Genomic DNA, 57,671 nt, shown 5'->3' on the forward strand with positions numbered 1-57,671 from the left:
CTTTTACCGGCTCAGCGGCAAGCACTTCCGCTACACGCAGGTCGACCTTGAAGAAGTCGTCGATGGAAATTTCCTGCACGCCCTCGACAGCTTCCTCTTGCTTCGCCCCCTCGGCGCCTTTTTTGCCGGCTTCAGCCTTAACCGCCTTCGGAGCTTCCGCTTCAGGCTCAGCAGAAGCAGCTGTTCCGCCCATAGCTTCCGCAATATAGGCGACTTCCTTCTCGACCTCGAGCCGCGGGAACATCACTTCGCCCTTCTCTACGCGCGTTCCGCTTGGCAGCGCTCCGAACACATGAATCGAATCCCATGCAGTGAGCGGTCCTTCCTGGATCCCGAGCTGCTGCCACATTTTGTGCGGCGTTTGGGTCATGAAAGGCTGAAGCATAACAGAGGCGATGCGTAGAGATTCCGCCAGACTATACAGCACGGAGCCGAGCGTCGGACGTTTGCCTTCGTCTTTGACCAGCGCCCACGGCTGCGTCTCGTCGATATATTTGTTCGTCCGGCTGACCATTTGCCAGATCGCGCCGAGCGCAACGGAGAACTCCATGTTTTCCATCGCTTCCTCTACCTTACGAACCGTCGTTTCCACAGTCTCAAGCAATGCGGCGTCGAATTCCGTCGCCCCTTGAATATATTCCGGGATGGTACCGCCGAAATATTTGTCAATCATGACGACAGTACGGCTGAGCAGGTTGCCCAGGTCATTCGCCAAGTCGAAATTGATCCGCTCCACGAAGCTTTCCGGGGTGAATGTGCCGTCCGAGCCGAAAGGAACTTCACGCAGCAGGTAATAACGGAGCGCGTCTAAGCCGTAGCGGTCGATCAAAGTGACCGGATCTACAACGTTTCCTTTGGACTTCGACATTTTACCGTCCTTCATCAGCAGCCAACCGTGCCCGAATACCTTCTTAGGAAGCGGCAAATCCAGCGCCATCAGCATAATCGGCCAGTAAATCGTATGGAAACGGATAATTTCCTTACCTACCAGATGAACATCCGCCGGCCAATACGTCCGGAATTTGCTATCATTCTCGCTGCCGTAACCGAGCGCCGTAATGTAGTTGGACAGTGCGTCGATCCATACATAAATGACATGCTTCGGATCGTTAGGCACTTTGACGCCCCAATCGAACGTAGTCCGCGATACGGCCAAATCTTCTAGACCCGGCTTGATGAAATTGTTGATCATCTCGTTTTTGCGCGATTCCGGCTGGATGAAGTCTGGATTGTCTTCATAATATTTCAGCAAACGGTCCGCATATTTGCTCATCCGGAAGAAATAGCTCTCTTCCTTGATCAGCTCGACGGGACGCCCGCAGTCCGGACAGTGGCCGTCCACCAGCTTGTTTTCGGGGAAAAACGATTCGCACGGCGTACAATACCAGCCCTCGTATGTGCCCAAATAAATGTCGTCCTGCTCGATCAGACGGGCGAAAATTTTCTCCACGGACAGCGTATGCCGAGGCTCGGTCGTCCGAATGAAGTCGTCGTACGAAATGTCCAGCTTGTTCCACAGCTCCTTGATGCCCGCAACGATGTTATCGACGAATTGCTGAGGCGTCACGCCTTTTTCCTGCGCCTTGCGCTCGATTTTTTGCCCGTGCTCGTCCGTACCGGTCAAGTACATCACGTTGTAGCCGCGAAGCCGTTTGTAACGGGACATTGCATCCCCCGCCACCGTCGTGTAAGCATGGCCGATATGCAGCTTGTCGCTCGGATAATAAATCGGCGTGGTAATGTAAAACGATTTTTGTTGATTCGTCATTTTCCATCTCTCTCCTTCATCATCGAATGAATGCAAAAAAGCCCCGTCCAACTTGGGACGAGAGCTTGAACTCACGCGGTACCACCCAACTTCCCCCGCTTCATGTCACGCACGAAGCAAGGCTCAGCAGTCTATAGCGACTTTCCGTTAACGCCGGAACAGCGACGACGGCTCATCTGCATGCAGTTGCACTTCACTCTGCAGCGCTCGCCATCGTATACCTCCAGGACCATATTCCTCCGCTTGGATTAACCGGTTCTCAGCTTCTCCGGCTCTCTGTGTAATCCGCTGCAAAGTACTCATCCGTTCATCGGTCGCAATGCTATAAGGTTAAAGAAAATATATCGAATTCAACCAGCCTCTGTCAAGTTGGTCCGTGCTCCGTGGTGCTTTTGTCGGCTGCAGGAGGAACGTAATCGATGCCCCCGGGATGAAACGGATGGCACTTGCATACCCTCTTGACCGTCAGCCAGCTGCCCTTGAGCGGACCGTGGATTTCCAAGGCGTCGAGCGCATATTGGGAGCAGGTGGGATAAAACCGGCACGTCGGCGGCTTCAACGGTGAAATAAACTTGCGATAAAACGTAACGCCGCCCATCAGCACTCGTTTCATATTAAATCCCCCTCCGCTCATCGACATCACGGATGCAGCCCCGAACATCCTGTCTCATAATGATGCCTGAACGTTATGCGGGAGTCAAGCAGCAGCCGCAACGGCACTAGACAGTCTTCGCTCAACTTACTCGAACACAGCTGTCCATGGCTAAAAGCTTCCTGCGCCTTACCATTCCCGGTCTCCGTCCTGTTGTGCGTCTGCACTCTCAACTGCTGTCTACTCCAACACTGTAAACTGACGCAGCATTTTGCAACCTTCGATTACTTTTTCATCGGGGCTACATCCTTGACGGCGCCTTCCTGCGCCTCGCGCAATGCGGTAACGGCGTCTTTTTCGCCTGCTGCGATGGCATTAAAAGCCGTGTTCATTCGTTTTGCGATGACATCGTCAAACTTGGTTACGAAGGAAGGCATCGCCCGCTCTTTCGGGAAAAAAGCTTGGACATTCTTGCCCTTGAAGTTCCGACCGCTGGCCGGATCGGCTGCTTGCCCGAACGCCTGAATCACATCCGAGCTTCGTACGATCGGCAGCGTCCCCGCCTTCGAAATTTTCATCTGATAGGAGTCCGACGTCAGCGCGGCCAATATTTCGAATGCCTGATCTTTATGCTTACTCGTGCTCGATAAGTTCATATAGGTAGCGTAATCCTGCGTACCGATTCCCGGAGCCTCCTTGAAGGTCGGCATCGTGACCATGTCCCAGCTGTCGAAATCCCAGCGGCCGATCTGGTAAGCCATCATCGCGACCGTTTTTTCCTTGCCGAACATATCCGTGTTCGCCTTCGCATTGCCCGGAATTTGCGCGAACCTCGTGAAATTTTCCATAAACAGCTTAAACTTGTCGTCGGCGATCTGCACGTTCTGCGTCTTCGGATTATAGTAAGAAAGCGAGAGCTGGTTCGTGTTGTACATAAACGGATATCGAGTCGCAAACCCGTAATATTGGGTTCCACTATCCTCGCGCGTCAGCTTTTTGGCCAGCTCGTAAGTTTCATCCCACGTCATGCCGTCCTTCGGATAGGGCACGCCGAATTTATCGAATATGTCTTTATTGTAAAACAGTGCGGTAGGAGCGCTCGCCACCGGGAAGCCGTAGATACCCCCGCCGAACTGCCTTTGAAATTCAATCGCGTTCGGAACGAGACGGCTAATATCGTAATTGTGCTTCTTGATCAGCTCGCTCATATCGTACAGCAAATTCGTTTCCGCCAGCAGCGGATAAGAGAATACGGAGTTGACGATCAGATCGACATCTTGTCCGGAGACGATCAGCTCGTTCGGCGTCGTTCCTTTTCCGGTGGCAATGAATTTGATCGTTACATGAGGAAATTTCTCCTTAATTTCTTTGCCCATATCGCTTTCCATAAAAGCTTCCGCCGTAGCCGTCGAATTCGATGCGTTATAGACGACAATCTCTACGGGCTCTTTGCTGTCTTTTTTCGGTGCAGCTTCGGGAGAAGGCGGGCTCGACGCCCCGTTGCAAGCGGTTACAAAAATAACCATCGCTGCTCCCATCCCGAACACTGCATTCCGTTTTGCCACATTATTTCTATTCATATGTACTACCCCCAATAATTTAGTTTTTCTATATGTTTAATTGGATATATTCAAACATAGCAGCAGACCTATTACCCTGAAGCTGACGAACGACAGCAGCACCCGCCAGCTCCATTGCAATACGCTATGATTTCGGAAAGTTAAGCGCCGAGCACATTCCTATTTCCTAATGGCTAATTGACTCCGCTATTCTAGTACAAAAGGATCCTCCAGCTTCTCGAGCCAGCCCTTCAATTGCTGCTCCAGCTGCACGGCCGGTCCTTCTAAAGGACACGCTTCGAACCGAACCGGATGCTGCTGATACGGATCCTGCTCATTATCGTACAGCAACCGCTGCAGGGCTGCGTCTCCGAAGCTTCGCTTGGCTACATACGTGTAACGTTCCGTCCGGACCCCTCTCCATCCGAAAGCGTTAACGTTTAAGCCCTGCTCCGCTGCTTTCCGATGTTCCTCCAAACCGCCCGGATAGTGGCAGATGAAAGCCGATTCCGGCCTGCTGTCTCCCTTGCCGAGGAGCACGGAGGATAAATCCGTTCCCTGTACCCGATCCGGAACCGGGATATCCATTAATCCAAGAAGCGTTGGCACCAGATCCGAGCTGTTTAGAAGACAGTTGTCCGCTCCCGGCTGAATTTTGCCCGGGTACCGAAGCAGGAACGGCACGCCGATCGATTCCTCGTACCATATGTTTTTGTGCTCGAGCCAGCCATGAGACCCCATCATGTCGCCATGATCGGACGTCAGCACGACGATCGTATCGTCGGCCAAGCCTTCGTCCTCCAGCGTCTGCAGCAGTCTTGCGAACTGGTCGTCCGTCGCCGTCACCGCGGCAAAATAATTGCGCAGATGCTGCTCCGCCTGAGCCGTACCCTCTCCCTGTACATTGGGACGGAAGGTGACTTGCCGGTCCGCATACATTTCCTTGTAATTGTCAGGCACTTGCTCGAACGGCTGGTGAGGAGGGTTCCAGGACACATACAGGCAGAACGGCTGCTCTTGGTTGCGGTTTTTGATGAAATCGATCGCTACGTCCGTCTCATGCTTCGTCGACCACTCGCCGGGCTCGATCATCTGCGGCGTATCACGCCAGTAATGCGGAGCCATATGACGGTCGTAGGCGTTGTACGAGTACCAGAAATCGAAACCGAAACGGCGCGGCCCCGGTGGTATGTAAGCATCCCAATGCCGTGCTCCCGATGCCGGTTCCGGGTCGGAGCACTGCTCCGGCAGGTCGAGATGCCATTTCCCGATATAGCCGGTCTGGTATCCTTCTTCCTTTAAGATATTGCCTATCGTCCGTTCATCGTCATTCATTTTTACGTCCAAGCCTAATTTGCAATTCGACGTTACCCCTGTCGACAGCGGGTACCGTCCGGTCAGCATGACGGAGCGGTTAGGAGAGCAGAGCGGAAAACAGCTGATAGCATTGTTCACAACCAGACTCTCCTGCGCGAACCGGTCGATGACAGGCGTCATCACCTCATCCTCATTACGGAACCCAACCGCCTGCTTTCTCCATTGATCCGGGAACACAAACAGTAAATTGGGCTTGTTCATCTTACTCGTACTTGTATTCGTATTCGTTGTAGCACTCATGGTATCGTCTCCAAGCTGTTTATTGAACTGCGGCTACGTGCTGCGTAATCGCACGGTTGATTTGCTCTCTTTTTTCCAGCAGCCATTCCATAGACCGCGGGTATTCACTGAATGTAATCGGTTGATCCAAGCCCTCTTCGAGCATAGCTACAACCTGATCCCGGCCGATAAAGCTCTCGAGCAGCTGAAGCGCCCGCAAATCCTGAAGCGCTTCGTAAAATACTTCCATCCGTATCGATTCGATAGGACCGTCCTCACCCGGATACACAAGGAATGCGTCTCCCGACGGGAACGAATGGTCCGCATCCGTAATCTGAAACGGATTGATCGGCCTTTTGGAATATTGCGAAAACCAGAAATTATAGCCCCAATGCAAAAATCCTTCGGCATCGAACTTATACAGCTGCATTCCGATAATCCGGTTGCGGGCGGAAGGCATATTGAAAAAACGGTTTGAAACTAAATTGCGCTGCGAAACGCAGTAATACGTCCATAACGGCTTGACACCGTTTTCAATAAACGGCTCGATATGATTGTTCGCCGGTATGGGCAGCTGCACGAGCCCTTGCTCATAAAATGCGTAGTCCGACAAGGCATCGATAATCGGGAACGATCCGAGATGCTTCTTCGTAAATTCGCTGATACTGCGGTACTGCTCCATATCCTGAATTCGAGGCTCATCGGAGTTGTGGAAGTAGCTCCGCTCCGTCAGATCGTTATCTTTAATAAACACGAGGAGCTCCTGAATAAATTGCGTCAAGAAGCTGCGGTATTCCTCGCTGTTGGCATCCGTCTCCCAGCCGAACAGCTTTCGGTATTCGCCGTTTTCGAAAGCCATAATTTTGGGTGCATGCTTAGCCCCCCATTGCGTGAACAGATGAGAGAATTCAAAGTATTGAATACCCCGCTCCGTGCACAAATCGACCCAGCGCTTCAGCTTATCGAAGCCGAACTTGTAAGAAGATCCCGTCTTCTCGACATCTACGAGCTGAACGGTCGGCCTCTCGGCACCGATAGCCGTATCAAGCGGCGGAGTGAACACCGGCGTCAGAATCATGTTTATTCCGTGACGAGCCGCCGTATCGACGAATTGATCGATGAGCTCCCAATGCCGTTTGGAGAAGACTTCAACGCCGTAATGGACAGCCAGACAGTCCACGTGAAACCATTCCGTATGCTTCAGCTTTTGATCCGGGAGCAAAGCGGGCAACACTTCTAGCTCCAGTCGTTCGGAGCTGAGCACTCCACCATCGGCATTTAGGAAATCGATAGCGATCTCATACGCCCCCGGCGCCACTTGCTCGTTCAACGCTACCGTTACCCACAGCGATCGCCACTGACCCGGAAACAGGACCAGCCCTTCCGTACCGTCCAACGGAAATAGCGGATCGGGATACAGCCCGGGCGTCGTGCGCAGCACATGGTGATCCGCATCGTGCATCCAAGGCATCTCCGACGGAACAAGCTCAACCGTTCTAAGCGAAATGATCTCCTTCAGCTCGGAACGCACCTGAACCTGTACCGATTTCAGCAGCATCGAGGAGCGGTACGCCACCTGAAAAGAATACGTTTCATTGCCGAATGCGCTTGCACTTGTGAACGAAGGCTGCAGCAGCTCCTCATCGGCAAATACTTTGGACAATGAGCTTAACGTTCTGGTTTTCAATACAAGAGACATAGAACCTTACCCTCCTATGACATCCATGGACGCCGGAGCTTGCTTGCGCAGCTGCCGGACGCCTGTTGTCAGATTAATGAAATGGACTTTCTTTGTCTATATGCTATATTTAGCGGCATATGCGATATTTGCTGTTATGCCGGAAATCCGTTGTCAGGCATGGGAAACTCTCGGCATCGGCATCGGCTCCTTGCCAAGCTCGGCCCAAATGTATTTCAGCATGAGCTCCATTTTCAATTCGTGATACCGCTCGTCATGCCACAGATTTCTTACTTCCCCGGGGTCCTCCTCAAGGTCGAACAGCTCTCCGTACGTCTGGTTGTAATACACCGTCAATTTATACCGCCGATCTACATACGTCTTCTGATGGATGGTTCTCGGCTCGTGGCGGAATTCACAGATGACATGGTCTCGCGATTCGGCGGACTTACCCGTCCAAACTTCGGACTGATCCACTCCCGTCATGGCAGGAGACACCGGTTGGCCGGCAAACGATAAAAACGTAGGTGCGAGATCCACCAAAGACTGCATCGCATCGGATACTTCGCCGGCAGGCACGTGCCCCGGGTATTTGACGAGGAACGGCACCTTGATCAAATCCTCGTAATGGAAGCCGCCCTTGGCTTGCAGACCGTGATGGCCGAAGAAATGGCCGTGATCGGTAGTAAAAATAACGATCGTGTTGTCGCTTAATCCAAGCTCATCGAGGCGATCCAATATGGAGCCGATGTATTTATCCATGAAGCTGATCATCCCGTAATAGACAGCCACCGCCTTCTTGTGCTGCTCCTTGGTCATTTTGACATGGGAGTGGTAGCCATGGATACCGAAGCCCGTTTCCTTATAAGCGGAAAAGTCAGGCTCGCGCTGCTGCGTCAAGCCGAAGTGCGGCGGATTGTACTCGTGCTCACCCGGCGTCATGCGCGGGATCGTCAACTGCTCCGGATCATACATGCTCGCCCACGGCTCGGGAACGAGATAAGGCGGGTGCGGATCGGGAAAGCTCGCCCACAGGAAGAAGGCGTCGTCCTTGTCCTTGTACTCGCCGAGCAGCTCGTTCGTCCTCTCGGCAATCCACGTATTGTAGTGGTACTCTTCCGGAATCGGCCAATGAAACATCGCTTCCGGATCCATCGTGCCTATCGGAGGCGTGAAATAATCGCGCCAGTTCGCACAGCCCCGCTCCTCCATCCACAATGCGTAGTGCTGGCCGACAAGCCACTCGTTCGTATGGTTGCGGACCATCTCCGCCCGCTCAAACCCATAGTACGGTCCCGTAAACTGCCTCCAGAAGTCAAAATCGTGCAGCTTCTCCCTGCCCTCCAGCGACGAATACTGCTCCGTCGAACCGATCGGCTGAAAATGGGCTTTGCCGATCAGCGCCGTCCGGTATCCGGCATCCATCAGCAGGGCGCCTACCGTCTGGCGATCCTCCAGCAGCTTCGTTCCCAATGTCCAGGCGCCGTGCTGGCTCGGGTACATGCCGGTCACGATGGACGCCCGGGTCGGCGTGCAGGTAGGATTCGGGCAGTAGGCTCTGCTGAACATGGTCCCCTCATTTACCATTCGGTTGAGGTTCGGAGTTTGCAATTCCGGGTTGAAGGCTCCGATTGTATTCCAATGCTGCTGATCGCTCGTTATTAACAGGATGTTGGGGCGATTGTTCGTACTGCTCATGCTGCCTCCTCGTTTCCTTTTTGATAGTTTGTAGTTCCTACTACCACTATATCGGGTATGATCCGTATTCTACAATGACGAATTGTCATCTTTTATTTTGCATTTTGTAAGGTATACAGCAAAAGACAATTACATTGTGCCTAATGGAATAAAGAAAGGCTTGCATGAAAACAAGCCTCCATAACTCTTAACCGAGTCTTCTGGAGGCTTGTTCCGAAGGTCCAGCCTACTTACGCTCCGCGCGGCATTAGAACCTTATTACATATAGGCTTGCTTCCCTTTCCCGCGGGTACCTGCCAGCGTTAGCTGGCCTCCCCCTTGTACCGGCTCGCGTACACCGTCCAGCTCGGGATTGACATAGCGGACGAACCAGGCGTCGAGCTCCGCTTTCAGTTGCGCGCGGCGCTCCGCAGTAACGCCTTCTTCGCTTTCGAGCAGATTGTGCCGTTCCTCCGGATCGTTCACCAAATCATACAGCTCATGCGGGCCGTAAGGGTACCGGTGGATGTATTTCCAGTGCTTGCTGCGTATCATGCGGACGGGACCGTATTCGTCGAAGACGAAGACATGCTCTCGTCCCTCAAACGGCTCCCCGCGAAGTAAGGGAGCAAAGCTGCTGCCAGGCAGATCGATGGCAGGTTCACAGCCGACCCCGAGATAGTCAAGCAGCGTCGGCATGAAATCGTACCCGCTTACCATAGCGGGGCAAACCTCTCCTGCGGGAATCGTGCCCGGCTGGCTGAAAATAGCGGGAACCTTCACCGACGTATCGTACATATTTTGCGGGAACGTGCCGTTGCCTTTGCCCCAGAAGCCGTGATGGCCGCAGTTGAAGCCGTTATCGCCCATGAATACGATCAGCGTATTCTCGCGCATCCCTTTTTGCTCCAGCTTGTCGATCAATCGGCCGATTTGCATATCCATCGCCGTCACGGCGGCATAGTAGCCCTTCAAATTTTCCCGCCAATCGCTGCCCCACGGCGCATCGGGAATCGTCCATGGGTGCGGTTGTTCCTGCGGGCAGGACTCGAAAGCGCAATCGTCATACAGCGCTACGATCTCCTCAGGATGGTTCCCGATCCACGGGCTGTGCGGTGCAGTATAATGAACGCTTAAATAAAACGGCTGTTCACCGGTCTGCCGGTCCAAAAATTGCAGCGCATCGTCCGTTATCACTTCCGTCAAATAGCCCGGTTCCTGCACAGGCTGCCCGTCGCGAATCATCGGTGCATTGTAGTACGGGCTTCCTCCCGATTGATGGACATACCAATGGGTAAAGCCCATCTGCGGCGTCATGCTGTCACCGAGATGCCATTTGCCGCTAAGCCCGCAGGTGTAGCCGTTGGCGGCCAAAACTTCGGTATAGGCGGTTTGCCCCGCCAAATAGGCAATGGCGTCGCTGCCCATGTTGCCTTCGCGAATCCAGTCGTGCACGCCGTGCTGCGACGGGATGCGTCCCGTCAGAAGCGAGGCTCTGGCGGGAGAACAAACGGGGGACGTACAAAAAAAGTTATCGAAACGGATGCCGGTCGCAGCCAGCCGGTCTATATGGGGTGTTCGGATTTCGCTGTTGCCTGCGCAGCCCATCGCCCAGGCTCCCTGATCGTCGGAAAGAATGAATAAAACGTTGGTAGGCTTCATCGTGTAAGGGTCCCTTCCTTTTTTGCATAGGGTATGTTGTCTAGCACCACTATAGCGCTATACCCGGGCATGGACAATGACAATATGTCCGATCCGCTTTGCATTTTGTAAGGTTGCTTATATACTAAGCTTATACCGGAAGTATGAATCTCTTAAAAAACGGAGCAACGAGCCCATGCAGGAATATACACAGGAGTTTGCCGAAAATTTATACTTTACCCCCGACGAGACCGATCTGTCGCTGGGACTCTGGCTGATGCGGACGGGACGCAATATCGCCAAGCCGAATTACAATGCAGGCCCTAGAACGCTCGGACATTACAGCATGCATTTTATAAGGGCGGGCTCCGTCCTGTTTCAATACGACGATCAGACGATCCGGCTGGAGAAAGGCGATGTGTTCTGCCTCTTCCCCCATCTTTCCTATCATTACCGTCCCGCCGATTTCGCCGTCCCGCTGGAAATGACCTGGGTCGGCTTCGCAGGCTCGCAGGCGGCAGGGCTGCTGTCCCTAGTCGGCATTCATCCCGGCGTCCCTTATGCTACTAGCGTTCTGTCGACGGAAGTGGAATTGACGCTGCAGCATTTTTGGTCGGCTGGAGCGCTCCGCACCGGCAAGCCCCGGCTGAAGTTCCTCAGTCTGCTGTATCAGCTGTTCGATCAGCTGGACCCGCGCAAAGACAATCACGCGCCGCAGCGGGACACGCAGAAGGAATGGATCCGCAAGAGTCTTGACTACATGAACACCCATTATTCCGAAAATATCGATGTCAACCATATTGCCAAGCTCGTAGGGATTCATCGGACGTATTTTTCCAAAGTATTCACCGAGCATCTGGGCATAACGCCGCTGAAATATTTGCTGAAGCTCAAGATGAATAAAGCGATGCAGCTGCTGAAGGAAACGCCGCTTACCGTGACGGAAATCGCCCTGAGCTTGAGCTATTCGGACACGGCTTCCTTCTCCCGCTCCTTCAGCCTCTACTTTGGGAATCCTCCGACCCATTATCGGAAGCAGACTTCACCTTCCAAGAAGTGATGACTGGTGACACAGCGATACCGTACCTTCAGGGACTTTTCCTATATGGTGAAAAAAAGACGGCAAGCGCTCCTGAGCGCTTACCGTTGTGTTAGGTTGAGCTGAGCATCCTATGCGCAGCCAATGAGATGGATTATAGCGGTGTTTCCACTGCCAGCCCTTCCTGCACCAGCTTCAGCATCGCTTCCTTGCGGTCAGGCGGGCAAGCGACGATATACGGCTCCGGGTTCATGCCTTCAAAAGGACGGCCCTCGAAGTCCATCACCAGTCCTCCCGCCTCGCGGACGAGCAGCACGCCGGAATACAGGTCGTCCCCTTCAGAATTGTACAGCACAATGCCGTCAATCTGCCCTTGGGCCAGCATCGCCCATTGCATGGTAGGAGCCCACAGCCGCAGCAGCCGCTTGCTGCTGCTTTCCAAATGGTGGCGCAAGCCGGAGGCACGCATATCGTGCTGGACCTTATGCCCTTGAATCCAGCCGATAGTGAGCCGTGAAGGCACCGGTTTCGGCGGGATCGCAAGCAACGTGTCGTTGCATGTCGCCCCTCTGGAGCGGTTCGCCACATACAGCTTGTCCTGCATCGTATCGTAGATGACGCCCAATACCGGCTCGGATCGATAAATCAGCGTAATCGATACGCCGAATACCGGCAGCCCTATCGCAAAATTGTTCGTACCGTCCAGCGGATCGACAAGCCACAGCCAGTCTCCCTCTACTCCGGACCATCCCGACTCCTCGCTGCGGATCTGGTGCTCCGGGAATATCGCGCGAATGCTGTGCAGGATGATCTGTTCTGCCAACAAATCGGCCTCCGTCAGCAAATCCCCGCTTTCATCCTTCTCCTTCACCGCAATGCCTTGCTGAAACAGATTTCGCGCCACGGCCCCCGCCGCTTTCGCCGCCTGAACCGCAACTTCTTCAGCCAATAACAAGGTTGATTCCATATGCAAACGTATCCTCCCTCAACCAAGCATCATGATTGCCGCATTTGGTGAAACGTATCCAGCTCTTGCGAGCTGTCGGACAGCTCCGCGTACGAGATGCGCGCTCCGAGAGAGCGGAATAAGCCAATCGGGTCTTCGTACCCCCGCTCAATATGCTCTACACCGGTAATCGTTGTCGTCCCTTCCGCCGCCAAACCGGCGAGCAGAAGACAAGTGCCCGCCCGTACATCGGTAGCGTGCACCCAACTGCCGGTGAGCGGCGAACCGCCTTTAATAAAGGCGCTTTCCTTGCGCAGCGACACCTCCGCACCCAACCGTTTCAGCTGTGCAATATGATTGAATCTTTGCGGAAAGACGCGCTCCGTAACGATACTTTTGCCGTGGGCTTGCGTCAGGAGCGCGGTGAGCGGCTGCTGCAAATCCGTAGCGAAGCCCGGATACATGCCGGTTCTCACCCTTGTCGCACGCAAACGCCCGAAGGAAGCAGCAGTAACGCTTTGATCGCCTATTTCAATGTCTAATCCAATTTCTCTTAATTTAGATAGGCAGGAGCCCATATGCTCAGGAATGACATTCGTCACGGTGACGCTGCCACCATTCATCCCGGCCGCCATTAGAAAGGAGCCGGCGATCAGCCGATCGGGAATGACCGTATACAAGCCGCCTCCCAGATACGGCACACCGTCGATGCGGATTTGATCGGTTCCCGCACCGACAATTTTGGCTCCGAGCTGGTTGAGGAAGTTAGCCGTATCCACAACCTCCGGGTCCATAGCAGCGTTCATCAGCCTCGTTCTTCCTTTGGCCCGCACGGCGGCCAGCATGAGATTGATCGTGGCGCCGGATGTGATCGTATCGAAATAAACGTCCGCCCCGCGAAGCTCCTTCGCCTCGACTACATAATGATCGTTGTGGAACGTAAACTCCGCTCCCATCGTCCGCAGCCCTTTAATATGCTGATCGATGGGTCTGGATACGAAATCGTCGCCCCCGGGAAACCCTACGGTAACCTTGCCGAATTTGGCCAGCAATGCCCCTACGAAATAATAGGAGGACCGGTAGGCTGAAGATTTGCCCGGATCGATGGTGGCGCTATGAATAAACCGGGGGTCGATCCTCATGCTGCCCGAAGGCTCGCGATCTATGGTTAAGCCGATATCTTTGCCGATTTGGCGAATAAGTCGGAAATCGTTGTTGTTGGGAATCCCTTCCATTGTCACCGCTGCATCCGCAAGGCAGCAAGCGGCTAACAGCGCCTGGGAGCTGTTTTTGGAGCCTTGAATGGACACCGATCCGTTAAGGGGACCGGACGTTTGTACCTGGATAACCTTCACCGTCGTTCCTACTTTCATATATGGGATGCGATTCTTGGTCCTTTGCAAAGCAAGCGGCAGCCGCTCCGTTCAATCCTTCTCCAGTACATACCCGCTGCCGCGAACGGCGCTTATGGTGAATGTGTCTTTTCCGTACTTTTTACGGATTCGGTAGATTAATGCGTTTAATTCATCCATGCTGACATCCGGAATACCATCGGAATCGGACGTCCTTTCCGGCCATACCGTCTTTTTGATCTCTTCAAAAGGAACCAGCTGATTCGCATGATCATGGAGCAGCTTAATCAGACCGTACTCTTTTTCCGACATCGCGATCCGCTGTCCATCCACCGTGCATTCTCTTTTTTCCCAATTGATCGAGAACCCCAAATCCTGGAAGTTGAATTGCTGGGTTAAACTGATCGGCTCGAACTCGAGCGTCTGGTCGGCGAATAGGTAGGAAAAATGGATGACGACCATGCCCTTCGCCAGCTTAATAATATCGAAGGCTTGCAGCGGATACGGCTTATGAGGCTCAATAAGCACTCCGTTAATCTCCGTTCCATGCCTGCTGCCCATGTCGTATAAAATGGCTTTCTCCCCTTCTTTGCGAATCATCAGATGCTTGCGGGAAATAAAAGCATTGGTAAATGCGAGGTCCGGGGTATCGTCGTTGGAAAAACGCCCGACAACCCACTCATTAGGGCCTAAATTAATACAGGTGCCTGCGCGATGAGGCTCTCCACGTATGATGTATAGACAAGCGTAAGTTTCCAGCTGAGTTCCCTCCGTTTTGTCTTCCTTGAAACGCTGTTGTATTGCATTGGTAAAGTATAAGTAAAGTTATGTACCCTTTCTATTTTACCTCATTTGAGCCGTTTTTGATAATGCCCCTTCACTAACAGATCAGTAACAACTGACTGACGCGAGTTAGGCAGCTCTAATGTAAGTAAGCAATCCAGTGACAATAGTCAGCAAAAGAGACATAGTGATGGAAACGCTTCAACGGTATAATCAAATCGTTATCATATCAGGTTCCGGGAACGGGAGGATCCAGCCATGCTTAAACAAGCCAAAAAATCATTAAGCATCATGACTTTAATCGGATTAGTAAGCGCTTGCAATTCAGTTGCGTCGGCAGCACCCAACCGCTACATCGACGCCGAAAGCGCAAGCATCAACAGCACCACCTTGACATTGACGGACAACGGGAAAAATTACGTGCATATCAAAAAAGGCGAATTCGTCACTCCGTGGATTAGCCCGAGCCAGTACTATAGAGGAACGCATGCGATCGGGTTCGAGATGAATCCGACCTCGGGTACGGCACCTGACGGCCAGTCGATGGACAAGAGCAATTACCGGGTCATTGCCGGGAACGAGGCGGACGCGCTTGGATTTTTGCAAGACAAATATACGGGATTTGCTGTCAAGCTGGAGAGCAATTTCGATTTGCCCGAAAAGCCGGTGCAGTTGTTCCAATGGTGGCAAGGCAGCCCGTTCTCGCCGCCTCTCGAACTGAGAGTGAAGCCGAATTCAACCGACTATGAGTTCGTCTATCGCAACGATACAACGGGCAGAGGACCGACCGCAGCTAAGGTACTGTATACCGGGACCATGACCAAAGGCGAGTGGCTCACCTTCGTCGTCTACACCCGCATGAGCACAACGTCAGACACAGAAACCGGCAAGATCAAAATTTGGGTGAACGGCACGCTCGTCAAAGACTGGGACGGGGATGTCGGCTATGATTCCACGGTCGATTATTACTATAAGGACGCGTATTACCGCTCCAATCCGAAGTTCGATATCTTCTTCGGGCTGTACCGCGATAGACAGATGAAGCACCATAAGGCCATGTTCGATCAAATCAAGTTCGGCACAAGCTATGCCGACGTCGATCCGGATCAATAAGTCATGCTAATTAGCCATTCCTAAAAGTGCTTCGCTTTGGCTTCGATTTATGGAAAGGAAATAGCAAAAAAGCCCCCATCGCCCGTTATCAGGCGGAAAGGAGGCTTTTTTTATAAGATCGTCAGCGCAGCTTGCAATCGCATGCGTCGTTGATCGTCCGATGGCTGGAGCGGACCAAGATTTACGCGATGGAAGTCGGCGAACCGAAGGGCGAGCTGTATCCGCTAATCGCACTCAGTATCCGCGTCGCTTCCTCATCGCTCATTCCCCCGAACCGTTCTACCGCATCGACAATGCGAGGGAACAAATGGATATCCCCGGCGCTGGCGAATCCGGAAATACCCGGGAACGACAAGACGAAATGAACACAGGCGTCAATAATGTCCTGACTGTCAAACGGCTCATACCAGGTTGCGTACGAGCGATGCTGCTGCTCGCCCCACGGACCTTTGGCAATCGCCTTGATAACTCTTACTGCCGTTTGATGCCGCCCCGCCTCTTCCACAAGCTCGTCAAACGGCTGACGGTACTCAGGCAGCGAGTACAAATAATAATTGAGCGGCAGCAGCACCGTGTCAAACGGAAACCGCCGCAGCGCCTCCAAATGGGTTACCGGGGCAAGATGGCCGTGACCGGTTATGCCGATCGCTTTGACAATACCTTCCTCCTTCGCCTCCAGCAGCGCTTCGAGCGCGCCTCCCTTCGCCGTGCATTTATCCAGCTCCTCGATCGTTCCGACGGCATGCAGCTGGATTAGATCGACACTATCGGTCTGGAGCCGTTCCAGCGAGCGGTGAATTTGCGCTTTGGCCTGCTCCCTCGACCGTTCGCCGGTTTTGGTCGCCAAAAAAATGTCATTGCGGATTCGCGGCATCCACGGACCCATTCTGACTTCCGCCTCGCCGTAGCTTGCCGCCGTATCGAAATGATTCACGCCATGCTGTAAGGCGTACGAAATCGAAGCGTCGGCCTCCTCCTGGCTAACGGAGCCGAGACTTGCGGCACCGAACATGACGACTGAGCTTAGATGTCCCAAACGACCTACTTGACGTTGCAGCATAATAGGTAGCCTCCTTAAGTTCGATTCAATTTTTTTTGCGGAATGCAGAAAGGTCTTTGTTCATTGAGAGCGATCACTACGATCTCTATGATCATTACGATCGCTGCGAGCCTAACGCGTTTCTCATGCTTAGGATATACTTGGACGTATCCAACGGATTAACGCCTCTCCTTGGACGTACGGCTTCCGTACCCGGAGGGCATTCCCTGTAGCCGTCGAACCGTGCAGCGAACGTGCCTCTGCCGCCGGTAAGCGTGCTCAGCTTCACGGGAAATTCCAGCGAGCTTGCGACAGGGACGGTGCCTTCCACCATGAATCGTTCCCCCGTAATCACCGGGTAGTCGAAAATAGCTCTCATGAGCGTCAGCTCATGCATAATTTTGCCGTTCGCTTCCTCCGGAGCGGTAAGGCGAAAGCGGATATACGGCTCCAGAAGCGCCGTTCCGGTTCGAGCCAAGCCATCCATGATGCCCATAGGCGTAGCGAGTACGAAGTCGAGCGGGTGCGTATGCCAGACATGATGCTCCCCTTCGATCAGCGTCACCTTGAGATCGGTAACCTCCCAGTTGTTAAGGCCTTGCTGGAGAGCTTCCGGAACCCTCCGTGCCACCTCGTTCTGATAGCTCGGCAGCAGCTTCTCGGGCTTGACCATCGAGGAATAGACAAGTCCGCTCCCACGTTCCCCGGGCTCGATATGGAATTTCAATATCGCCCAGCAGGGCTTGGGCATCGTGTAGGCTACGAAGCCGATCCCTTCGCGGGACGGCGTCTCTTTGTATATAACGGTCGGCTGGCCGAAGACCGGATGAAGTCCGAAGCGGCTGTGCAGCACATGCGTGAGCACCTCCAGCTGGATCGGTCCCATGATCTTGATGTGCAGCTCCCGCTCATTTTGATGCCACTGCAAATCCAGCAGAGGATCTTCCTCTGCCAGCTCCTGCAGCGCCGCAACGAGCTGCGGATATTCCGCGCCGTTCGCCGGAAGCACCTGGACCGTGAGAAGCGGCTCCGTCAACCGGTGTCCGGGAGCGATCCCTTCCCCGCTGCCAATGATGTCGCCGATGCGGACCTGGCTTAGTCCGCAAACGCCGGCGATATCGCCGGCTTCCAGCATCCCGACATCCTCGTGCTGTCCTGCATGGATTTTGCGGATTTGCGTTACTTTCTCGTCAACACCGAGCGTCGAATTGCGGACGACATCGCGGTTGCGGACGGTTCCGCCGAACAGCCGGATCAGCGCGATTTTGCCCATGACCTTATCCCGCTCCAGCCGGAATACGATGCCGGACAGCGGATCATTCTTCCTGCCTGCGGGCGGAGGCAGCAGCTCTACGATGGCATCCATCAGCTCGGGGATGCCGATTCCTTTGCTCGCTGCGCCGAACATTACGGGAAACAGCTGCGACTGCGCCGTTAGGGCGATCAGACGGTCGTACAGCTCGTCGTCCGGGACGAGACGGCCGTTGACGAAATCGTCCAGCAGCTGCTCGTCGTGCTCAGCAAGCTTTTCCCATAAGGCGTCGTAATCCTCCTGCCGGGACTGCTCTCCGCGTGTCAATGCTCCGCCTTCCTGCCTATACCAAAGCCGGTCCACGGCATGAAAATCGGCTTCCTCGCCCGTAAATCGCTGTATGACAGCGATGTCGGCCGACAAGTATTTTCGGATCTCTCCCATGACGCGTTCGGCACTGGCGCCGATCCGGTCCATCTTGTTAATAAAAATCAAGGTCGGTATGCCGAGCGAACGCAGTGCGTTCCAGAGCGTCTCGGTATGCGCCTGAACGCCTTCCACCGCGGAGACGATAAGGATCGCACCGTCCAAAATGCGTAGGGATCGTTCGACCTCGGAGGAGAAGTCGACGTGGCCCGGCGTATCGATCAGGTTGATCGTACAGTCCTTCCACCGGAAAGCCGTCGAAGCGGCTCGCACGGAGATGCCCCGCTCCCGCTCGACATCCAGCCAGTCCGTCTGGGCGGTTCCGGCATCCACCCGGCCGAGGCTGCGAATGCGGCCGCTTTCGAACAGCATATGCTCCGTCGTCGTCGTTTTGCCGGCATCTACGTGGGCGACGATACCCACATTTCGAATCGTGTTGGTTGTCTGTGTACTCATGCTGCCGCTAGCCGGCGTCACCTCATCTTTCTTCGCTGCGGTCGGTAGCCGGCGGCGGCTCGATGGAGAGCGCGGATATTTCCTTGCGCCACTCCTCCGTCATGTTGATCTCAAGCGCAGCAAGCGAAGGCTCCAGCTGCTCCACGTTGCGAGCCCCGATAATTGGCGCTGTAATAGCCGGATGGCTCATGACCCAAGCGACGGCTAGTGTAGCCGGATGTACTTCGCGCTCCAGCGCGTATTCGGCGAACTTTTCGGCGATATCGTAATACGCAGGATCCCCGTAGCGCTGGATGTAATTTTTTTGCTCGACCAACCGGCCCTGTTCAGGCTTGCGGTCCTTCGTATATTTCCCTGTCAGCAAGCCGCCTCCAAGCGGACTGTAGCTAATAACGCCTATCTGCTCCGATTCGGCCAACGGCAATATTTCAACCTCCGCTTGCCGCTTCGCCAAATTGTACATCGGCTGGATGCACTCGAACCGGGCAAGTCCCGCTTTGTCCGCGATGCCTTGCGCCTTCGCAATTTGCCATGCGGACCAGTTGCTCACAGCGGGATGCAATATTTTGCCTTGGCGCTGCAAATCGTCGAGCGCGCGCAGCGTCTCCTCCATCGGCGTACGCGGGTCGAAATGGTGCACGAAGTACAAATCGAGCCGATCCGTACCGAGCCGCTTCAGACTTTGCTCTACGGCGAGCATGATGTGCCTGCGGGACAAGCCCCGCTCATTGACATCTTGTCCTACCGGAAAATTCACTTTGGAAGTGAGCACGATCTCATCCCGGCAGTCGGCGATACACCGGCCCAATATTTCCTCCGACACGCCTTTGTTGTATACATTCGCGCAATCGAAGAAGTTGATGCCCGCTTCCCGCGCGCGACGGAACATCGCTTTCGACTCGGCTTCGTCCGCCGGTCCTCCGAAAGACATCGTACCAAAGCATAGGCTGGACACCTGAATGCCGGTTTTTCCTAATGTCCGATACTCCATGATCCGACTCCTCCTAATTCTCCATTTGTTTACTATATCATGATCTTGCTCTATCCCAAAAAAGCGGTTGCAATGATTAACTGTTCATTTGCGGCGATCCCGGCATCATCTGCATAAACTCGATCCGGTTGCCGTCCGGGTCTTTTGCCCAGCACTGATAGTTCGTATCCTTCCCCTGCTTCGGCTCTACATCCAGCGGGACGCCGTTGCGCTTCAGATGCTCCGCGATTTCGTATATGTCCTCAACCTCAAGACAAAGATGGTTGAAGCCGATCGGCTTCTGGACCGGCTCCGGCTTATTCAATCCGCCGTAAAACAATTCGATAAACTGCCCTTCGCACACTTTCAAATAGACGATCCACGGCTTATCCTCCGCATCGTGCAGCTCGAACGCCTTGGTAAAGCCGAGCACATCGCAGTAGAAATGCAGCGATCGTTCCATATGTTCCACCGTAAGCGCCAAATGACCGATTTGCTTGATCAAATCCGTTCCGCCTCCTTCAGCTTGTCACTTCATTCTCATCATATAAAAAAATCGCCTGAAATATAAGGAGTGAAAAAGAGTACATTAAGTTACTTTCAGGTAAGGAGGGGAAGAAAAAGACCGTTCTACCCCCTGAGAACATAAGCCCAAGGAAGAGAACGATCTTCGCACATGGTTGCCCCTAATTAAGACTCCGTTCTGAAAGCATCGACCAGCATCCACGTCCCGCTTGTCTTGACTAGCTTGATCGTATGGGTACCCGACGAAAGCCCGGATTTGCTGAAGACGGTTGCTTGTGCATAGCGGGTGGCGCTGTAGCAGTTGACCGTAGCTTGGAAAACCCCGTCGATATACACATCAACATTCCCTTCATCCGCATTAGTCTCCGTAATATAGTCGATTCTGGAGCCCGTAAACGTGTACTCAACGTAATCTCCGTTCGTTCTGGTTGCATGGACGTTGTCCATGTAATCGCCGAAGCCTCTGGATGAGCTGAGCTTCCAGCCGGATCCGGTATATACAGCGGAAGCATCCGTATCGTTATGCATAACGGATTTAAGCGACAGAGCTACGGCATTCGCAATGACCTGGGCACCGGCATCGTTAGGATGCACATCATCCGGAAAATTCGATGCCATCCCGCTTGTCACAGTATTTATATCCGTTACCGGAGTTCCTGTTTCTCTGGCCGCCTGCCACTGCTTTGGTACGACCTCTCCGCTAACGACCACATCGGTTATTCCGCTCAGTCCGTCGTTATACACTTTAGGCGACGTGTTGATATAGACTTTGGGCTGGGATGGAAGACTCTTGTAACTATTGATCATTTCCTTCATATTGCTGACAAACTCATCTTTATATACCCAGTTTAGCGGCTTGGAATCGTTAGTTCCCAGCATGATGACCACAATATCGGGATTCCAGTTCTTGCTGTCGGTGTATTGCTGCTGGTTCCAATACGGTTTATTTCCCTGCTTCAGCATGGTAGAGCTGGATACGCCGTAATTCCTGATTTCATAGCCGGAGCCAAGCAGCTGGCCCGTCTTTACCGGATAGCTCATAGTAGCCGCATTGGAGGTGCCTATCCCATATGTAATACTGTCGCCGATAAAAGCTACTTTCAATGGTACGGCTGCGTTTGCCGTTTCGTACAATCCGCTTGACGTCAGAACTAATAAGAATAATGCCATCCACATCATTGCTTTTTTGAACATGATTGTTTCCTCCCTTTTCTCATCGGATAGGTAAAACCGCTTTCGTTTCACCACCTTTCCAAAATTAGTGAAAGCGATTACAATAAATATTCTATCATATTCTTCCATACCCTGGTATCATTTTACATTCTTTAGGATTGCAAAAAAAATGCCTGTTGAGTTAATCAACAGGCTTTCAGCGCATGGGGACACTATTATACATCATCCAACTGTACAAACGGTTAACGAATTTTTTTGCGGCTTATCTTTTTGAGCTTCTTCCCGCTTCTCAAGCTGGACGTCGTTGCTTTGGCGCCTCCGAAGGCACCGATCATCTTGAATATCGGGCCCATTTGCTGAAACAATTTGAACATCTGCTGCGCTTTGGTCATAAAGGAAATAATGCCGTCAATTCCACCGAAACCGCCTAATAAAGAGGCACGTGCCGCAGGTTCGGCAGCAGCGGCTGAAGCCGCCGAAGGGCCTTCGCTTACCGATACCGGGATGTCCCTCTCTTCAATCAATATCCTCCTGGCGCCGGCAGATGACATGATCATACTGTCTTCGATAATAGAGCCTCTTCGGACCTTCCGCTTTTGCTTCATGCTGCTAGGGCTCTTTTTCGCTGACAATACCATTGCCTTCCTCGTTTTGGATACGGATGTTTTTTTCATGCGGATCCCTTTCCTTTACATTATCCTTGTTTTCCACGACTTCAACCTGTACTCCATCCTACTTGTCTCTGCAGGATAGACTATGCAGCGGCGGGCACAAGCGTATGGATTCCTGTCCTTCTGTCCGGTAATTGTGCGGGTGTCCTTAGCCCCAAAAAAAGAGCGGCTCGTCAGACGACGGCCACTCTTTCCGAAGAGAAGACATGTGTACAACCGGATGCAGGAACTCCCCGCAATCCTTACGAAGGAAGCGTTACCCAACCTTTATAGATCGAGTAGTAGAACAGGAAGGAGGCTACGAATCCGAGCAGCAGCATGAGTACCCCGAATTTCGTTCTTTTTTGGAAAAACAGGACCAGCGCACCGCTAAAAAGCGACCCCATAATAAGGATGAACAAGATGAACAATACAATCATTGCAGGGAATTCTCCTTTAATCTCTCATCTATCGAATGGCAACCATATCTATCTTACTTTACCATCTTTTAAGTAAAAATCCAAAGTCAAACGTGTGACGACGCTGTCGCTGTCGCTCAGTTACCTAAACGTTACTTAGTCAAAACAATGTGCGTACTTTTCCTGCCGCCTGTCTTTTCATATACTGTTAACGAAACACTTGATGCAGTACATCCATGCCAAGCCTTATTCCCAACAGCGAAAATTGATTAGGAGGACTTTCAACGTGACTTATCAAGCGGATACAAACCGATACAAAGAAATGAAATATAACCGGAGCGGAAGATCCGGTCTGCTGCTGCCGGCTATCTCGTTAGGGCTTTGGCACAACTTCGGCGGCGTCGATACATTCGAGAACGGCCGCGCCATGGTCAGAAGAGCATTCGATCTCGGCATCACGCATTTTGACCTTGCCAACAACTACGGACCTCCTCCCGGTTCGGCGGAAGAGATGTTCGACAAGCTTCTCCGGACGGACCTCGCGCCTTACCGTGACGAGCTCATCATCTCCACCAAAGCCGGACACCGGATGTGGGCCGGACCTTACGGCGAATGGGGTTCGCGCAAAAACCTGCTCTCGAGCCTTGATCAAAGCTTGAAGCGCATGGGACTGGAGTATGTAGACATCTTCTATTCGCACCGGTTCGATCCGGACACTCCGTTGGAAGAAACCATGATGGCGCTGGATCAGGCCGTCCGTCAAGGCAAAGCGCTCTATGTCGGCATTTCCCAGTACAGGCCGGATAAAACCGAGGAAGCCATCCGTATTCTTAAAGAGCTTGGTACCCCGCTCTTGATTCATCAGCCGGTCTACTCCATGCTCAACAGATGGATTGAGGATGGCTTGCAGGATGTGCTTCAGGAGCATGGCGTCGGCAGCATCGCCTTCTGCCCTCTGGCACAAGGCCTGCTCACCAGCAAATATTTGAACGGGATTCCGGAAGGCTCCCGTGCGGCAAAGCCATCTACGTTCCTGAAGGAAGGCGACGTGACGGAGGACAAAGTCGCCAAAGCGCGCAAGTTAAACGAGATTGCTGCTCAGCGCGGTCAAAGCCTCGCCCAGATGTCTCTAGCCTGGGTACTGCGGGAGGGACGCGTCACCTCGGCATTGATCGGAGCGAGCCGCCCCGGCCAAATCGAAGAAAATGTCGCCGCTTTGGCCAACCTGGAATTTTCGAGCGAAGAATTGGCGGCGATCGACGCTATTGTAAACTAATATCATCCATTACGGCAGACAAGCATATCGCTTGATCTGCCTTTTCTTTTTCCATTAGTTCCAATCTCATCCAATAAGCTAAACATTTCTTAAGCTTTATGGCATAAAATGGGCGGCATTACCTCATACTACCCCATATCATTGGCTGGAGGACTTATATAGATGATATGGGTTGAAGAATTACGCAAGCACCTGTCACAGAACTCCGACATGACATTTCGTCCGATAATTGTAAATGGCAGCATAATGACGTTAGTCTATATTGCCGGACTCGTTGAGGACAGCTACGTACAAGAGAAAATTATCCCGAAGCTGTTTCATGACGAGTCTTTCGATACGTTCGAGGCTTTCGATAAAACCCAATTGGATGAGGCGATAGAAGCCCTTTTCTATGGATTCATTCTAGTTGTCTCCGAAACGAGCTCTTTCGCCTACCAGGTGAACGGCCAAGGAATGCAAGGGCGTTCCATCCAGGAGCCCAGCAGTGAAAATACGGTACGCGGACCCCGCGACGGATTCGTGGAATCGATTTCAACGAACCTTTCCCTGATCCGCAGACGCTACCCGAGCCGCCATCTTCAAGTGCGGATTTCCAAGAAAGGCACGCGAACCCAAACCAAGGTAGCTCTGATCTACATAGATGATATCGTCAATCCCGAGCTGCTGCAGGAGGTTCAACGGCGGCTCGATACGATGGATGTGGATGAAGTGCTGGACAGCGGAACAGTCGAGCAATGGATCGAGGACAGCTGGTATTCTCCGTTTCCGCAAGCTCAGTATACGGAGCAGCCCGCAAGAGTGGTTGCAGCCCTATCCGAAGGCCGAATGGCCATCGTGGTAGACGGCACTCCCATCGTTCTTCTTGTCCCCGTAACATTCTCCATGCTGTTTCAAGCCATGGACGATTACTCCGAACGGTGGATGGTCGGCAGCGCCATACGGCTGATTCGGTTCATTGCCGGTTTTATTGCGCTCATGCTTCCTTCCTTGTACATCGCGCTGCTATCGTTTCACCCGGGCATGGTCCCTACCGGTCTCACCCTCTCCATTGCTGCAGGAAGAGCGGATGTGCCTTTCCCAAGCATTATGGAGGCTATTATGATGGAAGCTACGCTAGAAATGCTGCGCGAAGCGGGCTTGCGTCTTCCCCGCTTTATCGGGCAAACCATCGGCATCGTCGGCGGTTTGGTTATCGGTCAGTCTGCTGTCGAAGCGGGCATAGTCAGCCCAGCGATGGTCGTCGTCGTAGCTCTGACGGCAATCTGCTCTTTCCTTCTGCCGGCTTACAATGCGGCGATCGCGATCCGGCTGCTCCGCTTTCCATTAATGTTCCTTTCAGGCACGTTGGGCTTGCTTGGATTAATCCTTGGATTAATGGCGATTGCCGCTCATCTCGTCTCTTTAAAATCGTTCGGCATCAATTACTTCTCGCCGTTTGCTCCTTACCATATTAGGGATTGGAAGGATACGGCCATCCGGGCGCCTCTGCCCCTGTTGAAGACCCGGCCTGCTGTATTGCAAACGCTGGACGGAAAGCGGGCTAACAATACCAAACGGAAAAAGGGGTGGTGAAGATGAATATCAAGGACAAAATCACCAACGGACAGATGGGCTTTCTGCTATTTTCTATCATGGTCGGCGTCGGCATTCTGTCACTTCCGCAAGCCATTGCTACAAAATCAGGTGTCGACGGATGGATGTCTATCATCATCGGCGGCATTGCGGCTGCAGCGATCACTATCGTTATGGCCAAGCTGGGGGTGCGTTTTCCCGACAAAGGACTGACCGAATATGGACCGATTCTGCTAGGCCGTATAGGCGGAACCTTTCTATGCATCATCTTTATTGTTTATTTCCTGTGCTTTGTAAGTATTGTGGTGCGGGTTTATGCCGATGTAACCAAGCTGTTCCTGCTTGATAAGACACCGATCGAAGTGATCATCATGGTGAGCTTTCTCGTAAGCACCTACATCGTACAGCTCGGGATAAACCCTATTGCTCGGTTCAATCAGCTCGTACAGCCGGTTGCCGTAATCCTCCTGTTCATGGTGCTCATTCTCACGTTTGGCGAAGTCGATCTGGGAGAAAACCTTCCTATTCTCGGGGACGGATTCATGCCTGTGCTGCGCAGCATTCCCACTACCTTTTTCTCGTTTCTTGGCTTCGAAATGATCCTGTTCCTTCTGCCGCTCATGGATGATCAGCGCAGCGTCACGACATCGATTATCCGCGTTTTTTCTTTCGTAACGGCTCTCTATGTGATTATCGTCGTTGTTTGTGTAGGCATCCTGGGAGCTAAAGAAGTCAGCTACGTCAATTATCCGACCCTGGCCATTGCCAAAAACATTATCCTCCCGGGATCATTCGTCGAACGGCTGGAATCGGTCATGATGCTTGCATGGATTCCGTTCGCTCTGACAACGATTGTTCTTTATCATTATTGCGCCAGCTTAATAACATCCAAACTGTTGAAGCTTGAGGAGCATAGAGTCATCTCGCTGTTGTATATGCCGATTGTATTTCTGGCTGCCTTACTGCCCAAAAATGTCCTCCAAGTAGATACCTGGAGCAATACCGTAGGCATGGGCGGCATGATAATCAATTGCACCTCCCCGCTTCTGTTATGGGGGGCTTATATTTGGAAGAAACGAAGAGGCAGCCTATGAACAAATGGCCTCACTGCCTGCTGCTCCTCATACTGGTTGCTCCGCTGTTGTCAGGGTGCTGGGACCGGCTTGAAGTCGAGGAACGTATTTTCGTTCTCGCTGTCGCTATCGATAAAGCGAAGCAGGAGGGGAACAGCCTGCCGGATTATGAAGTTACCGTACAGCTTGCCGAACCGAGAGCATTGTCAGGGAAAACTCCCTCCACGAATATGAAGCCCGTTTGGAACGTTAGTGCCACAGGCCCGTCTTTATTCGATTGTATGAGAGCTCTGACGACTAGGGTCGCCCGAGTCCCGTTTTACGAGCATCTCCAGGTAATTGTTGTCAGTGAAGAACTAGCTAAAGAGAGCCTTTCCAGGCCTATGGACCTTTTTTTGCGGGACCATGAGATGCGTCGCAAAATTGCTCTTGTCGTAACGGAAGGCCCTGCCAAAAAGGTGCTGAACATTCAACATCGACTTATTCCGGTACCCGGAATTTACTTAAGTATTCTTACGAAAGAATCACTGAGAAAAACGGCCAGGATGCCGAAGGATTCTACGGTCGGTCACTTCTCCTCTGATTTCCGTGCCGGGAGGGACACTATATTGACCCGGGTCGAGCCAAAGGGACAGTACGTGCTCATGGAAGGGGGCGCGGTAATAAAAATGGATAAATTTGTCGGCTGGTTCTCCGATTTGGATGTGAGATCATACCGATGGGTGAATGGAACGGTAGAAGCGGGAAACTACGTCATTGTGAAAAAACACTCGCAGGTTGCAAAAAATTATACGACGTTTGAAGTGAAGAGCATGCGCTCAATTATTAAACCGCATGTACAAAACGGCAAGCCTGCATTTACGATTTCGATCCGTACGGAAGGGCACGTCGGGGAAGACGGACTCCCGCCCGAGCCGACCAGTGAAGATTTGCTCCAAATCGAGCAGCTTTTGAACGAACAGCTAAAAAAAGATGTTGAGGACATCATAAAGAAAGTGCAAAAGAAATTCGGGGTGGATATATTCGGATTCGGGGAAAAGCTGCGAAGATACGAGTATGCCTACTGGAAGAAGCATAGAGACAACTGGGACGAGATATTCCGTACGGTGGAATTTGACGTCAAGGTTGAAGCATCGATTCGCCGGATCGGCCATGTCAAATAACGAAGAAATGCGCCACAAGCACGACGCAGGATAGCAGCATGCATACATAGCCGCCATATTTGGCAAACTTGGCGTCACGCTGCAGCTTGCGGTCCTGGTAGCTGATATAATATCGAAACCTCAGATAGAGTCCTATCAATAGAAACATGGCTACTAGATAGTACGAGGAAAGCGATTCAACAAACCCTATGACAATCATCATATCAATGTATCCTCCGGCTGCAGATTCTCCTGTTCATTCTATTCTTCCCTGACAGGAGAATCTCAACCGGGTCACTAACGGGTCTCTGAACCAAAGTACGCGAACTCAGCGCCCGTCAAATAATGCGCGATAAGCACCGTAGCCTTCCTGCTCCAGCTTCTCTTTCGGAATAAACTTAAGTGCAGCGGAATTGATGCAATAGCGTAATCCTCCAGCATCCTTCGGGCCGTCCGTGAACACGTGTCCCAAGTGCGAATCCCCTTCGCGGCTGCGTACTTCCGTGCGGATCATGAAATGGCTGTAATCTGACTTTTCCTTCACATTGCCTCCGACAAGCGGCCTTGTGAAGCTCGGCCAGCCGCAGCCGGAGTCGAATTTGTCCAGCGAGCTGAACAGCGGCTCTCCGGATACGATATCAACATAGATGCCTTCCTCATGATGATCCCAAAATTCGTTCCGGAACGGAGGCTCCGTCGCATTGTTCTGAGTCACCTCATATTGGATCGGGGTTAGCTGGCTTCTGCGCTTCTCCTTATCCTGAGCGGTATTCCAATGCTGCTCGATAAAAGCGTCTCTGCCGGACCCTTTCCGGTACATTTTATAGCGCAGCGGATTTTTGCTGTAGTAGTCCTGGTGATATTCTTCCGCCTCGAAAAATTCGCCTGCTGGAACGATCTGCGTAGCGATCGGCTTGTCAAAGCGCCCGCTCTGTTCGAGCGCTTGCTTCGATGCTTCCGCCTTCAAGCGCTGTTCTTCGTTATGATAAAAAATAGCGGTCCGGTAAGACTCGCCTCGGTCATGGAATTGCCCTCCGGCATCGGTCGGGTCGATCTGCTGCCAGAACGTATCCAGCAGCTTCTCATACGGGAACAGCTCCGGATCGAAGGTGATTTGCACTGCCTCGGCGTGCCCTGTTGTCTCCGAGCATACCTCTTCGTAGGTCGGGTTCGACTTATGCCCCCCGGTATAGCCGGATACGACCCGCTTAATGCCGGGAAGCTGGTCGAACGGGGTTACCATGCACCAGAAGCATCCTCCGGCGAATGTCGCCAGCTGTTCCCGATTTGTATTTGATTCCATTGCTGCTCACTCCTTCTCATTCAAGGTAACCTTGCCAAAAGCTCCTTTCTCCTATCATATCAAGAAATCGGCAAGCAACCAAATGGCCGGCTGAACTTTACCATGCTGCCGGAGCATTCACTTGCGGATCCAGCTGCAGGCGAACCAGCATTCCAGCCTGAACGAGACCGGAGCCGAAGCCATACAGCAGCGCGCGGTCGCCTGGCTTGATCTTGCCTTCCCTGATGGCGATATCAAGCGCCAAGGGAATCGTTGCCGCCGACGTATTGCCGAAATGAACAAGGCTGTACAATGCTTTCTCTAGCGGAAAGCCGCTTCGCTCGCACAGCGGTTCGATCATGCGCAGATTGGCGCTGTGAGGCACGAACCAATCGACCTGCTCGAAGCTCAGGCCTGCTTTATCGACGACCTGCTGCATTCCGTCCGGTACGGTCCTGACCACCCATTTGAACACTTCTCTTCCGTTCTGCACCAGCAATTGCTTGTCGATCAGCTCTATGCCGTTCATCTTATCGGCAATGCGAGTCTGGTAAATATGCGGTCCTCCGCTTCCATCCGTGGAGAGATGATAGGACAAAAAGCCTGATTCGTCCGGATCCCGCTCCACCAGAACGGCACCGGCTCCATCTCCGAACAGGACACAGGTGGTACGGTCGGTATAATCGGTTATTTTGGACAGCGTCTCCGCACCGAGAACGAGAACTTTGCGATGCTGCCCGGAAGCGATCAGACTATTGGCCAAGTGCAGACCATAGACGAATCCGGCGCAAGCAGCGCTTATATCGATAGCCCCCGTCGCAGGGATGCCTAACCGATGCTGCAGCAGCGACGCTGTGCTTGGAAACGGAAAATCCGGCGTGCTGGTGGCAACGATGATCATATCTACATCCGACACGGACTTGCCGTAACGGCGAGTCAAGTCGTTCACCGCCGCCGCGCACAAATCGCTTGTGTACTGCCGCGGCTCGCTGATCCGCCTCTCCCGGATCCCGGTTCTCTGCACAATCCATTCGTCACTCGTATCAACCATTTTCTCAAGATCGTGATTCGTCAAACGCCGTTCAGGGACGTAGGTTCCGATGGCGGTAATCCGTGCATGATAAAGCATCATAGCGCACCAACCTTTACTATCAAGTATTAGTACCTAGTACTAATTAAAATATATACTTCACCAGCTTCCCTGTCAATCCCAGGCACACCGTTCCGTTTGGTATCGCACAGAGCATCCGGTCAAAATAAAGAAGCCAGACCCACCGGATAGATACCGGAAGGCCTGACTCTTTAATTAGCTCTTTGCTGTTATCATCCAACGATCTTAAAGTCGGGCTTCACATGATCGAAATCCTCATTATGTCCGCTTACCATAAGCCCCATTCCCCAGTCAAAATGAACATTTCGAGTCGGCTGGTCCGCTGCGTCGCGATATTGGAACAGCACATTTCTCCGAGTGTTGGCGCTGCGGTTGCAGTCGGAGCCGTGAATGGTCAAGTAGTTGAAGAACAGCACGTCTCCCGCTTCAGCCGGACAAGGCGTTCCCATAGAAAGCGGATATTGTTTATGGTCCAAATAATACGTGCCGACATGAGGGAGCTCGCCGGTCTTGTGGGAGCCGGGAATGACGCAGAGGCATCCGTTTTCCTCGTTCGCGTTATCCAGATGAACGCTTGCCGCCAGCATCGTATGCTTGGAATGAGGGAAGTAAGGATAGTCCTGATGCATCGGGAACGCCGCTCCGTTCTCCGGCGGCTTCACCAGCATTTTTGTATGATGGAGCAGCACATTCGGGCCGATCAGCCGGGTCAAAACAGCGACCATATTCGGATGAATGACCGCACGCGCGAAGGCGGCGTCATGGTAGTGAACGTCATGAAAGCCTTTCAACACAAGCTTCTTCAAATCGTCCGGGGGCAAATAGTCTCCCTGCCAGGCATGGTTCTTATCGTTCCTCGATTTCGCCGCCCGGGAAATGATGCTTTCCGTTGCCGTTCTCATTACTTCCACTTCTTCGGCATTGAACACACCTTTGACCAGCAAATACCCGTTCTCCTGATAAAAGCTTACCTGATCGGCAGTAATCATGGATCTCCCCATCCTTCTCTATTCATATTGATTGGCAAAATCACGTCATCCCATGCCTTGCCATGGCTTGACATGGCAAGGCATGCTTTTGCTTACCCTTTGATCCCCGTCAAAGTGACGCCTTCAATAATATATCTTTGACCAAGAATGTAAACGAACAGCACCGGGATTACCGCGATGGCGGACCCGGCCATCATCAGCGTCCAATCCGTAATGTACATCCCGCGGAACAAATTCAGCAGCAGCGGTACCGTAAACTGATCCGGGCTGTTCAGGAAGATGAGCGGTCCGAAGAAGCTGTTCCACATGCCGAGGAATGTGAAGATGGCCAAAGCTGCAAGCGCCGGTCGAATGAGCGGAATAATAATGCGTGAATAGATCGTCCACCGATTGGCCCCGTCCACGATGGACGCTTCCTCCAGCTCGTCGGGAATGCTTTTGATGAACTGCCTGAGCAAAAATACGCCGAACGCATCGAGTAACGATGCCGGGACAATCAAAGCCAGGTGGGTGTCCAGCCAGCCGAGCCCTTTCATCATCAAATACAACGGAATAATCGTGACTTGATGCGGCACCATCATCGTCGCCAGAAACAGGACGAATATCGGCTCGCGAAGCGGAAAGCGGATCTTCGCAAATGCGTATGCCGCCATCGAGCAAGTAATCAGCTTGATCGTTACGGATACCAAAGCGATATAGAAGCTGTTCACATAAGCGCGCCCGAACGGCAGGGCTTCCCACGAGCGTTTGTAGTTGCCCCATTCCCAAGGATCCGGAATCCATTTGGGCGGAATTAGAAATACTTGCGAAAACTGCTTAAGTGAGCTTAATACCATCCATATAAACGGACCGATCATAACGATGGCTCCTATGATTAGAACCGTATGCAGGAGCACTCTTCCTATCAGCGAAGTGCCTGTTCTATCCGCCCTGAGCGCCGACACCGACGTATGGCTTGCCGCTCTGCTTTCAACCTTCATTTCCAAACCATTCCCTCCCTTCCCGCTGTAGTTAGCCGCCATAATGCACCCACCGCTTTGACATGTGCATCTGGAACAAAGTAAGAGCCAAAATAATCGCGAACAGGATTACGGCTGCAGCCGCACTCTTGCCGAACGTAAACTCGACGAAAGCGAGCTGGTAAATGTGATACACGATCGTATAGCTTGCCTTCGCCGGTCCGCCGCCCGTCATGACAAACGACTGATCGAACACTTGAAACGAGCCGATGATCGACATGATCGTGGCAAAGAACGTCGTGGGTGACAGAAGCGGAAGCGTAATGTGCCAAAATTGCCGGAACTTGCTCGCTCCGTCCATTTGAGCCGCCTCATAATAGGAGGAGGAAATGCCCTGCAGGCCTGCCAAGAACAGCACCATATTGCCTCCGAGCCCCCACCAGACACTGAGCATTGCAATCGACGGTATGACCAGCTTGCGGTTCGTCAGCCAATCGGGTCCCTGAATGCCGAACCATTGCTTCAAGTACACATTGATGATGCCGAATTCCGAATTAAGCAGCCACAGCCATACGATGGATACGGCTATGGAGCTTGTTACTACAGGCATGTAATAAAACAACCGGTATACAACTTTGCCCCGCACTTTATTCAAGGCTACCGCTACTAGAATCGCCAGCAAAATGCCCGTAGGCACGACCAGGATCGTATACCAGGCCGAATTCCACAGCGCGAGCTTGAAATCCGGATTTTGCAGCTGTCCGATAAAATTGTCCAGTCCGATAAATTGCTTCTCTCCGAAGCCGTCCCATTTCATCACGCTCAGAACGAAGGCGGAAACGAGCGGGATGAAGGCAAAGACGAGAAGGCCGAGCATTTGGGGCAATATAAATGTAAAGCCCCAAATGCTGTCCGAAATTCGTTTGTTCATAGCTATCAGCCCTTCCTGATCACTTGCCGGCCTTGAAATCGGCTATTTTCTGGTTCGCCTTCACGCCCAGATTTTTCATTGTTTCATCGAGCTTGCCGTCCTTCAGCCACAGCGCTTCCATCTCATCCTTGATCACTTGGCTCAACCCCGGAACGCCGGCTTCGTGCGGTGTCAGCGCATATCCGATGTTGCGTGCGTCAAGGAAATATTTGGCGTGCTCAGGCAGGTTGCCCTCCATAACGACCTGGTCGGCACCTTCTACAGACGGTACGGCGTTGCCGCCTCCTTGCAGACGGAATACTTGACCTTCCTTCGATACGAACTCGCTGATGAATTGGTACGCTTCCTTGGCATGCTTCGTATTTTTGTTCATTACCATATAAGCGGTAGCTACGCCGGCAGGCTCAATCTTCTTGCCGGTGTTGGTAGGATAAGGCACGATATCGAATTGAAGATCTTTGTTTTGTTTGAAAATCGGGAGATACCAGCGACCGGCGGATACGAAGCCGACCTGATTGGACATGAACATCGCGTCGCCGCCCTGTCCTTTAGGGAGCGTTCCGGCGAACGTAATATTTTTGGACTGCACGTTATCGTACAGGAATTTGAACGCTTCCTGCGCCTTGGCGTCCTTATCGCCGACAAACTCGCCTTTATCGTTGTACATCGTCCCGCCGTTGCTGCTCACAAAGCTGTAATACCGGCCCCAATCGTTGTCCAGTACGAAGCCGTGCTTGCCGTTGGCCCGCAATTTTTCCAGCATCGATTTAAATGAATTCCAATTCCATTGACCTTTTTCATACAGATCCGCAGGCATATCGGCGATTCCAGCATCCTTCAGCAGCTTTTTGTTGTACCACAGAATGAACGGATTACAGTCGACCGGAACTCCGTACACCTTGTCGTTTTTCTTGGCTGCGCCCCAAAGGCCTTTGAAGAAATCGCTCTCCTTGATTTTGCTGTCCGCGCTTTTATCCATGTATGGGGTCAGCTCGGCGATCGTCTGATTCTCAATCAGCTTTACGATCGTGCTGTCACCGGAATAAAAGACGTCGGGAGCCGTTCCCCCGCTTAGCTGCGTCAATATTTTTTGCTCGTAGTCACTTGGAACTGGAATTAACTCAAATTCAACGTTGGGATGCTTGGCGTTATAATCCTTCGTAAATTCCTGAAATCGGCCCAGCTCTCCGGGATTGCCCCAGGTCGACCATTTCAGCTTGATCTTTTCGCCCGGCTTGGGCGCCGCCGTTTTACCTTCTCCCTGGGTTGCACCGTTGCTGCATGCCGACATTAATGGGATTAATGAAATTACGCCAGCGAGCATTGCAAGTGAAAATTTGCCCCTCATCTTCATATCGTTCATCCCTTTCCAACAAATTGTTATGTACACGCTTACATTATAGGCTGCAGATTTTGCGAATGAAACCGCTTTTATTCCGAAAAGGTGTTGCCTATTCCGATGTTGCACGCCTTTTTCTCCCTATATTCCGCAGGGGACATTTTCATCATTTTCTTGAACAGCTTGCTGAAATATTTGACGTCATTGAACCCGGACATTTCCGCAACCTCGTACACCTTCAGCGTTGTTGTCTGCAAGAGCGCGCTCGACCGCTTCAACCGCAGATGAATAAGATAGTCGATAAAATTTTGTCCCGTCACCTTTTTGAACATTTCGCTGAAATAATTTTTGCTCACCGAGACATGGTCGGCCACATCCTGCAGGCTGATTGCTTTCGTAAAATGCTGCTTCATGTACTCCACCGCTTTCTCGATTATTCTCCGATGGAAGCCGGATTCTTCTTCGATTTCATCCTCCGACTTCCATACTCCTTCGAAGGCGGTCCACAAGAGCGCACGCATTTCCTCAACCGACTCCATCATTCGCAGCGCCTCGGCCTGCTCCAGGGGCAGCGGCTTGTTCCATCTGCACAGCTGAAATAACGACAGTAGCTCCTGCGCTTCCCTCATCACCTCGACGGGCGTTCGATGCTCGTAAGTCCAACAGCGGACAACCTTCTCCACATATTGAGCCGCTTTGTCCTGGAACCCTTCGGTCAGCGCGTTCTTCAGCGCCGTCTTCACCCATTCCATATCTTCTCCCTGCGCCTTCCGGGTAAGCAATCCCTCCCTGTAGAACCGGACGCACTCTGGCCCCATGTAAAAACGCAGCCGGGCGGTTTCCTCCCCTTCCCGGTAAGCCTGCTTCAATGAACCGCTGCCGTGAATGCGGCTGCTGACGCCCATCGTGAACGAATAGCCTTTGGCCTTCAAATGGGAATGGAAGCCGTGCAGCTTTTGCCTCGTCAACGCTTCTTCCTGATTCCGTTCGGGTATCGCCAGTATCAGCTGGTCGGCGCCGACCCGGAAGGCAATGCCCCGGTCCATCCATTCATAGAAGCCGGCCTGCACCTCGTCCAGCATAATGTCAATGAAGATCCCGCCTTCCTCAGTGCGAAGCTTGGACGCTCCGTCCAACAGGCAGACGATCATCCTGTAGCCTTCCTCAAGCCACGAGAAGTCCGATTCCAAGCCGGCAGGCAGCTCCTCGCTAACCAGCAGCTTGATCAGCGCTTTCTCCATCTCCAGCCGCTTGCCGTTCAGCTCCTGGCGCTGGTAGTGCTCCTGCTTTTTGCGCTCCTCCGTAATCTGCTCCTTCAATTTGTCCAGAACGTTCTTCAAATCGGCCGTTTCCAGCGTCGGCTTCAGCAAGTAATCGGAAGCGCCCAGGCGGATGCCTTCCCTGACATATTCGAAGTCGTTATGGCAGCTGAGCAGCACTACCTTGATGCGAGAGCAGTGCTCGCGGGCTGCGCGCATTAATTCCAGCCCATCCATAACCGGCATGGCTATATCCGTGATGAGAATGTCCACCTCGTTGCGCTCGATCCACGGCATCGCCTTTTGGCCGTTGGAGGCCTCTCCTATAAGCTGAAACCCGTTCTCCTCCCAGTCAAACGTCGTTCTTAGCCCAATACGGGCAATGGGCTCGTCATCAACCAGCAGCACTCTGTACATAAGCATCTTCCTTCCGAATGGGAATAATGAGCCGGACACTTGTGCCTTGCCCGATCTCGCTATGAACCTCGACGCCGTATCCGATCCCGAAATACAGCTGCAGTGTTTGATGCACATGAGACAATCCGATGCGCGTCATCCCGCTCGCTCTAGTGCTGCTTGAACCGTTCAGCAGGTGGGGCAGCTTAGCGCTGTCGATACCGATTCCGTCGTCCCGAATGACGATGACCGCGTCGTCCTGCTCCCGATGGACCGTAACCTCGATACAGCCTTTCTCCTCTTTGGGTGCGATGCCGTGAAAGATCGCGTTCTCCACAATCGGCTGAAGAAGCATCCGGGGAATCGGAATGTCATTCAGCTCCGGAGGACAATGAATCGTCAGCGTGAGCTTGTTATCGTAGCGGTATTGCTGAATGATCATATATTTGTTCAATAGATCGAAATCTTCGCCCAGCTTGACGAACGAGCCGTTCCGCTCCAGGCTTCCCTCCAGCAGAGGAACTAATGCCGATATGGCGTCGGCCACATCATCCGTACGCTGCAGCCGTGCCATCCAGCGGATCGAATTGAGCGTATTGTACAAGAAGTGCGGATTGATCTGATAGCGTAAGGCGCGGATTTCCGCCTTCTTCTTCTCGTTCTCCTCTTCAGCAATGCGGTGGATGAGAACGCCGATCTGCCGGATCATTTTGTTAAAGCTGCGCCCGAGCTGGCCGATTTCGTTCCTGCCGGCAATGTTGGCCCTAACCGTCAGATCACCGGCTTCGCTGCGCTTCATCAGCTTGCTCAAATAGACAAGCGGCCGTCCGATTTTGTACGCAACGTAGTAGCCCATCACGACAGCGACCAGTACGGAGGCCAGCGCGATCCAAACCGTCAGATCGCGGATTACTTTCGAATCGGCAATCAGCTCCTGAATGGGTACGATGCCGGCTACCTGCCATCCGTTGCTCAAATTGTCGGGAATGACGAGCGTATCCGTCCCGTTGATTTTCACGACGCGCGTATAGGCAGGCAGCTCCAGCTCGGAGCTTTTTCCATACATGGTCATATCGGGATGATAGGCAAAGCTGTTGGTCTGATCCACGACGTAGGTGTAACCGGTTTGACCGAATTGGAGATCGGCCATCGCTTCCTTCAGCACCTTGCCCCGCACTTCAATGAACATGACGCCGAGGACTTTGCCGGTATCGACATCCTTCACCGAGCGCCCGAGCCCGAACACGGGAATCCCCATATCGGTTCCTTTCAAATACGAAATATTGGAGAGGCCGAACCAGACCGCCGCCCCATTCGCTTCAATAATTTTCCGGTACCATTCCGTCTCCCATGGATCGAGAACGCCTTGGAATCCTGAGCTGACCAAGGAATTATTTTTATTGACATCCAGTATGAAAATATCCATGATTTCGGGCGAATTCGTAATCAGCGAGATGATCTGATCTTTCGCATCGTTATTCAGCTTTACGTTCTCATACGGCGTAGGCGCATCTTTGCCCTGCAGCGCATCCTGGATCAGCTTGCTGCCGACCAGTCTCATGGAGGTGTTATCCAAGCCTTTAAAAATAAAGTTCAGCTTGTCGCTGACCTGCCGGATCGTTAAGGTCGCTACGTTGCTGACCTGCTCCTCGATCAATACCGCCGATTTCTCATAGGACAAATACCCTCCGATTAGCACCGGCACGATAATGCTGACGAAAAATAATAGAAACAGCTGTACGGCTATCGAATGTAAGCGGTTATATAAACCGCCGTTTTGAGCAGCGCTCTGACTATCCCTCATTCGTACCCCCTCCATCCTCGTATTAAATCTCTATTCGGTAAACGCCTATTATTTCCTTCTGTCCTGCGTCAGGAACCCAGTACTTCCTTTTCCAGGAAAATACGTGATTGCTTCTTCCGCCACCTATCTGCTATGGTGAAATTACATCCAATTTCAAATGATAGGGAGAGCTGCCGACTCCATGTATGATCATTCTTCGTCGGAATCCGCGCGCCGTTATCCGGCGCCTCATATCGTTACTGCCGGTGATTTCACCGTCAAAGCCGGGTGGACACTCGGACCCAGGAAGCTGCACGATTATGAGCTCGTTTATTTTCCCATCGGCTCCGCTACGCAATACAAGGTGGCAGATACGCTCTATGTGCTGGACGAACCCTGCTTCATCCTGACCCGTCCGTCGGAGGAGCATACGTACTTATTCGATCCCTCCCATCCTACAAGGCATTTGTTCATTCATTTCATGACAGATTCGTTGACGGGCTGCCACGACCTCACTCCGCTCCTGTCTCCTGGAGGCTTATCCTGGCTGCGCGCCGGTCATACTTCGCTCGTTCCATCGCTGTTCAAGCAATTGCTCCATCTGGCCGCCTATAAGCCGTTTCATTGGGAGCAGCGGGGGAATCTTCTCCTCTATACTATCCTGGCAGAAATAGAAGGGCTGGCCGCTACCGAACCGGATCCGCTGTCTGGCCGGAACTTGCCGATGCAAGTAACGAAAGCGCTTCAATATATCGACAAGCATCTTCCGCTTCCCCTATCCATCGCCCAAATAGCCGATCATGTAGGATGGACTCACGAGCATTTTACCCGCGTTTTCGTTCAGCATATGGGGATTACGCCGCAAAAAGCCATCTCTCACCGCCGCATCGAGCGGGCCTGCCAGCTGCTGCTGCAGACGGCCTCTTCCATCAAACAGATTGCCTACGAGGTCGGCTTCCGGGACGAGCATTATTTCTCGCGCTGCTTCATCCAGGTCAAAGGAGTGACCGCTTCGGAGTACCGCGATCGCTACGAAGATCCGAGAGTCCGGCATCTGGCTCCGGTGGAGGATTATCAGGGAGCCTACCCGTTAAACCGGATTATCAAATAAATCCACCAACGCTGCGGTTCGCTTTATTGCTGCCCGACTTCTGCATTTGCCATAATAAATACAAGCGGTTCCATTCACTGTTCCTTTGAGGGGGAGTTCTCCATGTTAAGTTATGCAGGAATTCAAAATCCTTATGCTCTGGGCAAGTACAGCGTGGAAAAAAATGCGAAGGTCATGCAGCGCTACCGGTTCATTCACGAGAGCCTGCTCCGGATTGCCGCAGGTCATTTGCCCGCGCGTGAAGACTGGGATATCAAAGTTGCACTCGGCAAGCATCTGTACGAGGACGCAGAAGCCGCCGACCGGCTGCGAGCGCGGATTACGGAGCTGCGGACGTCCTCCGCCGTTCTGAACCAGGAGCCGGATGCAGCGTTGTCCTTGCTGATGGACGAACTGATTCATGCGCGCAACGATCTGGAGCTCATGGTCGGCATCTACGGCGTCATCAAGCCGGCTCTACTGGATGCCTACCGCAGCCACACGGCGACGACCCAGCAAATTGTCGATCAGCCGACGATTCGTATGCTGCGGTCGATGATCCTCGATTTGGAGGATCAATTGAGCTGGGGAGAGCAGATGATTGTGAGCCTTCAGCAATCAGGCATCTATGAGGACAACGGCGACCAGTTCAAGGCCGGTATCGCCTCGCTCCTGGCTGCGGCCGGCGGCATCGACGGGCAGCAGCCCAAGACGGCTGTACTGCCGCACCGGATCCGCTCCCATGAGCCATACCGGATCCCATTGAAATCGGTGCGCGATCCTCGCAAGATGGGGCCGGTTACGTGGGCTCGGACCAGCGTGCTTAACCCGCCAGAAGATCCGGTACAGCGCAGCCTATTGGCCAAAATGCGCGTCAGACAGGAAGAAATGACCGCGGCCGAGCTGATTGCAGCCGTTCTCTTCTCGCAGAAAAACATGCCGTGGGAATTTTACCGCGATCTGGCCCGCCATCTGTGGGATGAAGTGCGTCATGCCTTGTTCGGCCAGGCGGCGCTGGAAAGCGAAGGCATCGACTGGATGAGCCGGCCGCAATACACGTCGGATTACGATGTTAACGCGCCGAAAATTCCCGGAGCACAGTACGCATGGCTTGCGATCGGCATCGAGGAAGGTGCGATGAAGCGTCCGGGCAAAGCCGGGGAATTCGAATTTTGCCGGGATGAGGCAAAGCACCCGCTCATGACCCAGTTTCAGGATTACGACTGGGCCGATGAAGTGGTGCACGCCAATCTCGGAAGGAAATGGTCGCCGGATTTGATCGGCGAGGATATCAGCTTCGTCCGGGAAATCGCCAAGAACGAGCTGGATCACTTCTGGACGGAAGTGCGCCGGGCTCAAGCGCAGTGGAACGAAGGCGCAAGCTGACTAAAGAACCCGCTATCCCTATTACGGATGGCGGGTTTTATTATCGAGAAACTCGGTTTATCCGTATCCGTCTTAGTAGTTGAGTATGGGATTTGCCTATTTTTTTTTATAAATAGATTCCAGTCTAGTCCATATTTAGTTATCTGTCCGACCTCCCCCATAGTCTCTAAGCATAGGATGAGATGTGCTAAAATCATGGGAGGTGTTTGGCTGATGGGACGTCTGGCTATAAAAGCAAAGCGCTTTAAAAAGAAAATGAATATCGTTTGTAAAAAGAAGAAATCGAGGTCGAAGCTAACCATCATGACATGGAACATCTATTTTGGAGCTGAATTATCGATTGCAGTAGGAAGCACTCCTGAGGAACTACCGCAACGCGTTACTGAGATCTTTAGACAGTTTCAAGCAACCAATTTCCCCGTGCGAGCAAAGGCTATTGCCGATCAAATTGCTAGAAAAAAACCAGATATAATAGGTCTTCAAGAAGCAGCAATATGGCAACTTTTGGTACCTCAAAATTCTAAAGCAGCAGTAACATATGATTTTGTCTCGATCCTTCTCAAAGAGTTAGAAAAAAGAGGATTACATTATCAGGCTTTAGCCATTGTAGACACTACGGATCTTACGTTACCTAGTAGTAGCGGCTTCAACGTTCGATTTTTAGATCGAGACGTGATTTTGGTGCGAAAAAATTCAGGACTTAAGTTCTCAAATATACAAACAAAGAATTTTGAAGCTTTTCTTCCCGTTCCAGTTGGCGGTAATGTTGAAAGACTCCTTTTTGGTTGGGCGTCTGTTGATGTCAAAATATGCGGAAAGAAATTTAGACTGGTAAATACTCATTTACAACCCGTTACACCTTTAATTCCCGAGACACTTCAAATACAACTCGCTCAAGCCAATGAACTTTTACAGGGCCCCGGAGCTACTGAACTTCCTTTAGTGTTCATAGGAGATTTCAACTCAAATACTGACGGCAATGGCCCAACTTACAACTTGTTAGTTAATTCCGGATTTAAAGATACATGGACTATCGCAGGAAAAGGCGCTGGATTAACATGCTGCCAGGATGCTGATGTATTGAATTTGATTTCGCAGCTTTTTGTCAGAATAGACTTAATTCTCTTTCGAGGCGATTTCAAAGTTAAGAAAGTGGAGGTTATTGGAGAGGATCAAAAGGATCGTACACCAACGGCACTATGGCCTTCTGATCATGCAGGAGTTGTAGGCACTCTTACTTTAAAATAACACGTAACTCAGCCCTCATCTTCTAACAAAGTGGGGGCTATCTGATTCAATTCACAGGTTTCTCGACAAGCTCACCCGCTATCCCTATTACGGATGGCGGGTTTTTCGTTCTTGCTCCGCTTGAGGCGCGTTCATACTTGTTCATATTTTTTTAATATACCGGTCTCAGATTTCACATAGAACGATCATGTTTTTATTGTACATTGTTGATGTGCCCGACAGAGCCCAAGCGGCTGCGGCATAATGAGATTCCGAAGAGTGAAAGGAGACTAGAAACATGAAAAAAACTTTGACGTGGGCTTTAGGCGTAATGCTAGTTTTTGCTTTAGTTACGGGGTGTTCAAGCGGGGCTGAAGATAGCGGTAGCACCGGCTCCAAGGATTCCAGCGTACCGACCACAAGTACGCCGAAGGGATCGGATTCGTCAGGCTCCTCCTCGACGACACCGGGCGGAAGCGGCAGCTCTTCCGGCAGCGGATCGAGCTCAAGCGGAAGCAAGTCGTCCAGTACCGGCTCCGATAGCTCTACCAGCGGCTCCACGAGCGGTTCTACAGGAAGCAAATCGACGGATTCCAGCTCCGGCAGCGGCTCCACAAGCGGTTCTACAGGCGGCTCCACAAGCGGTTCTACAGGTGGCTCTACAAGCGGTTCGACCACCAAACCATAATCGTTGATTCAACCCATTCCAATAGGCCTTTCTCCGATCGGAGAAGGGCCATTTTCCTGTTTGCCCCCGCAAAACCATGCTCTTGCTCCGAAATGTATAGGTACACCTGATGCAGGGCACGTTATGCCCAAATTCTATACCAAAAACATACAAAGGATGGACTTATGAACCCTTGGAAAGTATTGGTTGTAGATGATGACCCTAACGTTCGCGAAATCATTCGCTTATATTTCGAAAAGCAGCATATCGATATGCTGGAAGCCCAGGACAGTATGACCGCTCTGGAGCTGCTCGAAAAAGAATCGCCCGATATCATTATTCTCGATGTCATGATGCCCGTTATGGACGGCTATGAAGCTTGCCGGGAAATTAGAAAACGGTCCGATACCCCTATCATTATGCTGACGGCCAAGGGCGAGGAGTTCGACCGTGTGCTAGGTCTTGAGCTCGGAGCCGACGATTATGTGACGAAGCCGTTCAGCCCGCGGGAGCTTATCGCCAGAATCAAAGCGATCTTCAGGCGGATGCAGCCGAGAAAGCCGAGCGAGGAAGCTGAGGCTCCCGTATCGTACGACTTCGAGGGCTTGTCGATCCATATGGACCGCCGTGAAGTCATTGCCGGCGAAGAGAAGGTTACGCTCCGGCCGAAGGAATTCGATCTGCTGGCGCATATGGCCAAGTCGCCGGGCAGCGTATTTAGCCGGGAGCAGCTGCTCGAGCAAGTATGGGGCTATGATTATATCGGCGATATTCGTACGGTTGACGTTCACGTGAAAAAGCTCCGCGAGAAGCTGAATCCTCATAAAAGCGACTGCATCCAAACCGTGTGGGGCATCGGCTACAAATTTGTGGTGGACCCATGATTCTCGGCATTAATAAAAGCATTTTCCGCCGCATTTTGTTCAGTTCCATGCTGACGGTTCTGTTAGGCCTGTGCGTCGTTGGGCTGCTCATCTCTTTGTTGACGAAAAGCTACATTATCGATTCGAAAAAAGAAGAGCTGCTGCGCAAAGCAAAACGGGTCAACCTGGCGGTGCAGAACGCGACCGTCCTGGACGACAGCGTCAAAGATTTGCTGATCTTTTTTGACCAGTCTTATGAAACTAGAATCTGGATCTTCGATCTCCAAGGCAAAATTGTCGCCACTTCCTCCAAGGACGAGGTGTATATCGGCAAATCCGTCGACGCTTCCATCGTCAAAAAAGTGAAAAACGGCGAAAATACCATTCTGAACATGGAATTCGAGGGCATGAAGGAATCGATGCTGTCCGTCGTTGTCCCGTGGGGCAAAGATAATCAAGTATTCGGCGGAATCGTTCTGCACTCTCCAGTGACAGGGATGAATGAGACGATAACGAACCTGCGGGAGACGATCCTGTGGGGCACCTTATTCGGCCTCCTCCTCTCCGCCGTCATTGCCTCGTACTTATCATGGACGATTTCTCAGCCGCTGCAAAAAATAGACCGGGTCGCCGCAAAAATCGGCATGGGCGATTATAGCGAACGAATCCGGATCCAGTCCAAGGACGAAATCGGCGATCTGGCCGGCACGATCAACCATATGGTCGAGAAGCTGGAGATCGTCGATCAGGAGAAAAAGAAGCTGGAGCAAATCCGCCAGGATTTCCTGGCCAATGTGTCGCATGAGCTGAGGACTCCGCTGACAGCGATGCAAGGCTTTCTCGAGGCGTTGCAGGACGGGTTGATCGACGAATCTGCCAAGCCCCGCTACTATGGCATTATTTATAACGAGACGCTTCATATGAACCGGCTGGTCGATGACATTATGGATCTCATTAAGCTGGAAAACAACGAGATCATCTTGTCTCGCTCTCCTGTCGATGTCAAATCGCTACTGACCCAGATCGCTTTTAAATTCGAGCCGGAAGCGTCGGCCAAAGGCACGTCTATCGGCCTGCAAATCAGCACCGAACTGCCCAAAGCGTACGCCGATTTGAGCCGCCTGGAGCAAATAGCGAACAATCTTATCAAAAATGCAATCAAGTTCACGGAGAATGGAAGCATTGTGATCCGCGCCTTTTATGAGGAGCCGTACATCCGAATCGTTTTCTCCGATACGGGGATCGGCATATCCCCCGATGATCTGGAAATGATCTGGGAGCGATTCTTCAAGGTGGACCGCGGCCGCTCCAAAAAAAATCAAGGCACTGGGCTCGGCCTCGCCATTGTAAGGGAGCTGGTCATGCTGCACGAAGGCAAGATCGAGGTTCAAAGCGAGATCGATAAAGGCACTACGTTCAACGTTTGGATTCCTGGCGTTGAAATGGTGCAGGACAAAAACCTGACCGGTTGACGGTCAGGTTTTTGTTTGTTGAGAAACTCGGAGGAGATTGAAAATGTGTACGGTACCCAGATGGGTATCTCCTTCCGGCCGCTGTTGTTATCGGGAAATTTTATTTATTCATCGCACCCGGCTGTTATTTCCCGATAACAAAGGCGGTCACGCAAGCGTTCCTCCAGAAGACACCCACCTTCCCCCTCTTACATTTTCTAAATAGCCGTGCTGCTCAACAACCCGAACCTGACCGAAAACGGTCGAATGATAAGCCCATCAACAGAGCACATTATCATTATCCAATCCACCATTCACCATGAAAAGGAACATTAACCATGAGACTACCGCTTCAACTATTTCAATCGACTGCAATAGGGAGAACACTCCTGATCGCCCTGCTCATATCGGACGCTATATGGGGAAACGTCACGCAGGTGCAGGCTGCTCCCGACAACCTGCTTAAGGCCGCTTTCGTTAGGGGAGGCCATGTATGGGTGAAACAGCATACAGGCGAAGAAAAGCAGTTGACGAAAGACGGCGAAGCCTCCTACCCGGTCTGGTCCTATGACGGAACGTGGCTTGCCTATTTCAAATCAAAGGACGGAGAATCAAGAGAGCTGTGGCTGTACGAAACAAAGTCAGACCGTCACGTCAAGGTATATGAAGGCGGCGCAGGTAATGTGCAGTGGTCGCCGAACCGCAATATCGCGGCCTTTCTCGATGATGGCGTTTTGAACAAGACCGATACGGCCAAATTGGCTGAGAAACCGTTTGAGAACGAAGCATTCGGCATCGGCAATTACTCCTGGCTGCCCGACGGCACAGGATATCTCGCCTCTACTACGGCGAAGCGGCTGCCCGACGGCTGGACCAGCCCTATCCTGTACAAAATTCCGCTCGGGGCGGGTACGGACGAGTCCAAAATGCACCGCTTCTTCACTCTTCCTTCCGAGCTGAAGCATGGCGGCGTCACGGTCCTGTCCATCGGGACCACGACGTTCAAATGGTCCGCCGACGGCAAGTGGATCGCCTTCGTCGTCCACCCTACGGCATCCTGGTCCGCCGACAGCGACATGCTGTGCCTGCTGTCCTCGAACGGCAAAACGTTCAAAGCTTTGGACGAAATGCTGGCCAATTCCAGCTGGTTTCAATGGGCACCCCGAACGAGCAAGCTCGCTTATATTCAAGGCGGACTCCGAATGGCTTTGGAGAACAAGCACTTGAAGGTCAAAGAGCTCCCTGCTTTTCGGCCCCCGCAGCTGACACCTCCCGGATACGCGGACGGGAATTTCACCTGGCAGAACGACGATTCGCTCGTCGTGCAACGATCCAAAGAAAGCTCCTGGTCCCAAGAGCCGTCCGAACGGCCGCTTCCTGTGCTTGTCCAAGTCCGGGTCCACTCTTCCGAGCAGAAGCAGATCTCCTCTCCGCCTGGAGGATTCGGCGATTATTCTCCCTGGTACGGCCCTTCATCGGAAAAGCTCGGCTGGGTGCGCTCGGACAGGACGAAAGCGAGCGTCATGCTGGGACTGCCCGACGGATCGCAGGCCTCCGTATGGGTTGATTCTATCGATAGAGGGAGCAACTATTACGAGCAATGGGATTGGCGCAGCGTATTAAGCTGGTATGAAGGACACCGGTAGTGGCAGCGGCCGCCCTTATGGCTGCCGCTCCAAAGATATTTGCAGGACGGCAACCTCATCCGTATCGTTATTGTAGGAGTGCTTGTGATCCCCGCGGAACCGTACCGCGTCAAAGGCCTTAAGCTCATAAGGCTTATCGCATACTATGACGCGGACGGAACCGGATAATACCGTGGCCGTCTCCGTTAAGCCTGTCGGATGATACTCGGAGGAATATTCGCTGTGCGGATCGAGATACGCCCGGTATATTTCTACCGTACCATTGGCCGATTCGGCGAACATAGGCTCTATCTTCCACGGTCCGTCCGTCAATTGAATTCCCTCTCCGGATCTGGACACCAATACCCCGCTTTCCTCTGCAAACAGAGATGACAATGGAACGCCAAGCCCGTCCGTCATTCTCCATATAACGCACAAGCTCGGGTTCGATTCTCCCCGTTCGATTTTACCCAAAGTCAGCTTGCTTACCCCGGTACGATCCGCAAGCTCGTCTAAGCTCAGCTTCCGCTCTTTGCGAAGCTGCCTGAGCGCCGATCCGATACTTCTTACCATCTGCAGCATTTCTTGTGGTTCCGATTGCTTTGTTGTATCCATAATGCCGCCCCCCTTAATAAATTATAGTTTACTTTTTATATTCATAAGTATATTATAGTTAACTAATAGAAGCAATCTTGGTTTCGGCTTCACACTTGGAAGGAGTGAATCACTATGAAAATAACTACAGAGCCATCGCTCATGGACGATGCGAAGGATGCCGCATCGCTTCGTTCAAGCCGATTGCTGCTCATGGCCGGAGTCGTGCTCATCGCCGCCAATCTGAGAGCGTCGATCACGGTAGTCGGCCCCTTAGCGGCATCCATCCGCAATGATACCGGTTTATCCAATGTCATGACAAGCCTGCTTACCGCACTTCCGCTAATAGCATTTGCGCTTATTTCCCCGTTGGCTCCTGCGCTGTCCCGCCGGTTCGGAACGGAAAGAACGCTGCTCGGCGGTCTGATCGCCCTCGCCGCCGGCATTGTGCTCCGCTCCGTCCCTTCTGCCACGGCGTTATATGCCGGCACGGCGATTCTTGGCGCAGCCATTGCTGTAAGTAACGTCATGCTGCCCGCCTTGATCAAGCGCGACTTCGCTCACCAGGTCGGGCTTATGACCGGCCTTTATACCGTCTCCATGAGCGGCTTGGCCGGGCTTGCCTCGGGGATCAGCGTGCCGATGGCCGAGGGGCTCGGCCTCGGCTGGCGCGGCTCCCTCGGCTGCTGGGCACTGTTGGCCGCCGCGGGCATTGCGGTCTGGCTGCCGCAGCTGCGCGGCGCCAAACCATCGCTCTCGGCGCCGGCGCCTGCCAAGGCTGCCGGGAGTCTATGGCGCTCGCCGCTTGCGTGGCAGGTGACGCTGTTCATGGGGCTGCAATCGCTCGCGTTCTACGTGACGATTGCCTGGCTGCCCGCCATCCTGCATGACAGAGGCATGAGCGCGGCGGCCGCCGGGTGGATGCTGTCGCTCATGCAGTTCGTCAGCTTGCCCGCTTCGTTCATCGTGCCGGTGCTGGCGGGCCGCACGGCAAGCCAACGCGGGCTCGTCGCCTTTACCGCCGCCGCATCCCTGATCGGGTACGGAGGGCTGCTGCTCTTCCCTGCCGCTGCGATGGTGCCGGTATGGATCGTCTTTATCGGCCTCGGCCTAGGCGCGAGCATCAGCCTGGCGCTTGCATTCTTCGCCCTGCGGTCATCAAGCGCTCCGCAAGCCGCGGCGCTGTCGGGCATGGCCCAATCGTTCGGCTACCTGCTCGCCGCCCTCGGGCCGATTTTGTTCGGCTGGCTTCACGATCTGACCGGCGGCTGGACCGGTCCATTGTTCGTGCTGATCGCCGTTATCGTTTTGTTTTTCATCGTCGGTCTCGGAGCCGGCCGCAACACGCAGCTAAGCTCATCGTCCGAGCAGTCGCAGCAGTAAGCAAAGAAGCCCTTTGTTCCTCCTGCCCGAAGGAACAAGGGCTTCTTTTTCCTCCAGCAAAGCTCAGTACAGCTTTTTAGATGGGAATGCCCAGCTGCCAAAGCACAAAAAAATCGCCCCCTGCGCCAAGGAGCGATTTCTTGTTTATGCGAAAAATTGTTCCAGCTGCTGCACGAGAACCTGCTTATCGTTATCGATAACCGTCTGAAATTGCTGCTTATCGAACAATTGAGTAATTTCCGCAGGGAACTGCTGCTTAATATCGACCAATGCGATCGACTCGTTGAATTTGGCCGGATGAGCCGTCGCGAACACGACGCAAATTTCGTCTTTGCCGCTGTGTGTTTCATAAGCAGCGACGCCGCAAGCCGTATGCGGATCGAACAAATAGCCGTAATCTTTATCGTATTTGCTGATAACATTCAAGCATTGTTGGCCTTGAACTCCTTCAGCGACGAAGTCTTGAGCCACCTTCGCAAGATCCTCCGGACCGAATTCGATCTTGCCTTCGGTGCGGAACCGGTTCATGATTTCAGCCACTTTATCCGCATTCTTGTTATTCAGATAATACAAGTATCTCTCGAAGTTGCTCGCAATCTGAATATCCATCGACGGGCTGTAGGTGCTGTGGAAATCGCCCGGCATATAAATGCCTTCCTTGACGAACCGCTCCAAGATGTTGTTCTCGTTCGTAGCCAAAATGAGCTTGCCGATAGGAAGACCCATTTGTTTGGCCAAATAGCCGGAGAAAATGTTGCCGAAGTTGCCTGTCGGCACGCTGAAATTGATTTTGCCTACATTTTGCTTTTTCGCAATTTGGAAGTAAGCATAGAAATAATAAACGGTTTGGGATAAAATCCGTACGAAATTGATCGAGTTGATCGCTCTCAAATGATATTGCTGCTTAAACTCAATATCCGCGAACAGCTCCTTGATTGCTTGCTGACAATCGTCGAAGTTGCCTTTGACGGACAAATTCAGAACGTTGTCGTCCTGCACTGTTGTCATTTGCAGCTCTTGAACCTTGCTGACCTTTTGGTGCGGATGCAAAATACAAATGCGGATGCCTTCCTTGCCCCGAACGCCTTGAATTGCCGCTGCGCCCGTATCGCCGGAGGTTGCCCCAAGAATATTAATTATTTCATTGCGTCGCGTCGCTACATAGGAATACAGGTTACCCATGAACTGTAGCGCCACATCTTTAAAGGCAAATGTCGGGCCGTGGAATAGCTCGAGGACGTACAGCTGCTCATTAATTTGCTTTAACGGAGTAACAGCCGGATCCCGGAAGGTGGAATAGCTGTCATAGACCAGCTTTTTCAAATCCTCATATGGAATCTCGTCGTTCGTATAATACGAGAATATTTCAAGCATCAAATCCTGATAGGACAGGCTTTGCCATTCCTTCAGCTTATCCTCCGAGATCTGAGGGATTTCACTCGGGATCACAAGACCTCCGTCGTTAGCCAGCCCCATTAAAAACGCATCGATGAATCCACATTTCTCTACCTTGCCTCGCGTGCTAATATAGTCCATACTAATCCCCTTCGCGTACAATAATTCACTCTATTATAGCAAAAACTTGTCGCTTAATGAAGAAAAATGGTACAAACACTTTTGTATTGCAGCGAAAATCCGCCCCGAATGGATCAGCGAACGATTTCCGCCGTCAAAATTAGAAGAAATCTCACCGGATGGTAACAAAAACATCATAACGGATCGGCATAAACATGGTATGCTTGTACAAGGAGGTGAACGAATGAATTACATTGTCATCGATCTGGAGTTTAACGGCCGGAAGCATTACGACATTTACCCGATGGAAATTATCGAGATCGGCGCCGTGAAGCTGGACGAGCAGCTGGAAGTCGTAGACACGTTTCAGAGCTACATTAAACCGAACTTTTATATTAATAGATTCGCTCTGCAATTTTGCGGCATCAGCAAGGAAACGCTGCAGCAAAGCAATTCTTTCTCAGAAGTAATGGAAGAATTCCGGGCTTTTTGCGGCGAGGAGTACAAGCTTCTGGCTTGGGGCGGAGGCGACTTTTTCCACCTGTTCCTGGATTGCAAGGTCAACCAGCAAAACAATGAATGGCTCGTCAATATGCTGGATGTGACGGCATTTTTCGAAGGCGGTCTTCAGCAGGCTTTGGCCGATCATCAGCTGGAACCGGTCGGACAGCATCATTCGGCATTGGACGATGCCTTGAACACGGCAAGATTGCTTCGCTTGAAACCGGAAATCGCCGCTTCTACCGCTTATTTTGTACCGAATCAGTTCAAGCTATGTACCGGCGGCATTAAAAAGTGGATTACGCTATCGCTGGATCAAGCTATTGAAAAAGAGGAACTACTGACTTGGAAGCAGTTTGCCGACGACGATAAAGTCCGTACTTATTTCAGAATCATGAGACTGGTTCCGGAAGAAAAAGAGATGGTAAAGGAACTGTTCAACAAATTTTATCATGCCAAATACGGAAGAAAAGCAAGAAAAACACAGCAGCAGCTCGCGTAAGCTCTCATCATACCGTCCGGCCCGAGTATTGCCCCGGCTAACAAAGGCAATGTCAAAAACCGTCCTGGATCAAGGACGGTTTTGCCATGTTTATAAGCACTTACACGTTATATTCCGGATTGGGGTACCGAAAAGCCGCTCCCCGACCTTCGGTTTCGGCTCGCACGTATCGAGGAAGAAGTTTACTTTTGCACACTATTTTACATATGGAGTCTCTCTTCCATGATCGCAAGTGTCATAGCGCTGGAAACATGTATAGAAAGGAAGGACAAGGAAATAATTAGGGTAAACTCGCAGCCTGGATGTGACATGAAGTGGATTTAATCGGCAGCTTGCAAGCCAAATACAGAAATGATTCGGATTTACTGCTCCAGCGGACTTTTCTTGCCAATATCCCTATTACCTTGATTGGATTTAATTCGCTGATCGATTTACCTCAAACGATGCTTCTTCTTCAGTTGAAGGTTCAGAACGCCATTTCCTCTAATCAGCCGATAGATGATCTGTTGAACGGGATTGGGAATATCCTTCTTCACCCCGACGAATCGGCGCTTGTTGCGGAAATGGTCAAAGGACAACTCCTACTCTTCATTGAACATCGCGGAATCTGGGTGAATGTCACTCCGACGGCTCCCGTCCTGACCCGTGCTATCGAAGCGCCTACCACGGAAAACGTCATGCGCGGCTCTATCAGCGCCTTCAACGAAGATATCGAAACGAATATCGGGATTATGAAAAAACAGCTCAATTCACCCCAGCTGCATACGAAATCGTATTGGCTAGGTACCATTCAACGAAAAAGACTTGCTCTTCTGTACGTAGAAGGGCGGGTCGATTCAAAATTGCTTCATGCTATAGTAGAGCGTATCGAATCTCACCTGGAGCAAGATGTTCAGGATTTGAAATCGTTGAACAAAGTGCTCGGGTTTACCGATTGGACGCTCGTTACCAATTACAATACGACCGAACTTCCCGAGAACGCTTCTAACGCCCTCATGCGAGGCAAAGCCGTCCTGCTGCTCGATCGCTTTCCTTATGCCCTTATTTTACCAAGCAGTTTATGGGACATGTTCGCTGTTGAAAACGACCGTAACTTCCCGATCGTCTTTATGGCTCTAATGCGTTTATTGCGTATCGGAGGCGTATTGGGCAACATCCTCATGCCCGGACTCTATGTTGCCTTAGTATCCGTAAATCCCGATGTGCTGCGGATTGAGCTCGCCCTGTCCATTGCCGAGAGCCGCGCCGGGGTCCCCTACCCTGCATTCATAGAAACGATCCTGCTGCTGTTCGTATTGGAATTGATTCTGGAAGCGAGCGTCCGGCTCCCCAAGAGCATCGGTCCAACTATTACGATGGTAGGAGGCATTATTCTCGGACAAGCGGTAGTAGCAGCCAAGCTGGTCAGCAATCTTCTCATTATTATCCTGGCCGCGACATTCATAGCCAGCTCGACGGTATCGGGATTCCAAAATTCAATCAGCATTCGCATGTTTAAGTACGTCATTCTGATCTTGTCCGCTATATACGGTGTGCTGGGATTGCTGTCCGGATTGGTGCTCATATGCGCCTATGTGGCCAGCGTTACTTCATTCGGCGTCCCTTATCTGCAATTACCAAAACCCAAGGATGAGTCCAATGGATAAAAGTATTCAAGTCATGCTCATGTATATTTTGACTCATGTGGGACTCATCTTCTTTGTATATCCCGCAGATATCGTTTGCAGTATGGAGATCGGCCATTGGTTAGCCGTTACGGTCGGGTTCGCGATTCATATTATTTTTGTGATTGTGTATATGAAGGGCTTGAGCTATTTTAACAGGCAAGATTTGATCGATATTTATTTGACTGCAGGCAAAGCGGCTGCCATAGCCCTGTTAACCCCGGTTCTTTTTTATTTGCTGGCAGTCAATATTATTACCGTGAGAGCTTATTCGGAGATCGTTTCGCTAAATTTCCTTTCCGATACTCCCTTATGGGTCATTATGCTCCTATTGGTAGCTGTATCCACCTTCATGGCCGTATTGGGCATAGAATCGCTGTTTCGTACGGCATTATTGATGGCATTCCTGTTCCTTCCTTTGGTGGCGTTCGTCTTGTTAACCGTGTTCCAAAATGCCGACTGGCATTATTTGCTGCCCTTGGCGGACCGGAAAGCGCTATCGTTCTCGTTTGTTGCGAACCGGTCTTTTTTACAAGGTTTATTCGCCTTCGCGGGAGGCTTCCTGTTCCTCGGATTCGTTACGCCCTATGTTAAGTATCGTTCCCGGAATATTGTATGGGCTAGCCTATTGCTTCTCCCTTTATTTATCATCTCGGTCTATGCGCCGGTTCTTACATTCGGTCAGCATACGGCTTCGCTGTTACAGTTTCCTTTTATCACGACGATTGATACTCTCCATATTGATTGGTTGATGTTCGAGCGGGTTACTATGTTTTTCTTGCTTAGCATGGTAACCTTCGTCATGTTGTTTATGTCGCTCGTATTGTGGAAAACGAAACGAATACTGCATCGCTGCATACCTTCCGTTAAACCTATCTATATCACGCTGGCTCTTGCGATCGTCATTTTTGCAGTTTGCTTACAAATTCCTGATTGGAAGCTTGTAGAGCAGCTGTTTTGGTGGAACACCATTTTGCGACTCTATGTCATTACAGTAATCCCCATCATGACACTCGTGTTGGGCATTCGTCACAAACGAAAGGACTTCAATGGGCATGGCTAATAGAAATGGCTTGAAGCTGACGGTTCGAACGTTCCTTATCGTGGCATCATTACTGGTCTTGAGCGGGTGCTGGGATATTAAAGATATCAATCATCGGGCTTTGCCGATTGTTATGGGGATTTCCAAAGTAGACGGAGATTATAAAGTGTATCTGCAAGTTCCCGAACCATACAAGGGCGGAATGCAAATGCGGGTTGTCAGCGGCACCGGAACCACCATCAGTGAGATTGTGGACCGGATCAGCGCGAATATGGAAAGCAGTGTGGATTTGCTGCACTTAAAAATCATTCTCCTGGACAAGTCCTTTGTACAGCAAGGGGTCAATGACAGTATAGCCAGCTTCATGCGTTCCCGGGATATTTCAGCGAAAACGATGGTAGTCATATGCAGCGATAATCTGGAAACCTTCTTTGAGCAGTTGAATCAGGCGGCAAAAAGAAACAGTACGGTGCTGTACGACTTCTTCGAGAACAGTGCCGGATGGAATCCGCAAATCGCTCAAACCCGCGTCTGGGAGCTCTTTCGCAGCATCCACTCTTTCACGCATGACGTTGCCATTCCGATAGTAAAGGCAGGCCGCTCAACTCCCATTGAGAGCGACGGCTCCGCCGTGATCAAGAACGGCAAGATGGTGGACCGGATATCTATGGATGAAACGCTGCTATTTAACGCATTCAAAGGGTTAAGCACCCAAGGGAGAATCGAGGTGCTGGATCACGCCTCCGTGTTGATCCTAAACAATAGGATGTCCCACAAAAGCTCTATAAAGGATAATAAGGCGCTGCTGAGCAGCCGCATTCAGTTAAAGGTCACGATACTGGAAACAAAAGGGAATATAACCCTCGATTCAATACGCAACGAGCTGCAGCAGCTTATTTCAACCCGCTTCCAGTCGATGTTCCGCAGGCTGCAAGCCAAGGAAGCGGATATTTTGGGCGTCGGACAATATTTCCGCAATAAAGTCCCCAGGGACCGTTTGGCCTCCTGGAGATCCGAATATTATCCTTCCATGAAGCTTAATCTCGAGGTCAACACGATCATCCAAAATCAAGGTAACCTCAGAACGCTTGATTAGCCGTTTTTCCCGAAGCTGTCCTGCTTGCCCGCAGAACGTAGAGCACAACCCCTATCTCGGCAGCTAGCCCGAGAGACTGCGCCAGCGCCCCGATGGAGCCGCTCCAATAGGGCACAATCCGGACAAGGACTACGAGCATAAGGATAGCCACAGCTACATTGCATGCCTGCGACCATACCATAACCTTCGTCTGGCCCCGCAGCATGAGCAGACCATTGAGATAATCAAGCCATGGAAATACCAGGTTCATGATCATAAACCAGCGGAGAGCCTGCAGCGTTTCCTTCATCAAGGGCGAACCGGCCTGCACCCCTATTACGTGCTCGAGAAACCACGGACCGGCCGGAGAGTAGCCCAGGATCGATACGAGTACAGCAGGGAGAAACGCTACCGTGACGGCAAAACGGAACACTTTCCGTGCATTGACGTGATAGAAATTCAACACGATTTGATGCAAATACGAAAAGAAGCTCTGCATCAAATGAGCCAAATTCAATGCGATGGCAAACGAAGCGATAGCGAGCTCCATATTGCCCGTCGTGCCTAGAGCGGCATTTATCGCAGGATCAATCATCACGGCCAAAAACGATGAGACCATTAGAGGACGGTAGAAGCGAAAAATGTGCGCTTTGTTCGTGACCGGGTGCCCTTCCAGCTTTTCCGGAATGTCACGCCGCAACAGCGAGCGCCCTTCGATTACGCTGATGATGCATTCGATCGCCATGCCGGTCAAAAATATCAACGCTCCCACCGAACCGCTCGTTACTTTGTCCGCGGAGACAAAATAAGCAGCGACCAGGAACATGCCGATCAGCCGGATTCCCATGCCGATGGTCAACCATTTGGTCCGCAGGTTCACGATAATAATCCCGTGGAACAAACAGCGGACGCCGGAAAATAGAATAACGAGATTCAGCCATTGAAACACGTTGACGATTTCCGGCACTTGCGACGGCTCGGCCCCGAACAAGCGGATGAATACCCATGGTCCCATAGGGGTATAGCTGATCAGCGAGCCGACAATCAAGCAGCACACAAGAAGATAAGCCGCTATGGCTGACATCGCCCGGAACGACACCTTGTCGCGCACCAGCGCCGAGCAGGTCTGGCGCAGCAATATGGCCGGACGTTCTATTACGTCCATTAAGCTCAAAGCGATCGTATAGCTTGCGATCAGCAGCTCCGGATGAGCCGAACGGGCCAGCGTCCCGTTAATAATAACATGCGATATCATGACGAGACTGGCCGAGGCGCCAAGAGGAAGGAAAAATAACAGCAGCTGTCTGAAGGACAATGCTTGGAACGGGGCTGCGCCGGAACGCTGCGGTACTGGGCTTGTTTGCATTGCAGAATCTCTCTCCTATCGTTGTCTGCCATCTGCCGTTGCGGCTATGGATGCTCCATTATTTCTGCACGGTGCTCTCATTTCCTTCCATCTCATGGCAAAAAAAAGCCGGCATCCATTGGAGTACCGGCTTGTATGAACAGTTCTTATTCGCGATTAAGAAGAAAATTGAAAGTATTGATCGGCATTGTTGTAGGAAATATTTTGCACGATCTCGCCAAGCAGCTCCAGATCGTCCGGCGCTTCCCCGTTCTCTACCCACTCGCCGATCAGGTTGCAGACGATTCTGCGGAAGTATTCATGTCTTGTGTACGACAAGAAGCTTCTGGAATCGGTGAGCATACCTACGAAACGGCTGAACAAGCCCAGATTGGAAAGTGCCTTCATTTGCTCAAGCATGCCGTCTTTCGTATCAAGGAACCACCATGCGGAACCGAGCTGGATTTTGCCTGGTACGCCGCCGCCTTGGAAGCTTCCCATAATGGTGCCGAGCACATAATGATCCTTCGGATTCAAGGAATACAGGATCGTTTTAGGCAGCGCGTCTTCGCTGTCCAGTGCATCCAGCAGCTTCGCAAGCGGATACGCCAGGGAGCTGTCGTTGATCGAATCGTAGCCTGTATCCGGACCCAGCTTGCCGAACATCCGGCTGTTGTTGTTTCTCGCCGCATTGATATGGAACTGCATGGCCCAGCCCAATTCCGCATAGCGTTTGCCCATGAATACGAGCGTATAAGTTTTGTACTTCTTCTCTTCTTCGAGAGTTACCGTTTCGCCTTTCAACGCTTTGGCGAAGATAGCCGCCGCCTCTTCTTGGGTCGTCTCTGCATAAGCAACGTAATCCAAAGCATGGTCGGACACGCGGCCGCCAACCGAATGGAAGAAACGGATTCTCGCATCCAGCGCTGCCAACAATTGATCGTACGTCTCGATAGCCGAGCCGGATACTTCAGCGAGCTTGTTCACCCATGGAACAAAGGTTGCACGGTTGATTTCCAGCCCTTTGTCCGGACGGAAGGATGGCAGTACCAGGACGTCAAAATCTTTAATTTCTTTAATCTTGATATGATATTCCAACGAATCCGTCGGATCGTCCGTCGTACATACGACCTTAACATTCGATTTGGTAATAAAATCTCTTGCTCCGAAGCCTTCGCCGTTCAGTTGGGCGTTGACCTTTTCCCAAATGGCCGGAGCGTTCTTTTCATTGATCAAATCGTAGATGCCGAAGTAGCGCTGCAGCTCAAGGTGAGACCAGTGATACAGCGGATTGCCGATCGTCTGAGGTACGGTTTTGGCCCAAGCCAGGAAGCGGTCATAGTCGCTCGCTCCTTCTCCGCCGGTCACGTATTTCTCCTCGGCGCCGTTCGCTCTCATCGCTCTCCACTTGTAGTGATCTCCGTACAGCCACGCCTCCGTAATATTTTTGAACGTTTTGTTCTCGTAAATTTCCTGCGGGCTCAAATGGCAGTGGTAGTCGATGATAGGCATATCCTTTGCGTAGTCGTGGTACAGGCGGATCGCCGTTTCGTTCGACAGCAAAAAGTTCTCGTCGAGAAATTTTTTCATGGGACAGGTTCAATCCTCTCTAACTGGAAATAGTATTGCGATCTAGTGGTGCCGCTTGGCATCCAACAAGATCTATTATAGCGAAATGGACAGGTGGCCGAAACGTGCGGTTCGCACGCTTCGGCCCGATGCCTCTTACTTGCCGAGCAAGTCCAGATGCTTGCCGATATGGGCTTTGAGCGATTGCTCGAAAGCTTCTTCTTGGTCGCTCAATGTACGGTAGAACTCGTCCTTGAACAGCGAATTGCCTTGAGCATCCTTCGCTTGCAGCAGAATGCCGTACGTAATGTGAATCAATTGACGGGCATTGTTCTCGTTCATGTACGTATCCGCCAGGTCGGCGTCATCCACTTGATCCAACGGAGCGATTTTGCTCAAGTCCGTG

49 protein-coding genes (2 of these 49 cut by a window edge) are annotated in these 57,671 nt (G+C 51.9%); 17 read left to right on the forward strand and 32 right to left on the reverse strand.

Annotation, left to right across the window (positions count from 1 at the left end; translation table 11 throughout):
• The 7 genes from metG to DVH26_RS26510 all read right to left on the reverse strand — a co-directional run.
• Positions 1 to 1,768, reverse strand: partial view of a methionine--tRNA ligase gene (gene metG, locus DVH26_RS26480; protein WP_239627223.1) — the 5' portion only. The gene continues 248 nt to the left of window position 1, outside the view; only the first 1,768 of its 2,016 coding nucleotides appear in the window; its start codon is at positions 1,766 to 1,768; its stop codon lies beyond the left edge, outside the window.
• A 364-nt stretch (positions 1,769 to 2,132) separates the two neighbouring features.
• Positions 2,133 to 2,381, reverse strand: coding sequence for a membrane protein insertion efficiency factor YidD (yidD, locus tag DVH26_RS26485; RefSeq protein ID WP_239627225.1), 249 nt, complete (start codon positions 2,379 to 2,381; stop codon positions 2,133 to 2,135).
• A gap of 263 nt (positions 2,382 to 2,644) precedes the next feature.
• Positions 2,645 to 3,940, reverse strand: a complete 1,296-nt coding sequence (locus tag DVH26_RS26490; protein ID WP_239627228.1) for an ABC transporter substrate-binding protein — start codon at positions 3,938 to 3,940, stop codon at positions 2,645 to 2,647.
• A 186-nt stretch (positions 3,941 to 4,126) separates the two neighbouring features.
• Positions 4,127 to 5,536 (reverse strand): sulfatase family protein, encoded by a 1,410-nt coding sequence (locus DVH26_RS26495; protein WP_239627230.1) that lies wholly within the window; start codon positions 5,534 to 5,536, stop codon positions 4,127 to 4,129.
• Positions 5,537 to 5,555: 19 nt separating this feature from the next.
• Positions 5,556 to 7,214 carry a glycoside hydrolase domain-containing protein gene (locus DVH26_RS26500; protein WP_239627232.1) on the reverse strand — a complete coding sequence of 553 codons (1,659 nt, stop codon included), beginning with the start codon at positions 7,212 to 7,214 and terminating at the stop codon, positions 5,556 to 5,558.
• 153 nt (positions 7,215 to 7,367) lie between these two features.
• Positions 7,368 to 8,891 carry a sulfatase family protein gene (locus DVH26_RS26505; protein ID WP_239627235.1) on the reverse strand — a complete coding sequence of 508 codons (1,524 nt, stop codon included), beginning with the start codon at positions 8,889 to 8,891 and terminating at the stop codon, positions 7,368 to 7,370.
• Between the two features lie 258 nt (positions 8,892 to 9,149).
• Positions 9,150 to 10,532 (reverse strand): sulfatase family protein, encoded by a 1,383-nt coding sequence (locus DVH26_RS26510; RefSeq protein ID WP_239627237.1) that lies wholly within the window; start codon positions 10,530 to 10,532, stop codon positions 9,150 to 9,152.
• A gap of 175 nt (positions 10,533 to 10,707) precedes the next feature.
• Here DVH26_RS26510 and DVH26_RS26515 point away from each other — a divergent pair, with 175 nt between their 5' ends.
• Positions 10,708 to 11,571: a helix-turn-helix domain-containing protein gene (locus tag DVH26_RS26515; RefSeq protein WP_239627240.1), complete on the forward strand. Its 864-nt coding sequence runs from the start codon at positions 10,708 to 10,710 to the stop codon at positions 11,569 to 11,571.
• Positions 11,572 to 11,704: 133 nt separating this feature from the next.
• Here DVH26_RS26515 and DVH26_RS26520 read toward each other — a convergent pair whose 3' ends face one another.
• From DVH26_RS26520 to DVH26_RS26530, 3 genes are read right to left on the reverse strand one after another with little or no spacing between them, the layout of a single operon-like run.
• A complete protein-coding gene (locus DVH26_RS26520; protein ID WP_239627243.1) occupies positions 11,705 to 12,517 on the reverse strand; it encodes an inositol monophosphatase family protein in 813 nt (270 codons plus the stop codon).
• Between the two features lie 29 nt (positions 12,518 to 12,546).
• Entirely contained in the window at positions 12,547 to 13,869 is a 1,323-nt protein-coding gene (gene murA / locus DVH26_RS26525) for a UDP-N-acetylglucosamine 1-carboxyvinyltransferase (protein ID WP_239627245.1), read from the reverse strand.
• A 51-nt stretch (positions 13,870 to 13,920) separates the two neighbouring features.
• On the reverse strand, positions 13,921 to 14,649 hold the full coding sequence (locus DVH26_RS26530; protein ID WP_345774079.1) for an FHA domain-containing protein: 729 nt from the start codon (positions 14,647 to 14,649) through the stop codon (positions 13,921 to 13,923).
• Between the two features lie 240 nt (positions 14,650 to 14,889).
• Here DVH26_RS26530 and DVH26_RS26535 point away from each other — a divergent pair, with 240 nt between their 5' ends.
• Positions 14,890 to 15,744, forward strand: a complete 855-nt coding sequence (locus DVH26_RS26535) for a heparin lyase I family protein (RefSeq protein WP_239627248.1) — start codon at positions 14,890 to 14,892, stop codon at positions 15,742 to 15,744.
• Positions 15,745 to 15,925: 181 nt separating this feature from the next.
• On the opposite strand, the gene DVH26_RS26540 is transcribed toward DVH26_RS26535, so the two are convergent.
• The 7 genes from DVH26_RS26540 to DVH26_RS26570 form a co-directional block, all read right to left on the reverse strand.
• Positions 15,926 to 16,804 carry an aldo/keto reductase gene (locus DVH26_RS26540; RefSeq protein ID WP_239627251.1) on the reverse strand — a complete coding sequence of 293 codons (879 nt, stop codon included), beginning with the start codon at positions 16,802 to 16,804 and terminating at the stop codon, positions 15,926 to 15,928.
• Between the two features lie 94 nt (positions 16,805 to 16,898).
• A complete protein-coding gene (locus tag DVH26_RS26545; RefSeq protein WP_239627253.1) occupies positions 16,899 to 18,917 on the reverse strand; it encodes a GTP-binding protein in 2,019 nt (672 codons plus the stop codon).
• Positions 18,918 to 18,939: 22 nt separating this feature from the next.
• Complete coding sequence (locus DVH26_RS26550; RefSeq protein WP_239627255.1) at positions 18,940 to 19,908, reverse strand: aldo/keto reductase; 969 nt, start codon at positions 19,906 to 19,908, stop codon at positions 18,940 to 18,942.
• A gap of 76 nt (positions 19,909 to 19,984) precedes the next feature.
• A complete protein-coding gene (locus DVH26_RS26555; protein ID WP_239627258.1) occupies positions 19,985 to 20,392 on the reverse strand; it encodes a VOC family protein in 408 nt (135 codons plus the stop codon).
• A 185-nt stretch (positions 20,393 to 20,577) separates the two neighbouring features.
• Complete coding sequence (locus DVH26_RS26560; protein WP_239627260.1) at positions 20,578 to 21,606, reverse strand: GDSL-type esterase/lipase family protein; 1,029 nt, start codon at positions 21,604 to 21,606, stop codon at positions 20,578 to 20,580.
• A gap of 221 nt (positions 21,607 to 21,827) precedes the next feature.
• Positions 21,828 to 22,190 carry a hypothetical protein gene (locus DVH26_RS26565; protein WP_239627263.1) on the reverse strand — a complete coding sequence of 121 codons (363 nt, stop codon included), beginning with the start codon at positions 22,188 to 22,190 and terminating at the stop codon, positions 21,828 to 21,830.
• Positions 22,191 to 22,498: 308 nt separating this feature from the next.
• Positions 22,499 to 22,675, reverse strand: a complete 177-nt coding sequence (locus DVH26_RS26570) for a hypothetical protein (RefSeq protein WP_239627265.1) — start codon at positions 22,673 to 22,675, stop codon at positions 22,499 to 22,501.
• Positions 22,676 to 22,940: 265 nt separating this feature from the next.
• Here DVH26_RS26570 and mgrA point away from each other — a divergent pair, with 265 nt between their 5' ends.
• The 4 genes from mgrA to DVH26_RS26590 all read left to right on the forward strand — a co-directional run bounded on the left by mgrA (position 22,941) and on the right by DVH26_RS26590 (position 27,738).
• Entirely contained in the window at positions 22,941 to 23,930 is a 990-nt protein-coding gene (gene mgrA, locus DVH26_RS26575) for an L-glyceraldehyde 3-phosphate reductase (protein ID WP_239627267.1), read from the forward strand.
• A gap of 162 nt (positions 23,931 to 24,092) precedes the next feature.
• Positions 24,093 to 25,502, forward strand: a complete 1,410-nt coding sequence (locus tag DVH26_RS26580) for a spore germination protein (RefSeq protein ID WP_239627270.1) — start codon at positions 24,093 to 24,095, stop codon at positions 25,500 to 25,502.
• 2 nt (positions 25,503 to 25,504) lie between these two features.
• Positions 25,505 to 26,596 carry a GerAB/ArcD/ProY family transporter gene (locus DVH26_RS26585; protein ID WP_239627273.1) on the forward strand — a complete coding sequence of 364 codons (1,092 nt, stop codon included), beginning with the start codon at positions 25,505 to 25,507 and terminating at the stop codon, positions 26,594 to 26,596.
• The gene (locus DVH26_RS26590) at positions 26,593 to 27,738 is read left to right on the forward strand and encodes a Ger(x)C family spore germination protein (RefSeq protein ID WP_239627275.1); all 1,146 of its coding nucleotides are present in this window, start codon (positions 26,593 to 26,595) and stop codon (positions 27,736 to 27,738) included. Before DVH26_RS26585 ends, DVH26_RS26590 begins: the two co-directional genes overlap by 4 nt.
• On the opposite strand, the gene DVH26_RS26595 is transcribed toward DVH26_RS26590, so the two are convergent.
• The 9 genes from DVH26_RS26595 to DVH26_RS26635 all read right to left on the reverse strand — a co-directional run bounded on the left by DVH26_RS26595 (position 27,731) and on the right by DVH26_RS26635 (position 37,787).
• Entirely contained in the window at positions 27,731 to 27,940 is a 210-nt protein-coding gene (locus DVH26_RS26595; RefSeq protein ID WP_239627277.1) for a CLC_0170 family protein, read from the reverse strand. The two genes, DVH26_RS26590 and DVH26_RS26595, sit on opposite strands and share 8 nt — an antisense overlap.
• Positions 27,941 to 28,045: 105 nt before the next feature.
• Positions 28,046 to 29,020, reverse strand: coding sequence for a peptide-methionine (S)-S-oxide reductase MsrA (gene msrA, locus DVH26_RS26600; protein ID WP_239627280.1), 975 nt, complete (start codon positions 29,018 to 29,020; stop codon positions 28,046 to 28,048).
• A gap of 97 nt (positions 29,021 to 29,117) precedes the next feature.
• Entirely contained in the window at positions 29,118 to 30,131 is a 1,014-nt protein-coding gene (locus DVH26_RS26605; protein ID WP_239627283.1) for a ketoacyl-ACP synthase III, read from the reverse strand.
• 191 nt (positions 30,132 to 30,322) lie between these two features.
• Positions 30,323 to 31,099, reverse strand: a complete 777-nt coding sequence (locus DVH26_RS26610) for a phytanoyl-CoA dioxygenase family protein (RefSeq protein ID WP_239627285.1) — start codon at positions 31,097 to 31,099, stop codon at positions 30,323 to 30,325.
• Positions 31,100 to 31,191: 92 nt separating this feature from the next.
• Entirely contained in the window at positions 31,192 to 32,079 is an 888-nt protein-coding gene (locus tag DVH26_RS26615) for a carbohydrate ABC transporter permease (protein WP_239635491.1), read from the reverse strand.
• 31 nt (positions 32,080 to 32,110) lie between these two features.
• On the reverse strand, positions 32,111 to 32,989 hold the full coding sequence (locus DVH26_RS26620; RefSeq protein ID WP_239627288.1) for a carbohydrate ABC transporter permease: 879 nt from the start codon (positions 32,987 to 32,989) through the stop codon (positions 32,111 to 32,113).
• A gap of 19 nt (positions 32,990 to 33,008) precedes the next feature.
• The gene (locus DVH26_RS26625) at positions 33,009 to 34,343 is read right to left on the reverse strand and encodes an ABC transporter substrate-binding protein (protein ID WP_239627291.1); all 1,335 of its coding nucleotides are present in this window, start codon (positions 34,341 to 34,343) and stop codon (positions 33,009 to 33,011) included.
• Positions 34,344 to 34,420: 77 nt separating this feature from the next.
• The gene (locus DVH26_RS26630) at positions 34,421 to 36,004 is read right to left on the reverse strand and encodes a response regulator transcription factor (RefSeq protein WP_239627293.1); all 1,584 of its coding nucleotides are present in this window, start codon (positions 36,002 to 36,004) and stop codon (positions 34,421 to 34,423) included.
• A complete protein-coding gene (locus tag DVH26_RS26635) occupies positions 35,982 to 37,787 on the reverse strand; it encodes a cache domain-containing sensor histidine kinase (protein ID WP_239627296.1) in 1,806 nt (601 codons plus the stop codon). The genes DVH26_RS26630 and DVH26_RS26635 overlap by 23 nt, the downstream gene beginning before the upstream one ends.
• A gap of 181 nt (positions 37,788 to 37,968) precedes the next feature.
• On the opposite strand from DVH26_RS26635, the gene DVH26_RS26640 reads away from it, so the two are divergent.
• The 3 genes from DVH26_RS26640 (at position 37,969) to DVH26_RS26650 (ending at position 41,490) form a co-directional block, all read left to right on the forward strand.
• Complete coding sequence (locus tag DVH26_RS26640) at positions 37,969 to 38,877, forward strand: AraC family transcriptional regulator (RefSeq protein WP_239627298.1); 909 nt, start codon at positions 37,969 to 37,971, stop codon at positions 38,875 to 38,877.
• A gap of 102 nt (positions 38,878 to 38,979) precedes the next feature.
• A complete protein-coding gene (locus DVH26_RS26645; protein WP_239627301.1) occupies positions 38,980 to 40,242 on the forward strand; it encodes a hypothetical protein in 1,263 nt (420 codons plus the stop codon).
• Positions 40,243 to 40,455: 213 nt separating this feature from the next.
• A complete protein-coding gene (locus DVH26_RS26650; RefSeq protein ID WP_239627304.1) occupies positions 40,456 to 41,490 on the forward strand; it encodes an endonuclease/exonuclease/phosphatase family protein in 1,035 nt (344 codons plus the stop codon).
• Between the two features lie 165 nt (positions 41,491 to 41,655).
• Here DVH26_RS26650 and DVH26_RS26655 read toward each other — a convergent pair whose 3' ends face one another.
• A complete protein-coding gene (locus DVH26_RS26655) occupies positions 41,656 to 42,147 on the reverse strand; it encodes a hypothetical protein (RefSeq protein ID WP_239627307.1) in 492 nt (163 codons plus the stop codon).
• Positions 42,148 to 42,321: 174 nt separating this feature from the next.
• On the opposite strand from DVH26_RS26655, the gene DVH26_RS26660 reads away from it, so the two are divergent.
• The 3 genes from DVH26_RS26660 (at position 42,322) to DVH26_RS26670 (ending at position 46,096) form a co-directional block, all read left to right on the forward strand.
• Positions 42,322 to 43,020 (forward strand): response regulator transcription factor, encoded by a 699-nt coding sequence (locus DVH26_RS26660; RefSeq protein ID WP_239627309.1) that lies wholly within the window; start codon positions 42,322 to 42,324, stop codon positions 43,018 to 43,020.
• Positions 43,017 to 44,471, forward strand: a complete 1,455-nt coding sequence (locus DVH26_RS26665; protein WP_345774013.1) for a sensor histidine kinase — start codon at positions 43,017 to 43,019, stop codon at positions 44,469 to 44,471. The genes DVH26_RS26660 and DVH26_RS26665 overlap by 4 nt, the downstream gene beginning before the upstream one ends.
• 317 nt (positions 44,472 to 44,788) lie before the next feature.
• Entirely contained in the window at positions 44,789 to 46,096 is a 1,308-nt protein-coding gene (locus tag DVH26_RS26670) for a TolB-like translocation protein (protein WP_239627312.1), read from the forward strand.
• Positions 46,097 to 46,111: 15 nt separating this feature from the next.
• Here DVH26_RS26670 and DVH26_RS26675 read toward each other — a convergent pair whose 3' ends face one another.
• Complete coding sequence (locus DVH26_RS26675) at positions 46,112 to 46,690, reverse strand: helix-turn-helix domain-containing protein (protein ID WP_239627315.1); 579 nt, start codon at positions 46,688 to 46,690, stop codon at positions 46,112 to 46,114.
• Between the two features lie 114 nt (positions 46,691 to 46,804).
• On the opposite strand from DVH26_RS26675, the gene DVH26_RS26680 reads away from it, so the two are divergent.
• Positions 46,805 to 48,052, forward strand: coding sequence for a CynX/NimT family MFS transporter (locus tag DVH26_RS26680; protein ID WP_481857548.1), 1,248 nt, complete (start codon positions 46,805 to 46,807; stop codon positions 48,050 to 48,052).
• Positions 48,053 to 48,196: 144 nt separating this feature from the next.
• Here DVH26_RS26680 and thrC read toward each other — a convergent pair whose 3' ends face one another.
• Positions 48,197 to 49,588, reverse strand: coding sequence for a threonine synthase (gene thrC, locus DVH26_RS26685; protein WP_239627317.1), 1,392 nt, complete (start codon positions 49,586 to 49,588; stop codon positions 48,197 to 48,199).
• A 223-nt stretch (positions 49,589 to 49,811) separates the two neighbouring features.
• Here thrC and DVH26_RS26690 point away from each other — a divergent pair, with 223 nt between their 5' ends.
• From DVH26_RS26690 to DVH26_RS26705, 4 genes are all read left to right on the forward strand, one after another.
• Positions 49,812 to 50,570 (forward strand): 3'-5' exonuclease, encoded by a 759-nt coding sequence (locus DVH26_RS26690; RefSeq protein ID WP_239627320.1) that lies wholly within the window; start codon positions 49,812 to 49,814, stop codon positions 50,568 to 50,570.
• A gap of 314 nt (positions 50,571 to 50,884) precedes the next feature.
• The gene (locus DVH26_RS26695; protein WP_239627323.1) at positions 50,885 to 52,216 is read left to right on the forward strand and encodes a spore germination protein; all 1,332 of its coding nucleotides are present in this window, start codon (positions 50,885 to 50,887) and stop codon (positions 52,214 to 52,216) included.
• Positions 52,209 to 53,297, forward strand: coding sequence for a GerAB/ArcD/ProY family transporter (locus DVH26_RS26700; protein WP_239627325.1), 1,089 nt, complete (start codon positions 52,209 to 52,211; stop codon positions 53,295 to 53,297). The genes DVH26_RS26695 and DVH26_RS26700 overlap by 8 nt, the downstream gene beginning before the upstream one ends.
• A complete protein-coding gene (locus tag DVH26_RS26705; protein WP_239627327.1) occupies positions 53,290 to 54,372 on the forward strand; it encodes a Ger(x)C family spore germination protein in 1,083 nt (360 codons plus the stop codon). The genes DVH26_RS26700 and DVH26_RS26705 overlap by 8 nt, the downstream gene beginning before the upstream one ends.
• Here DVH26_RS26705 and DVH26_RS26710 read toward each other — a convergent pair.
• The 3 genes from DVH26_RS26710 to DVH26_RS26720 form a co-directional block, all read right to left on the reverse strand.
• On the reverse strand, positions 54,356 to 55,717 hold the full coding sequence (locus DVH26_RS26710; RefSeq protein WP_239627329.1) for a multi antimicrobial extrusion protein MatE: 1,362 nt from the start codon (positions 55,715 to 55,717) through the stop codon (positions 54,356 to 54,358). The two genes, DVH26_RS26705 and DVH26_RS26710, sit on opposite strands and share 17 nt — an antisense overlap.
• Before the next feature lie 156 nt (positions 55,718 to 55,873).
• A complete protein-coding gene (uxaC, locus tag DVH26_RS26715; RefSeq protein WP_239627331.1) occupies positions 55,874 to 57,286 on the reverse strand; it encodes a glucuronate isomerase in 1,413 nt (470 codons plus the stop codon).
• Between the two features lie 135 nt (positions 57,287 to 57,421).
• On the reverse strand, positions 57,422 to 57,671 hold the 3' portion of the coding sequence (locus DVH26_RS26720) for a tagaturonate epimerase family protein (RefSeq protein WP_239627333.1). Its footprint extends 1,250 nt past the window's final position; only the last 250 of its 1,500 coding nucleotides appear in the window; the start codon falls outside the window, past its right edge; it ends in the stop codon at positions 57,422 to 57,424.

It is taken from the genome of Paenibacillus sp. H1-7 (assembly GCF_022354825.1).
Taxonomy (GTDB): Bacteria; Bacillota; Bacilli; order Paenibacillales; family NBRC-103111; genus Paenibacillus_S.

Bases quoted from the DNA above. Each gene is read 5' to 3' on its own strand.
- DVH26_RS26650 (WP_239627304.1), top strand. From the start codon at position 40,456: ATGGGACGTCTGGCTATAAAAGCAAAGCGCTTTAAAAAGAAAATGAAT.
- DVH26_RS26705 (WP_239627327.1), top strand. From the start codon at position 53,290: ATGGCTAATAGAAATGGCTTGAAGCTGACGGTTCGAACGTTCCTTATC.
- DVH26_RS26580 (WP_239627270.1), top strand. From the start codon at position 24,093: ATGATATGGGTTGAAGAATTACGCAAGCACCTGTCACAGAACTCCGAC.
- DVH26_RS26590 (WP_239627275.1), top strand. From the start codon at position 26,593: ATGAACAAATGGCCTCACTGCCTGCTGCTCCTCATACTGGTTGCTCCG.
- DVH26_RS26585 (WP_239627273.1), top strand. From the start codon at position 25,505: ATGAATATCAAGGACAAAATCACCAACGGACAGATGGGCTTTCTGCTA.
- DVH26_RS26665 (WP_345774013.1), top strand. From the start codon at position 43,017: ATGATTCTCGGCATTAATAAAAGCATTTTCCGCCGCATTTTGTTCAGT.
- DVH26_RS26515 (WP_239627240.1), top strand. From the start codon at position 10,708: ATGCAGGAATATACACAGGAGTTTGCCGAAAATTTATACTTTACCCCC.
- DVH26_RS26500 (WP_239627232.1), bottom strand. From the start codon at position 7,214: ATGTCTCTTGTATTGAAAACCAGAACGTTAAGCTCATTGTCCAAAGTA.
- DVH26_RS26640 (WP_239627298.1), top strand. From the start codon at position 37,969: ATGTATGATCATTCTTCGTCGGAATCCGCGCGCCGTTATCCGGCGCCT.
- DVH26_RS26540 (WP_239627251.1), bottom strand. From the start codon at position 16,804: ATGCTGCAACGTCAAGTAGGTCGTTTGGGACATCTAAGCTCAGTCGTC.
- yidD (WP_239627225.1), bottom strand. From the start codon at position 2,381: ATGAAACGAGTGCTGATGGGCGGCGTTACGTTTTATCGCAAGTTTATT.
- DVH26_RS26570 (WP_239627265.1), bottom strand. From the start codon at position 22,675: ATGATTGTATTGTTCATCTTGTTCATCCTTATTATGGGGTCGCTTTTT.
- DVH26_RS26670 (WP_239627312.1), top strand. From the start codon at position 44,789: ATGAGACTACCGCTTCAACTATTTCAATCGACTGCAATAGGGAGAACA.
- uxaC (WP_239627331.1), bottom strand. From the start codon at position 57,286: ATGAAAAAATTTCTCGACGAGAACTTTTTGCTGTCGAACGAAACGGCG.
- DVH26_RS26635 (WP_239627296.1), bottom strand. From the start codon at position 37,787: ATGAGGGATAGTCAGAGCGCTGCTCAAAACGGCGGTTTATATAACCGC.
- DVH26_RS26535 (WP_239627248.1), top strand. From the start codon at position 14,890: ATGCTTAAACAAGCCAAAAAATCATTAAGCATCATGACTTTAATCGGA.
- DVH26_RS26615 (WP_239635491.1), bottom strand. From the start codon at position 32,079: ATGAAGGTTGAAAGCAGAGCGGCAAGCCATACGTCGGTGTCGGCGCTC.
- DVH26_RS26520 (WP_239627243.1), bottom strand. From the start codon at position 12,517: ATGGAATCAACCTTGTTATTGGCTGAAGAAGTTGCGGTTCAGGCGGCG.
- DVH26_RS26660 (WP_239627309.1), top strand. From the start codon at position 42,322: ATGAACCCTTGGAAAGTATTGGTTGTAGATGATGACCCTAACGTTCGC.
- DVH26_RS26710 (WP_239627329.1), bottom strand. From the start codon at position 55,717: ATGCAAACAAGCCCAGTACCGCAGCGTTCCGGCGCAGCCCCGTTCCAA.
- DVH26_RS26675 (WP_239627315.1), bottom strand. From the start codon at position 46,690: ATGGATACAACAAAGCAATCGGAACCACAAGAAATGCTGCAGATGGTA.
- DVH26_RS26595 (WP_239627277.1), bottom strand. From the start codon at position 27,940: ATGATGATTGTCATAGGGTTTGTTGAATCGCTTTCCTCGTACTATCTA.
- DVH26_RS26550 (WP_239627255.1), bottom strand. From the start codon at position 19,908: ATGGAGTATCGGACATTAGGAAAAACCGGCATTCAGGTGTCCAGCCTA.
- DVH26_RS26700 (WP_239627325.1), top strand. From the start codon at position 52,209: ATGGATAAAAGTATTCAAGTCATGCTCATGTATATTTTGACTCATGTG.
- thrC (WP_239627317.1), bottom strand. From the start codon at position 49,588: ATGGACTATATTAGCACGCGAGGCAAGGTAGAGAAATGTGGATTCATC.
- DVH26_RS26545 (WP_239627253.1), bottom strand. From the start codon at position 18,917: ATGAGTACACAGACAACCAACACGATTCGAAATGTGGGTATCGTCGCC.
- DVH26_RS26605 (WP_239627283.1), bottom strand. From the start codon at position 30,131: ATGATGCTTTATCATGCACGGATTACCGCCATCGGAACCTACGTCCCT.
- DVH26_RS26510 (WP_239627237.1), bottom strand. From the start codon at position 10,532: ATGAAGCCTACCAACGTTTTATTCATTCTTTCCGACGATCAGGGAGCC.
- murA (WP_239627245.1), bottom strand. From the start codon at position 13,869: ATGAAAGTAGGAACGACGGTGAAGGTTATCCAGGTACAAACGTCCGGT.
- DVH26_RS26630 (WP_239627293.1), bottom strand. From the start codon at position 36,004: ATGTACAGAGTGCTGCTGGTTGATGACGAGCCCATTGCCCGTATTGGG.
- DVH26_RS26560 (WP_239627260.1), bottom strand. From the start codon at position 21,606: ATGTTCAAAAAAGCAATGATGTGGATGGCATTATTCTTATTAGTTCTG.
- DVH26_RS26490 (WP_239627228.1), bottom strand. From the start codon at position 3,940: ATGAATAGAAATAATGTGGCAAAACGGAATGCAGTGTTCGGGATGGGA.
- msrA (WP_239627280.1), bottom strand. From the start codon at position 29,020: ATGGAATCAAATACAAATCGGGAACAGCTGGCGACATTCGCCGGAGGA.
- DVH26_RS26680 (WP_481857548.1), top strand. From the start codon at position 46,805: ATGAAAATAACTACAGAGCCATCGCTCATGGACGATGCGAAGGATGCC.
- DVH26_RS26620 (WP_239627288.1), bottom strand. From the start codon at position 32,989: ATGAACAAACGAATTTCGGACAGCATTTGGGGCTTTACATTTATATTG.
- DVH26_RS26690 (WP_239627320.1), top strand. From the start codon at position 49,812: ATGAATTACATTGTCATCGATCTGGAGTTTAACGGCCGGAAGCATTAC.
- DVH26_RS26495 (WP_239627230.1), bottom strand. From the start codon at position 5,536: ATGAGTGCTACAACGAATACGAATACAAGTACGAGTAAGATGAACAAG.
- DVH26_RS26625 (WP_239627291.1), bottom strand. From the start codon at position 34,343: ATGAAGATGAGGGGCAAATTTTCACTTGCAATGCTCGCTGGCGTAATT.
- DVH26_RS26565 (WP_239627263.1), bottom strand. From the start codon at position 22,190: ATGAAGCAAAAGCGGAAGGTCCGAAGAGGCTCTATTATCGAAGACAGT.
- DVH26_RS26610 (WP_239627285.1), bottom strand. From the start codon at position 31,099: ATGATTACTGCCGATCAGGTAAGCTTTTATCAGGAGAACGGGTATTTG.
- DVH26_RS26505 (WP_239627235.1), bottom strand. From the start codon at position 8,891: ATGAGCAGTACGAACAATCGCCCCAACATCCTGTTAATAACGAGCGAT.
- DVH26_RS26645 (WP_239627301.1), top strand. From the start codon at position 38,980: ATGTTAAGTTATGCAGGAATTCAAAATCCTTATGCTCTGGGCAAGTAC.